35 protein-coding genes are annotated in these 42,887 nt (G+C 63.4%); 22 read left to right on the top strand and 13 right to left on the bottom strand.

The annotated features are described in order from the left end of the window. Nucleotides 1–4,011 (top strand): beta strand repeat-containing protein (locus ABNW52_RS01985; protein WP_349583282.1); only part of this gene is annotated, 4,011 nt, incomplete at its 5' end. Between the two features lie 48 nt (nucleotides 4,012–4,059). Here ABNW52_RS01985 and ABNW52_RS01980 read toward each other — a convergent pair. Further along, nucleotides 4,060–4,917, bottom strand: a complete 858-nt coding sequence (locus ABNW52_RS01980) for an AraC family transcriptional regulator (RefSeq protein ID WP_349583279.1) — start codon at nucleotides 4,915–4,917, stop codon at nucleotides 4,060–4,062. Between the two features lie 57 nt (nucleotides 4,918–4,974). Here ABNW52_RS01980 and ABNW52_RS01975 point away from each other — a divergent pair, with 57 nt between their 5' ends. The 3 genes from ABNW52_RS01975 (at nucleotide 4,975) to ABNW52_RS01965 (ending at nucleotide 7,980) form a co-directional block, all read left to right on the top strand. Then, nucleotides 4,975–5,862: an alpha/beta fold hydrolase gene (locus ABNW52_RS01975; protein ID WP_349583277.1), complete on the top strand. Its 888-nt coding sequence runs from the start codon at nucleotides 4,975–4,977 to the stop codon at nucleotides 5,860–5,862. Between the two features lie 112 nt (nucleotides 5,863–5,974). Beyond that, entirely contained in the window at nucleotides 5,975–7,060 is a 1,086-nt protein-coding gene (locus ABNW52_RS01970; RefSeq protein WP_349583275.1) for an aminotransferase class I/II-fold pyridoxal phosphate-dependent enzyme, read from the top strand. Nucleotides 7,061–7,119: 59 nt separating this feature from the next. Continuing rightward, a complete protein-coding gene (locus ABNW52_RS01965) occupies nucleotides 7,120–7,980 on the top strand; it encodes an HDOD domain-containing protein (protein ID WP_349583272.1) in 861 nt (286 codons plus the stop codon). Between the two features lie 88 nt (nucleotides 7,981–8,068). On the opposite strand, the gene ABNW52_RS01960 is transcribed toward ABNW52_RS01965, so the two are convergent. After that, on the bottom strand, nucleotides 8,069–8,929 hold the full coding sequence (locus ABNW52_RS01960; protein ID WP_349583270.1) for a MurR/RpiR family transcriptional regulator: 861 nt from the start codon (nucleotides 8,927–8,929) through the stop codon (nucleotides 8,069–8,071). 176 nt (nucleotides 8,930–9,105) lie between these two features. Between ABNW52_RS01960 and ABNW52_RS01955 the strand changes: the two genes are divergently transcribed. The 5 genes from ABNW52_RS01955 to eat all read left to right on the top strand — a co-directional run bounded on the left by ABNW52_RS01955 (nucleotide 9,106) and on the right by eat (nucleotide 15,448). Next, nucleotides 9,106–10,473, top strand: coding sequence for a glutamine synthetase family protein (locus ABNW52_RS01955; RefSeq protein ID WP_349583267.1), 1,368 nt, complete (start codon nucleotides 9,106–9,108; stop codon nucleotides 10,471–10,473). Nucleotide 10,474: 1 nt separating this feature from the next. Then, a complete protein-coding gene (locus tag ABNW52_RS01950; protein WP_349583264.1) occupies nucleotides 10,475–11,860 on the top strand; it encodes an aldehyde dehydrogenase family protein in 1,386 nt (461 codons plus the stop codon). 56 nt (nucleotides 11,861–11,916) lie between these two features. Then, a complete protein-coding gene (locus tag ABNW52_RS01945) occupies nucleotides 11,917–13,083 on the top strand; it encodes an iron-containing alcohol dehydrogenase (protein WP_349583261.1) in 1,167 nt (388 codons plus the stop codon). Continuing rightward, entirely contained in the window at nucleotides 13,076–13,780 is a 705-nt protein-coding gene (locus ABNW52_RS01940) for a gamma-glutamyl-gamma-aminobutyrate hydrolase family protein (RefSeq protein WP_349583258.1), read from the top strand. The genes ABNW52_RS01945 and ABNW52_RS01940 overlap by 8 nt, the downstream gene beginning before the upstream one ends. Before the next feature lie 237 nt (nucleotides 13,781–14,017). Then, nucleotides 14,018–15,448 carry an ethanolamine permease gene (gene eat, locus ABNW52_RS01935; protein ID WP_349583255.1) on the top strand — a complete coding sequence of 477 codons (1,431 nt, stop codon included), beginning with the start codon at nucleotides 14,018–14,020 and terminating at the stop codon, nucleotides 15,446–15,448. Nucleotides 15,449–15,526: 78 nt separating this feature from the next. Here the strand turns inward: eat and hslO are convergent, their stop codons facing one another. Together hslO and ABNW52_RS01925 are read right to left on the bottom strand one after the other, a co-directional pair. Further along, the gene (gene hslO / locus ABNW52_RS01930; protein WP_349583253.1) at nucleotides 15,527–16,405 is read right to left on the bottom strand and encodes an Hsp33 family molecular chaperone HslO; all 879 of its coding nucleotides are present in this window, start codon (nucleotides 16,403–16,405) and stop codon (nucleotides 15,527–15,529) included. After that, a complete protein-coding gene (locus ABNW52_RS01925) occupies nucleotides 16,402–16,986 on the bottom strand; it encodes an Ntn hydrolase family protein (RefSeq protein WP_349583250.1) in 585 nt (194 codons plus the stop codon). The genes hslO and ABNW52_RS01925 overlap by 4 nt, the downstream gene beginning before the upstream one ends. A 165-nt stretch (nucleotides 16,987–17,151) precedes the next feature. Between ABNW52_RS01925 and ABNW52_RS01920 the strand changes: the two genes are divergently transcribed. The 3 genes from ABNW52_RS01920 (at nucleotide 17,152) to ABNW52_RS01910 (ending at nucleotide 20,505) form a co-directional block, all read left to right on the top strand. After that, nucleotides 17,152–18,012: a class II glutamine amidotransferase gene (locus ABNW52_RS01920; protein ID WP_349583247.1), complete on the top strand. Its 861-nt coding sequence runs from the start codon at nucleotides 17,152–17,154 to the stop codon at nucleotides 18,010–18,012. Nucleotides 18,013–18,091: 79 nt separating this feature from the next. Continuing rightward, on the top strand, nucleotides 18,092–19,900 hold the full coding sequence (locus tag ABNW52_RS01915; protein WP_349583245.1) for a putative nucleotidyltransferase substrate binding domain-containing protein: 1,809 nt from the start codon (nucleotides 18,092–18,094) through the stop codon (nucleotides 19,898–19,900). Beyond that, nucleotides 19,897–20,505 (top strand): 3'-5' exonuclease, encoded by a 609-nt coding sequence (locus ABNW52_RS01910; RefSeq protein WP_349583242.1) that lies wholly within the window; start codon nucleotides 19,897–19,899, stop codon nucleotides 20,503–20,505. The genes ABNW52_RS01915 and ABNW52_RS01910 overlap by 4 nt, the downstream gene beginning before the upstream one ends. A gap of 141 nt (nucleotides 20,506–20,646) precedes the next feature. On the opposite strand, the gene ABNW52_RS01905 is transcribed toward ABNW52_RS01910, so the two are convergent. The 4 genes from ABNW52_RS01905 to radC form a co-directional block, all read right to left on the bottom strand. Then, on the bottom strand, nucleotides 20,647–21,021 hold the full coding sequence (locus ABNW52_RS01905) for a Gfo/Idh/MocA family oxidoreductase (protein WP_349583239.1): 375 nt from the start codon (nucleotides 21,019–21,021) through the stop codon (nucleotides 20,647–20,649). A gap of 83 nt (nucleotides 21,022–21,104) precedes the next feature. Beyond that, complete coding sequence (rbsK, locus tag ABNW52_RS01900) at nucleotides 21,105–21,989, bottom strand: ribokinase (RefSeq protein ID WP_349583237.1); 885 nt, start codon at nucleotides 21,987–21,989, stop codon at nucleotides 21,105–21,107. A 138-nt stretch (nucleotides 21,990–22,127) separates the two neighbouring features. Further along, a complete protein-coding gene (locus ABNW52_RS01895) occupies nucleotides 22,128–22,379 on the bottom strand; it encodes a hypothetical protein (RefSeq protein WP_349583234.1) in 252 nt (83 codons plus the stop codon). A 117-nt stretch (nucleotides 22,380–22,496) separates the two neighbouring features. Next, on the bottom strand, nucleotides 22,497–23,171 hold the full coding sequence (radC, locus tag ABNW52_RS01890; protein ID WP_349583232.1) for a RadC family protein: 675 nt from the start codon (nucleotides 23,169–23,171) through the stop codon (nucleotides 22,497–22,499). 148 nt (nucleotides 23,172–23,319) lie between these two features. On the opposite strand from radC, the gene coaBC reads away from it, so the two are divergent. From coaBC to ABNW52_RS01875, 3 genes are read left to right on the top strand one after another with little or no spacing between them, the layout of a single operon-like run. Beyond that, nucleotides 23,320–24,498, top strand: coding sequence for a bifunctional phosphopantothenoylcysteine decarboxylase/phosphopantothenate--cysteine ligase CoaBC (gene coaBC, locus ABNW52_RS01885; protein ID WP_349583229.1), 1,179 nt, complete (start codon nucleotides 23,320–23,322; stop codon nucleotides 24,496–24,498). A gap of 17 nt (nucleotides 24,499–24,515) precedes the next feature. Then, nucleotides 24,516–24,968: a dUTP diphosphatase gene (gene dut / locus ABNW52_RS01880; protein ID WP_349583226.1), complete on the top strand. Its 453-nt coding sequence runs from the start codon at nucleotides 24,516–24,518 to the stop codon at nucleotides 24,966–24,968. 25 nt (nucleotides 24,969–24,993) lie between these two features. Continuing rightward, on the top strand, nucleotides 24,994–25,980 hold the full coding sequence (locus ABNW52_RS01875; RefSeq protein ID WP_349583224.1) for a GGDEF domain-containing protein: 987 nt from the start codon (nucleotides 24,994–24,996) through the stop codon (nucleotides 25,978–25,980). 65 nt (nucleotides 25,981–26,045) lie between these two features. Here ABNW52_RS01875 and ABNW52_RS01870 read toward each other — a convergent pair whose 3' ends face one another. The 5 genes from ABNW52_RS01870 to ABNW52_RS01850 all read right to left on the bottom strand — a co-directional run bounded on the left by ABNW52_RS01870 (nucleotide 26,046) and on the right by ABNW52_RS01850 (nucleotide 36,095). After that, nucleotides 26,046–26,873: an ABC transporter permease gene (locus ABNW52_RS01870; RefSeq protein WP_349583222.1), complete on the bottom strand. Its 828-nt coding sequence runs from the start codon at nucleotides 26,871–26,873 to the stop codon at nucleotides 26,046–26,048. A gap of 3 nt (nucleotides 26,874–26,876) precedes the next feature. After that, nucleotides 26,877–28,139, bottom strand: a complete 1,263-nt coding sequence (locus ABNW52_RS01865) for an ABC transporter permease (protein ID WP_349583220.1) — start codon at nucleotides 28,137–28,139, stop codon at nucleotides 26,877–26,879. Nucleotides 28,140–28,304: 165 nt separating this feature from the next. Further along, nucleotides 28,305–29,342, bottom strand: coding sequence for an ABC transporter substrate-binding protein (locus tag ABNW52_RS01860; RefSeq protein WP_349583217.1), 1,038 nt, complete (start codon nucleotides 29,340–29,342; stop codon nucleotides 28,305–28,307). A 166-nt stretch (nucleotides 29,343–29,508) separates the two neighbouring features. Then, nucleotides 29,509–30,624 carry an ABC transporter ATP-binding protein gene (locus tag ABNW52_RS01855; RefSeq protein WP_349583214.1) on the bottom strand — a complete coding sequence of 372 codons (1,116 nt, stop codon included), beginning with the start codon at nucleotides 30,622–30,624 and terminating at the stop codon, nucleotides 29,509–29,511. A gap of 668 nt (nucleotides 30,625–31,292) precedes the next feature. After that, complete coding sequence (locus ABNW52_RS01850; RefSeq protein ID WP_349583211.1) at nucleotides 31,293–36,095, bottom strand: NAD-glutamate dehydrogenase; 4,803 nt, start codon at nucleotides 36,093–36,095, stop codon at nucleotides 31,293–31,295. Between the two features lie 519 nt (nucleotides 36,096–36,614). Here ABNW52_RS01850 and ABNW52_RS01845 point away from each other — a divergent pair. The 7 genes from ABNW52_RS01845 (at nucleotide 36,615) to ABNW52_RS01815 (ending at nucleotide 42,830) form a co-directional block, all read left to right on the top strand. After that, the gene (locus tag ABNW52_RS01845; protein WP_349583208.1) at nucleotides 36,615–37,379 is read left to right on the top strand and encodes an ABC transporter substrate-binding protein; all 765 of its coding nucleotides are present in this window, start codon (nucleotides 36,615–36,617) and stop codon (nucleotides 37,377–37,379) included. 78 nt (nucleotides 37,380–37,457) lie between these two features. Beyond that, a complete protein-coding gene (locus tag ABNW52_RS01840) occupies nucleotides 37,458–38,222 on the top strand; it encodes an ABC transporter substrate-binding protein (protein WP_349583205.1) in 765 nt (254 codons plus the stop codon). Nucleotides 38,223–38,300: 78 nt separating this feature from the next. Continuing rightward, nucleotides 38,301–38,990, top strand: coding sequence for an ABC transporter permease (locus ABNW52_RS01835; protein ID WP_349583202.1), 690 nt, complete (start codon nucleotides 38,301–38,303; stop codon nucleotides 38,988–38,990). Continuing rightward, nucleotides 38,987–39,718, top strand: a complete 732-nt coding sequence (locus ABNW52_RS01830) for an ABC transporter permease (protein ID WP_349583199.1) — start codon at nucleotides 38,987–38,989, stop codon at nucleotides 39,716–39,718. The genes ABNW52_RS01835 and ABNW52_RS01830 overlap by 4 nt, the downstream gene beginning before the upstream one ends. Before the next feature lie 9 nt (nucleotides 39,719–39,727). Beyond that, a complete protein-coding gene (locus ABNW52_RS01825; RefSeq protein WP_349583196.1) occupies nucleotides 39,728–40,855 on the top strand; it encodes a succinylglutamate desuccinylase/aspartoacylase family protein in 1,128 nt (375 codons plus the stop codon). Next, nucleotides 40,852–41,655 carry an ABC transporter ATP-binding protein gene (locus ABNW52_RS01820; RefSeq protein WP_349583194.1) on the top strand — a complete coding sequence of 268 codons (804 nt, stop codon included), beginning with the start codon at nucleotides 40,852–40,854 and terminating at the stop codon, nucleotides 41,653–41,655. The genes ABNW52_RS01825 and ABNW52_RS01820 overlap by 4 nt, the downstream gene beginning before the upstream one ends. Nucleotides 41,656–41,771: 116 nt before the next feature. Continuing rightward, nucleotides 41,772–42,830 (top strand): GlxA family transcriptional regulator, encoded by a 1,059-nt coding sequence (locus ABNW52_RS01815; protein WP_349583191.1) that lies wholly within the window; start codon nucleotides 41,772–41,774, stop codon nucleotides 42,828–42,830. Nucleotides 42,831–42,887: the final 57 nt, after the last annotated feature.

Genomic DNA, 42,887 nt, shown 5'->3' with positions numbered 1-42,887 from the left:
GATGCGGCCAACAATGCGGTGGATGAGAACAGCAGCGTCGGTACCGTGGTCGGCCTCACCGCCTTCGCCAGCGATGCCGATGCCACCACCAACGCCGTCAGCTACAGCCTGACCGACAGCGCCGGCGGCCGCTTCGCCATCGATGCCAGCACCGGCTTGGTCACCGTCGCCGGCGCCATCGACCGCGAGACCGCCGATCACTACGACATCACCGTGCGCGCCACCAGCGCCGACGGTTCCAGCGCCAACAAAACCTTCACCATCGCTATCAATGACGTCAACGAGTTTACCGTCAGCACCCCGGCCGACAGCGATGCGGCCGACAATGCGGTGAATGAGAACAGTGCCGTCGGTACCGCGGTCGGCCTCACCGCCTTCGCCAGCGATGCCGACGCCACCACCAACGCCGTCAGCTACAGCCTGACCGACAGCGCCGGCGGCCGCTTTGCCATCAACAGCAGCACCGGCCTGGTCACCGTCGCCGGCACACTCGACCGCGAGACCGCCGATCACTACGACATCACCGTGCGTGCCACCAGCGCCGATGGCTCCAGCGCCGATAAAACCTTCACCATCGCTATCAATGACGTCAACGAGTTCGCCGTCAGCACCCCGGCCGACACCGATGCGGCCGACAATGCGGTGAATGAGAACAGTGCCGTCGGTACCGCGGTCGGCCTCACCGCCTTCGCCAGCGATGGCGACGCCACCACCAACGCCGTCAGCTACAGCCTGACCGACAGTGCCGGCGGCCGCTTCGCCATCGATGCCAGCACCGGCCTGGTCACCGTCGCCGGCGCGCTCGACCGCGAGACCGCCGATCACTACGACATCACCGTGCGTGCCACCAGCGCCGATGGCTCCAGTACCGACAAAACCTTCACCATTGCCATCGGCAACGTCAACGACAACCCGGTAGTCGGCCCCAGCGACAGCAATGGCGCGGCCAACCTGGTACTGGAGAATGCCGCCATCGGTACCACGGTCGGTCTGACTGCCTTCGCCAGCGATGCTGATGCCGGTGGCCAAGCCATTACCTACTCGCTGAGCGACAATGCCGGCGGGCGCTTCGCCATCAACAGCAGCACCGGGGTAGTGACAGTGACCGGCGCGCTCGACTACGAAGCCGCCAGCAGCCACAACATCACCGTGCTGGCGACCAGCGCAGACGGTTCCAGTAATAGCCAGACCTTCACCATTGCCGTCGGCAACGTCAACGACAACCCGGTAGTCGGCCCCAGCGACAGCAATGGCGCGGCCAACCTGGTGCTGGAGAATGCCGCCATCGGTACCACGGTCGGTCTGACTGCCTTCGCCAGCGATGCTGATGCCGGTGGCCAAGCCATTACCTACTCGCTGAGCGACAATGCCGGCGGGCGCTTCGCCATCAACAGCAGCACCGGGGTAGTGACAGTGACCGGCGCGCTCGACTACGAAGCCGCCAGCAGCCACAACATCACCGTGCTGGCGACCAGCGCAGACGGTTCCAGTAATAGCCAGACCTTCACCATTGCCGTCGGCAACGTCAACGACAACCCGGTAGTCGGCCCCAGCGACAGCAATGGCGCGGCCAACCTGGTGCTGGAGAATGCCGCCATCGGTACCACGGTCGGTCTGACTGCCTTCGCCAGCGATGCTGATGCCGGTGGCCAAGCCATTACCTACTCGCTGAGCGACAATGCCGGCGGGCGCTTCACCATCAACAGCAGCACCGGCGTGGTGACAGTAGCCGGCGCACTCGACTACGAAACCGCCACCAGCCACAACATCACCGTACTGGCCACCAGTGCCGATGGCTCCAGCAATAGCCAGAGCTTTACTATCAACGTCGGTGACGTCGATGATGCGGTCCCCAGCGTGGCATCGATTACCGGCACGTCCAGCCGCAGCGGCAACACTGGCACCGCCACCTTTACCGTCACCTTTTCGGAGGCGGTGACCGGGGTGACCACCGACGACTTCACGCTGTTCGGTTCCGCCATGACGGCCTCACCACTGCCCACCATTACCGGGGTCAGCGGTTCGGGCACCACTTACACGGTAACGGTTAGCTACGACGGGCGCTCTCCCAGCAACGGGGACCGTGGCAATTCACTGGGGCTGAACCTGAAAAGCGGCACCGATGTGCACGACACCAGTAACAACACCGCCAGCGGCAGCAGCTTTGCCACCGCGCAGGTAACCTCGCTGGCTCCGGCCGGTAGTGCCGGCGAGCCGATCCAGCTAGCGCTAGACGCCCCAGCCGACAGCAGCGGCGATGTACTGATCACACTGAAAGGCGTGCCGGAGGGGTGGCAGATTAATGGTGCCACGCGCAACGCTGATGGCAGTTGGTCGGTGCTCACCGCGCACCCGGAACTGTTGAGCGTCACCACGCCGAGCGATTTTGCCGGCGCGATGCTGCTCGAAGTCGCCATGCAGTGGCAGCGTGCCGACGGCAGCACTGGCAACGCCATGATCTACAACAACCTGGAGGCCTACGCCCCCGGCTCGCCGATCTTCGCCTTGTCCAGCGACGACAACCTCACCGGTTCGTCGGCTGCCGATACCTTCGTGTTTGCCCAGCCGATGGGCAATAACGTGATCTACAGTTTCGATGCCACCAACGACAAGATCGACCTGATCGGTTTTGCCGGCGTGAGTAGCGTTACCGACCTGCAAATCGGCAGCGATGGCACCGGCAATGCAGTGATCAGCATCGGCACCGGCCAGAGCATTACCATTCGCGGCGTGGATGCGGCCAACTTGAGTGCGGCCAACTTCCTGTTCAACCAGGTGCCGGAAATCCACAACGCCGGGGTGATGGCCATTGCCGATGGCGCCATCCTGCCGCTGGGCGGGGTGATGGATAACAGTGGGCGCATCGAGCTGGGTGCGGCAGCTGGCGACGCGCGGCTGGAGGTACTGGTGGAAAGCCTGACCCTGCAAGGTGGCGGCCAGGTGGTGCTATCGGACGACGCACACAACATCGTGTTCGGTGGGGCGGCCAACGCCACGCTGATCAACATGGACAACACCATCAGCGGTGCCGGCCAGCTGGGTGGCGGGCAGATGACGCTGGTGAACCACGCCAGCATCATCGCCGATGGCAGCAATGCGCTACTACTGGACACTGGCAGCAACAGCATCGTCAACAGCGGTCAGCTGCAAGCCAGCGGCAGTGGCGGCATGGTGGTGGCCAGCAGCCTGGAAAACAGCGGCAATCTGTGGGCCAACGACAGCTCGCTGCAACTGCAGCAGGAGGTCAGCGGCCAGGGTAGCGCGCTGATTTCCGGGGCCGGCAGCATCGATTTTGCCGCCGCCGCCGATAGCGATGTCAGCTTTGCCGATGGTGGCAATGGCAGCCTGCTGCTGGGTGATGCGGCCAACTTCAGCGGCCGCATCATCGGCCTGGAAAGCGGCGACCATCTGGATCTTACCGGCCTGGCCTATCAGGACGGGCTACGCCTGGACTATGTCGGTAATGCCTCCGGCACCGGCGGGCTGCTGACCATCAGCAATGGCAGCGACAGCAGCAGCCTGATGCTGATCGGCCACTATCAGGCCGGCGACTTCCAGCTGGGCAGTGATGCCGCCGGGCATACCGTGGTCAATACCAGCCAGGCCGACAGCGGCACCGTGATCGGCACTGCCGGCAACGATACGCTGAGCGGCGGCGACGGCAACGACATTCTGCTGGGCGGCGCCGGCCACAACACGCTGAGCGGCGGCGCCGGCAGCGACACCTTCCTGCTGCTGCGCAGCGACGGCAATGCGCTGGATAGCATCACCGATTTCGACAGCAGTGATGGTGGTGACCAGCTGCACGTCGGCGACCTGCTCACCGGCTACCAGCCGAATGCGGCCAACCAGTTCCTGAGCCTACGCGAGGAAAACGGCAACACCGTGATCAGCATCGACCGCGATGGTGCCGGCAACCAGTACCAGATGCAGGACATGGTGATTCTGCAGGGCAGCACCGGTATCGACATGACGACCCTGTTGAAGCACGTCGACACCAACCCGCTGTAACCGCAGCCCCCCGACACACCCCGCCGCGGCGGGGTGTTTTGCTGCCACTCAGCCCCGTGGCAACACCGGCGTCCAGATCTCGGTCAGCAAATCCTTGGGCGCGGTGCTCTGCGGCGAGTTCAGGTACGCCTCGATGCACGGTGCCGGCGCCAGCTGCCACTCGCTCTGCGGCAGCCACACGCCGTACAGCCATTGATACGCCGCGGCCAACTCGCTGTACGGCCCGCGGTGCGTCAGCACCAGATAATCGCCGGCGGCTATCGTGTCGCGCTGCAGCCCGTCCGGCAGTGGCGCCTCCGCCGGGTAGCTGACACAGGCGGCGGCACGCAGCTCGGCCTCCGGCACGCTTTGCGGGTCGTCGTAGTAGATGCCGAACCAGCGCGCATCGGCGGCCAGCAGGTTCAGGGTGCGCACGTTAAGACTGTCGAACGCCTGGCCGATCTGCATGTAAGACCCGCGATGCGGGCAGCAGAGCACGGCCAGCGGCGTGGCCAGCTGGCGTAATTGCGGTTGGTAATGCATGCGGTTCTCCTCGTGAATGGCGGATTGCAGGAAAGCCATGCGCTGGCGCCGGTAGGCCGCTGGCGGCAAGCCGTAAGCCTGGCGGAATGCCCGGACAAAGGCGGCACTGCTGCCATAGCCCGCGCGGCGCGCCACCTGCAGCAGTACCTGTGGCTGCGGTTGCTGTAATTGCAGCGCGGCGCGTGCCAGCCGTAGCCGTTGCCGCGTTTGCACCACGGTCTCGCCGGTGACGGCGTGATAGAGACGGTGAAAATGGCAGGGCGAAAAATGCGCCAGCTCGGCCAGCACCGCCAGCGGCACGTCGTCATCCGGGTGCTGCCACAGGTACTGCACCACGCGCAGGATGCGGCTGATGTAACGCTTGCTGCTGTTCTGGCTCGTCATGGTTGTCCTCCGGTGCGTAAACTACGGTGCTTCGATTGATCCAGGTTGCGCTTTTTCATGACACCAGCTTACCAGCCCCGCCGCCAGCCACGCAGCGAACAGCTCACGCTCAACCAGCACGCCTACCACATCCTGCGCTGGGGCGACCCGGCCGCGCCGGCACTGTTCATGCTGCATGGCTGGATGGATTGCGCCGCCACCTTCCAGTTTGTGGTCGACCAGCTGGACGAGCGCTGGCAGGTCATCGCCCCGGACTGGCGCGGCTTTGGCGACAGTGCCTGGAACAGCGGCAGCTACTACTCGCCCGACTATCTGGCCGACCTGGACGCGCTGCTGCAGCACTACAGCCCGCACGCTGCGGCCAACGTGGTGGGCCACAGCATGGGGGCGATGGTCAGCGGCCTGTATGCCGGCATCCGCCCGGAACGCGTGGCACGGCTGGCGTTGCTGGAGGGCTTTGGCCTGCCGCCCTCGCGCCCGGCCGAGGCTCCCGGCCGCTACGGCAACTGGCTGAAAGAAAAGCGCCAGCCGCCGGCCTTTGCGCCGCTGGGCGGCATCGAGGAGCTGGCCAGCAAACTACTGGGGCGCAATGCTTTTCTGTCGCCGCCGGCGGCGCGCTTCATGGCTGCCGCGCTTACCCGCTGGCAGGATGGCGCGCTGCAGTACCGTGCCGATCCGCGCCACAAGATGGTGAATCCGGTGCTGTACCGGCTGGAAGAAGCCATGGCCTGCTGGCGCCGTATCAGCGCCCCAGTACTGTGGGTGGTGGCGGAAGAGGCCCTGGCCACGCCGATGGCCCGCGGCATCGCCCCCACGCTGGCCGAGCGCCGCGCCTGCTTTACCGACTTGCAAGAGGTTCACATCGCCCAGGCCGGGCACATGGTGCAATGGGAGCAGCCCGCCGCCGTGGCCAGCGCACTGCAGCACTTCTTTGCTTATGAATAAATGCCATAACCATGGGCTGGCCGCCGACGCCGCCATCCCGTAAAGTTTTCGGCAGCCCGCTTATCCACCCCGCCCGCACCGCCAGCCGGTGCCGCCACTACCGGATCGCCCCATGAGCCGCTTTGCCCGTCACCTGCAGGATGTCACCATCAGCAACCCCTTCCCCGGCCTGCCGCGGCTGGAAGCGATGATCGGCCGCACGATTGTCAGCCGCATCGGCTCCAACGAAAGCATGGCCATCGCGCAGCACACCGTCAGCCAGCTGTGGGGCGAGGCACTGTACGAGCTGGCGCGGCTGTACCCGGACCCGTACGCCGCCGCCGTGCGCGAGCGCGCCACCGCCCTCAATGGCGTGGCTGCGGCCAACGTGGTGGTGGATGCCGGTGCCGACAGCCTGATCGCGCTGTTCCTGCGCGCCCGCGTCAGCCCGGGCGACGTGGTGGTGTGCACCGCTGGCACCTACCCCACCTTCCGCTACTTTGCCGAAGGCGTCGGTGCCCGCATCGTGGAAGTAGCGTATGCGGAAACCGAGGGCGTGCTGCACAACGACCTGCCGGCACTGGCCCGCGCCGCGCGCGAACACGATGCCGCGCTGCTGTATCTGGCCAATCCGGACAACCCTACCGGCACCTTCCAGCAGCAGGACGCCATCCGCACGCTGCAAAGCCAGTTGCCGGCCGACTGCCTGCTGCTGCTGGACGAGGCCTACATCGACTTCTGCGCCGACAGCGAGCGCCAGGGCGTGCTGCCGGGCACGGCGCGGCTGCGCACGCTGTCCAAGGCGCATGGACTGGCCGGGCTGCGCGTCGGCTATGCCATCGCGCCGCAGGAATGGATCGCCAAGACCGACCAGATCCGCACCCAGTTCGCCGTCTCCAGCGTGGCACAAGCCGCTGCGGTGGCGGCATTGGACGATCCGGGCTGCAGCGCGCGGCTGATCGCCGACACCCTGCAGTTGCGCGACGCCTTGGCCGCAGCACTGTTGCAAAACGGGCTACAGCTATTGCCGTCGCACACCAACTTTGTCGCCATCGTCTACCCGGATGCCGACAGTGCACTGGCTAGACAAAAAACCCTGCTGGCCCAAGGGATTGCCGTGCACCGCCCGCCGCACCCATCCATGCAGCATGTGCTGCGCGTGACCGCCCATCCGGATGCCCTGCAAAAAACCGTACTGGAGACCCTGGCCGGGGCATGAAAAGCGCCAGCGCGCTGTTAGAATCGCGGCAGATATTCTATTGAAAGCAGCAGCTAGGCATGAAAGTCCCGCTATTTGACGCTGACACCACGTCGGAACTGGTGCGCAATCTGGTTATCCCGCCACGCCCGGCGATCATGGATCAGTTGATGGCGTTGCGCAGCAACCCGGACATGAGCCTGCTGGACGTGGCCGATGTCATTTCCACCGATATCGGCCTGTCGTCGGCGGTGCTCAAGGCCGCCAACAGCCCGTTTTTCGGCGTGGCACGCACGCTGACCTCCATTCACCAGGCCGTCAGCCTGCTGGGGGTGCGCAATCTGCTGTTCCTGGTACAGGGCCTGCTGCTGCGCCTGACGCTGACCAGCCAGAAGCCTCCCGCCATCGAGCAGTTCTGGGAACGCACCATGCACGAGGCCGCCACCGCGGCGGCACTGTGCCAGCGACTGGGCCGCCCCAGTGAAGAGTGTCAGTCCTTTGCTCTGTTCCGCAGCTGCGGCATTGCGGTGATGCTGATGCGCTACCCCAACTACGAACGCACCCTGCGCCTGATTACCCAGGCGCAAGACAAGCAGATCAGCAAGATCGAGCAGGAATTCCACGGCACCAGCCACGATGTGGTGGGCTACCTGGTTGGCCGCGCCTGGCTGATGCCGGATGACTTCAACCAGGCCATTCTGCTGCAGCACAGCCCCGAGCTGTTCAGTAGCGACAGTGACAACCAGTTGCTGGACCACGAGCACAAGATGATGGTGGCCGTGGCGCGGGCCGCGCAGCACGTGTGGCGTACCAGCACCGATCACCACGGTGATCCGGGCTGGAAGGAGCGCGAAGCAGCGCTGCTGGCCTATCTGGGCATGAGCGAAGTGGAATTTGAAGACTGGGTGGACGAAATGCACGACCGCATCCACCACGCCTGACGCAGCGCGCAGCACCACAAAAAACCGGCCACCACGGCCGGTTTTTTCATGCCCGCATCACGCCGCGGCGTGCGGCCAACCTTGCCACTCAACCGCCGCCCTCGCCCAGCGCCGCGCGCATTTGCTCCAACTCCTGCAGCCGGTCGTGGATGTCGCTCCAGTGGCGGGTATTCACCGCCGCGATCAGCGCGTCGATCAGCATCAGCAGCGGGGTATTGGCATCCCAGCCGGCCGGGCCGGCGGTGTGTGCCGCCAGCGTGTATTTGGCGCAGCGTGACACCGGCGACAGCCACTGGTCGGTAAACAGCACCACCTGCACCTTGCGCTGCGCCGCCATCTCCGCCATGCGCTGGGCGTCCTGCCAGTAACGGCGGATATCGAACACCACCAGCACATCGTGCTTGTCCATGTCCACCAGGTGGTCGGCCCAGCTGGCCGGCAGCGCGCGCAGCTGCGTCACCTGCGAGCGCACCACCTTCAGGTGATGCGCCAGATACGCGGCCAGCGGCTCGGTGAGGCGGCCGCCCAGCAGCCAGATGCGGCGCTTGGGGTCGGCCAGCAGCGCCACCGCGCCATCGAACTCTGCCGCACTGACGTTGGCCGCAGTCTGCTGCATCAGCTCGCTCTGCCGCCGCACGAAACCGGCGAGGAAATCGGTACCCGCCGCCTCGCTGGCGGCTTCGCGCCGTACCAGCGGCGATTGCAGCCGCGCCTCCAGCTCGCCGCGCAGGGCGGCCTGGAACGCGGTGTAGCTGTCGAAACCCAGTTTGCCCACCAGCCGCAACACTGTCGGCCCGCTGACTTCCACCCGCGCCGCCAGTTGGGCAATGGTCTCCAGCCCGGCAACCGGGTAATTGGCCAGCAGCACGCGCGCGATCTTGCGTTCGGTCGGCGTGAGCTTGTCCATTTCGGTGCGCAGCAATTCTGCAACAGAGCGGTTTTGTCCCATATGACATCCTCGTTTCCAGCATTGGCGGTACTTGTCGACAGTTTGGCGGATGCACCGCGAGAGGGCAACGTAATTTTTATTACATTTAACACCTTGCAATTAATTTTTCTAACGTCTACTACTATGCACAGAGGGCACGAAAACCGCCCCGGATGACTGCAAAGAGAGAGGAAATCATGGAACCGCATAACGTAAAGACCGCAGACGATCTGCGCACGCTGATTCAGCAGCGTGACCTGAAGCAGATCAAGGTCGGCTTGTACGATCTGGACGGCGTAATGGCCGGCAAGTATATGTCGCGTGAGAAGTTTCTGTCCGCGCTGGACGGCGGCTTCGGTTTTTGCGATGTGGTATTCGGCTGGGACGTGGGCGACAAACTGTACGACAACACCAAGCTCACCGGCTGGCAGAAAGGCTATGCCGACGCCCAGGTGCGCATCATTCCGGAAAGCTGCCGCGAGCTGCCGCTGGAAGGCAATATGATCCTGCTGCAAGGCGAAGTGACCGGCCGGCTAGAAGGGCTGTGTCCACGCGCCTTGCTGCGCCGCGTGTGCGAACGCGCCGCCGGCATGGGCTTTGACGCCATGGCCGGCATCGAATACGAGTTCCTGGTGGCGGACGAAAGCAACGAGTCGCTGCTGAGCCGCAGCTACCAGGACATCAAGCCGCTGGGCCGCGGCGCCTTCGGCTACTCGGTGCTGCGCAATTCGGTGAACACCGAGTTCTATCACGGCCTGATCCAGCTGTGCGAAGCGATGAACATGCCGCTGGAAGGCTTCCACGAAGAAACCGGCCCCGGCCAGCTGGAAGCCGCGCTGGGGGTGGAAAAAGCGCTGCTGGCCGCCGACAACGCCGCGCTGTTCAAGACCTTCGCCAAGGTAATGGCGCAAAAGCAGGGCCGCACCGCCAGCTTCATGGCCAAGTGGCATCAGGATTACTCTGGTCAGGGCGGCCATATCCATATCTCGCTGAAAAACGCCGCCGGCAACAACGCCTTCTTCGACCCGGCGCAGCCGGGCAACATCAGCCGCACCATGCGCCACTTCATCGGCGGCCTGCAGCAGCTGATGCCGCAGATCGCCTGTCTGGCCGCCCCCACCATCAACAGCTTCCGCCGTCTGGTACCCGGCTACTGGGCGCCGACCACCGCGCTGTGGGGCATCGACAACCGCACCGTGTCGCTGCGCGCCATTCCCGGCAGCAACAAGTCGCAACGAGTGGAATACCGCCTGCCCGGCGCCGACTGCAACCCCTATCTGGCGCTGGCCAGCGCCCTGGCCGCCGGCCTGCACGGCATCGAACACGAGATCGAGCCGGACGAGGCGATCAGCGGCAACGGCTACCTACTGGATGTTCCGCCGGAGCGCCGCCTGCCGCGCTCGCTGTGGGAAGCCGCGCAGACGCTGAAGCAGTCCGCCGTGGCCCGCGACTGGCTGGGCAACGATTTTGTCGACCACTTTGCCGCCACCCGGGAGTGGGAGGAACGCGAGTTCCAGCGCCACGTCACCGATTGGGAATTGAACCGCTACTTCGAGATCATCTGATATGAGCCAGCATTTTTCCGTTATCTCCCCTGTCGATGGCAGCGAACTGCTGCAACGCCCGTACCACGACGCCGCCACGGTGCGCGCCACGCTGGATGCGGCCAACCTTGCCCGCTCCAGCTGGCGTCACACCAGCCTGACCGAACGCAAGCTGATGGTTGGCCGCGCGGTGGACGAACTGGTAGCGCGCAAGGAGCGCATCGCCGAGGCGATTACCCGCCAGATCGGCCGCCCGATCAGCCAGTCACCGGGCGAAGTGCGCGGCCTGGAAGAGCGCGCCCGCACCATGCTCGCACTGGCCGATGAGGGCCTGGCCGACATCCGCCCGACGCCGAAGGAAGGTTTCGACCGTTTTCTGCGTCGCGAGCCGCTGGGCACCGTGCTGGTGCTGGCACCGTGGAACTACCCCTTCCTCACCGCCATCAACACCATCGTGCCGGCGCTGGTGGCCGGCAACACCGTGATCCTGAAGCACTCCAGCCAGACCCCGCTGGTGGCCGAGCTGTTCGACGAGGCGTTCAAGGCCGCCGGGCTGCCGGCCGGGGTGTTCCAGATCCTGCATCTGGAACACGCCGCCACCCTGCAGCTGGTGGCCAGCGACGGCATCGACTTCGTTGCCTTCACCGGCTCGGTGGAAGCCGGCCGCACCGTGCAGCGCGCCGCCGCCGAGCGCTTCATCGGCCTGGGGCTGGAACTGGGCGGCAAGGACCCGGCCTATGTGCGCGAGGATGCCGACCTGCCCGCCGCCATCGAGAACCTGGTGGACGGCGCGTTCTTCAACTCCGGGCAGTCCTGCTGCGGCATCGAGCGCATCTATGTGCACCGCAGCCAGTTCGATGCCTTTGTCGCCGGCTTTGTCGCGCTCACCAAGGGCTATCGCTTCGGCAATCCGCTGGACCCGAACACCAATCTGGGGCCGATGGTGCGCGCCAGCGCCGCCGGCTTCGTGCGCGAACAGATCGCCGAGGCCATCGCCCAGGGTGCCACCGCGCTGATTCCGCCCGGCCACTTTGCCGCCGATGCGCCGGGCACCGCCTACCTGGCACCACAGGTGCTGGTGAACGTGCACCACGGCATGCGGGTGATGAGCGAGGAAAGCTTCGGCCCGGTGATCGGCATCATGGCGGTGGACGGTGACGAGGAAGCGCTACGGCTGATGAACGACAGCCGCTACGGCCTGACTGCCTCGATCTGGACCGCCGACCGCGCCGCCGCCATCCGGCTGGGCGAGCGGCTGGAAACCGGCACCGTGTTCATGAACCGCTGCGATTACCTGGACCCGAGCCTGGCCTGGACCGGGGTGAAAGATACCGGCCGCGGTGTGTCGCTGTCGGTGCTGGGCTACGGCCAGCTCACCCGCATCAAATCCTTCCATCTCAAAGACTGATCATCGTTACTGCTGCGGCCAACGTTGGCCGCAGCTACCGCACAAGGACACGCACCATGCAACTGAAAGGCAACTGGAACTACCCCACCGCCATCCGCTTCGGCGCCGGCCGCGCCAGCGAACTGCCGGCCATGTGCGCCGAGCTGGGCATCAAGCGCCCGCTGCTGGTCACCGACTCCGGGCTGGCCAAGCTGCCGCTGATCGCCCGGCTGCTGGACTACCTGCACAGCGCCGGCCTGGCGGCCAACGTGTTCAGCGACCTGCGCCCCAACCCGGTGGGCCGCGACGTGGATGCTGGCGTCGCCGCCTACCAGGCCGGCGGCCATGATGGCGTGATCGCCGTCGGTGGTGGCAGTGCGCTGGACGTGGGCAAGGCCATCGCGCTGATGGTGGGTCAGGATCGCCCGCTGTGGGACTTCGAAGACGTCGGCGACAACTGGACCCGCGTCAACGTGGCCGGCGTGGCGCCGACCATCGCGGTGCCCACCACCGCCGGCACCGGCTCCGAGGTTGGCCGCGCCTCACTGATCATCGACGAGAACGGCCACCGCAAGGTCATCATCTTCCACCCGTCTATGCTGCCCAAGCTGGTGCTGGCCGATCCGGAGCTGACCTGCGGCCTGCCGCGCCACCTCACCGCCGCCACCGGCATCGATGCCTTCGTACACAACCTGGAAGCCTACTGCTCGCCGTTCTACCACCCGATCGCGCAGGGCGTGGCGCTGGAAGGCATGAAGCTGGTGCACGACTGGCTGGAAGCTGCCTGCGACAACGGCAACAACGTGGAGGCACGCTCGCACATGCTGGCCGCCTCCATCATGGGCGCCACCGCGTTCCAGAAAGGGCTGGGCGGCGTGCATGCGCTGGCGCACCCGATCGGCGCGCACTTCGACACCCATCACGGCCTGGCCAACGCCATCCTGCTGCCCTATGTGCTGGTGAAGAACCGCCCGGCCATCGAGGAGCGCATCACCGCCGCCGCCCGCTACATCGGCCTGGCCGACGCCAGCTTCGACGGCTTCCTGAACTGGATCCTGCAACTGCGCGCCAAGCTGGGTATCGCCCACAGTCTGGCCGAAACCGGCATCAGCAGCGAACACGCGGTGATGATCGGCAACGACGCCAAGCAGGATCCGAGCGACGGCGGCAACCCGCTGCCGCTGTCCGCCGATGACTATGCGGCCATCTTCCGTGCCGCCTGCGAGGGCAAGCTTTATGGCTAAACCTGTGATTGGTCTTACCACCTACCCGCCCGGTCCCGGCCACGGCCACCACACGCCGGAGCTGTACGTGCAAGCGGTGGTGCGTGCCGGCGGCGTGCCGGTGCTGCTGCCGCATGTCGGCGCCGACATGGTGGACGACTGGCTGGCCGGCCTGGACGGCGTGGTGCTGATCGGCGGCGGTGACATCGAGCCGGCACGCTACGACGGCGGCGAACACCCCACCATCTACAACCTCAACCCGGCGCGCGACGACACCGAGCTGGCGCTGACGCGCGCGGTGCTGGCGCGGCAACTGCCGGCACTGGCGATCTGCCGCGGCCTGCAGCTGGTGAACACCGTGCTGGGTGGCAGCCTGCACCTGCACCTGCCGGACGTGGTGGGCGAGGACACCCTGCACCGCGCTCCGCCGCGCGAACCGATACCGCACGCGGTGACGGTACAGCCCGGCAGCTGCCTGGCCGGGTTGCTGGGCGAACACAGCAAGTCGGCATCCTGGCATCACCAGGCCATCGACCAGCTGGGTGAAGGCCTGGTGGCGGTGGCCTGGGCGCCGGACGGGGTGATCGAGGCGGTGGAACAGCCGGACAACCCCAACCTAGTGGCCGTGCAATGGCACCCGGAAATCACCGCGGCGGACGATGCGCGCCAGCAGGCGCTGTTCGACCACCTGGTGCGGCTGGCCAGCAAGGCCGTCTGAGCCCCGCAGCAATACCTTTCAGCCCCCGTCACCCCGCCTGACCGTACCCCGGTACCGCCAGGCGCGGCCCCGGGTTTGCCGCGAGGTTTTGCGGCGGCGCAGTAACAGCTTTATTCGCGACGGCCGTGCTGGGACAGCCACGACCGCCGTACCACGCCTGGTAGCAACCGGCGCAGACCGGACGGGCAAAGCGGCGCAAGCCACCATGCAAGAAGATTGGGATCAAAGGAGAAATTCATGGAGAAGCAAAAGGTCGTGCGAGAGCTGACACCCAGCCTCAAGACCATTCATCTGTGGGGTATCGCTGTTGGTCTGGTGATCTCCGGGGAATACTTTGGCTGGAGTTACGGCTGGGCCAGCGCCGGTACGCTGGGTTTTCTGGTGACCTCGCTGCTGATTGCCACGATGTACACCACGTTCATCTTCAGTTACACCGAGCTGACCACATCCATCCCGCATGCCGGCGGCCCGTTTGCCTATGCCCGCCGCGCCTTCGGCCCCACCGGTGGCTTTATCGCCGGCGCCGCCACACTGATCGAGTTCGTATTCGCGCCACCAGCCATCGCGCTGGCCATCGGCGCCTACCTGAACGTGCAGTTTCCGGGACTGGACCCGAAAGTCGCCGCCGTCGGCGCCTATCTGGTGTTCATGACGCTGAACATTCTGGGCGTGCAGCTGGCGGCCAACTTCGAGCTGTTCGTCACCGTGCTGGCGATTGGCGAGCTGCTGGTGTTCATGGGGGTGGTAACGCCGGGCTTCTCGCTGGCCAACTTCAGCGCCAACGGCTGGGCCGGCGGCAGCGAGCTGAACCACACCGCGGTACTGGGCATTCTGGCCGCCATTCCGTTCGCCATCTGGTTCTTCCTGGCGATTGAAGGCGCCGCCATGGCGGCGGAAGAAGCGGAAGATCCGCGCCGCACCATCCCGAAAGCCTATATCGGCGGCATTCTCACCCTGGTGGTACTGGCCATCGGTGTGATGCTGTTTGCCGGCGGCGTGGGCGACTGGCGCAAACTGGCCAACATCAACGACCCGTTGCCGCAGGCGATGAAGGCGGTGGTGGGCGACAACAGCGGCTGGATGCACATGCTGGTGTGGATCGGCCTGTTCGGCCTGATCGCCAGCTTCCACGGCATCATCATGGGCTACTCGCGGCAGATCTTCGCGCTGGCCCGCGCCGGCTTCATGCCCGCCATCTTTGCCCGCGTGCATCCGCGCTTCAAGACCCCGCATCTGGCCACCCTGCTGGGCGGCGCCATCGGCATCATCGCCATCTTCAGCGATGAGTGGATCAGCTTCGGCGGCCAGACGCTGACCGCCAACATCATCACCATGTCGGTGTTCGGCGCGCTGGTGATGTACATCATGTCCATGCTCAGCCTGTTCCGCCTGCGTCGTTGCGAAACCCGGCTGGAGCGCCCGTTCCGCGCGCCGTTCTACCCGCTGTTCCCGGCCATTGCGCTAGGTATCGCCGTACTGTCGCTGGTGACCATGGCCTGGCTCAACCAGCTGGTGTTCGCGGTGTTCGTCGCCGCCATGCTGACCGGCTATGCCTACTTCCTGAGCACCAAGGACCAGCGTGATGCGGCACCGGAAGACGACATGCTGGAAAGCCGCCCCGAAACCGGCGCCGGGCTGCGTGCGTCGATGGCTCCGGGCCAGGACTGAGTCCACAGTTAGCCGTACCAAACAACAAGGGCCGCGCAAGCGGCCCTTGTTGTTGGCGGCCACGCCGCCGCAGCTAGCTCAGTGACGCTGCTGTTCGTCGCGCACGGCCTCGATCACATCCATGCCGAACAGCTCGTTCACTTCGTCCTCGTCAAACACGTAACGTTGGCCGCAATACTCGCAGCCCACTTCGATGGAGCCCTGCTCCAGTACCACTTCGGCCACTTCCTGGCCACCCAGCAGCTTGAGCATGTCGCCGACGCGCTCTTCGCTGCAGTTGCAGGCGAAACTCACTTCTTCCGGCTCGAACACGCGCACCTGCTCTTCGTGGTACAGGCGGTGCAGAATGTCGTGCGCATCCAGGCCCAGCAATTCGTCCGGGCGCAGGGTGTCGGCCAGCACGGTCAGGTGCTGCCACGCTTCCGGGTCGCCATGGCCGTCCGGCAGGCGCTGCAACAGCAGACCGGCGGCGGTTTGGTCATCACAGGCCAGGATCAGGCGGCTGTCCAGCTGCTCGGAGCGTTCCATATAGTGCTGCAGCATGGCGGCGATGCTGTCGCCTTCCAGCGCCACGATACCCTGCCATGGTTCGCCATCCTTCGGCTCCAGCGTCAGCACGCAGGTGCCGCCTTCGCCCAGCAGCTCGGCCAGCGGCGCGTCATGGATGTGGGCGTCGTAACGGGCGGTGGCGCGCACGGTACGCTCGTTGGTGCACTCGGCCACGGCCAGGCGCAGTGCGCCCTTGCCATGCAGCTGCATGATCAGCGTGCCGTCGAACTTGAGGTTGGCCGCCAAGAGCGCGCTGGCGGCCAGCATCTGGCCCAGCACCTTGCGAATGGCCGGCGGGTAATCGTGACGGGCCAGCACCTGCTGCCAGGCGCCGTCCATGCGCACCAGCGCACCGCGTACCGGTGCGCCGTCGAACAGGAAGCGTTGCAGATTGTCGTGTTGGCTCATGAATGCTTGTCCTTGTCGGTAGAGATGGAATAAAGCGTCAACGGCAGCGAGGAGCTGGCATCGAACTCGCAGGCGGCCTTCACCGCCCGCTCGGCAATTTCCGCTGCCGTCAGCGGGCTGTCGTACAGCACCTGCATCGCGCCCATGGCGAACTTGCGGCCGGAGCCGATCGCCCAGTAGCGGGCAAACTGGTACACCTCGCGCATCGGGAACACCCCGAAGATGCCGTGGGCGTTGGCCACCAGCACCATCATCTGGCTGGATTCGTACGGGTCTTCCTCGTCCTCTTCCGGCCGCAGGAAGAAATGGTCCTTCAGCTTGGGATGGATCTTGCGGAAGGTCTCGAACAGGCCGGCGCGGCTGGACAGGTCGCGCGACTTCATGCCCTTCAGCGCCGACTGCAGCACCAGGTCGTGCGCGGCGGAGCCGGCGATGGCCAGGTAGTTGTCGCCGATGCGGAAGATCTTGTCGTGGAACACGTCGTAGCCGGCCAAGAGCTTGTGCTCGTCGCTGAACGTGGTCTGGGTATCGGCCGCAATGGCGACCTGGCCGTCCTTGCAGACAACGACGATGGTGGTCATGACAGACTCCGGTTGGGCGGGCAAACGCCATAGATAGGGGCGCGGCAGCAAACTGCAAGTGCGCCACTGTCGACATTATCGCCCGCCCCCGTCGTGCGGCCAACCTTGGCCGCTGGCGCACTTCGTGAAAAAATGGCGGTATTGACACCCGCCACGGTAATTCCCATGTGCCAATTACTGGGCATGAACTGCAATACGCCCACCGACATCCTGTTTTCCTTTGAAGGCTTCCATCGCCGCGGCGGTCTCACCGACCACCACGCTGATGGCTGGGGCATCGCCTTTTTCGAAGGACGCGGCGTGCGGCTGTTTCTGGACGACAAGCCGGCCATCGACTCGCCGGTGGCCAGCCTGGTGCGCCAGTATTCGATCAAGTCGAAGAACGTGATCGCCCACATCCGCAAGGCCACCCAGGGCGAAGTCAACCTGACCAACTGCCACCCGTTCCAGCGCGAGCTGTGGGGGCAGTACTGGATCTTCGCCCACAACGGCAACCTGCTGGATTTTGCGCCGCCGCAGGGCAGCCATTACCAGCCGGTCGGCAGCACCGATTCCGAGCGCGCCTTCTGCTACCTGCTGGAAACGCTGCGCCAGCGCTGGCGCCAGCCGCCGGCGCGCGAGGCGCTGTTTGCGGCGGTAGAAACGTTGGCCGCAGAGCTGCGCAGCCACGGCGTGTGCAATTTCATGCTGTCCAATGGCGAGTGGCTGTTCGTGCACTGCTCCACCAAGCTGCATTACATCGTGCGCCAGGCGCCGTTCCCTACAGCCCACCTGGTCGACGACGACGTGACCGTGGATTTTTCCACCGTCACCACGCCGCAGGATCGCGTCGCCATCATCGCCACCGTACCGCTGACCGACAACGAGTACTGGACGCCGCTACAGGATGGCGAGCTGATCCTGTTCGCCGACGGCCTGCCGCTGCAGCACAGCATCAGCTCCCCGCCCACCCGCATCGATGCCGCCAGCTGCGGCAGCGCCTGCGGCGCGGAAGCTGCAACGAAAGCTGATCCAGCGCAAAACTGACCGCATCCGCCACCGCCGACATGGCGGTGGCGGCAGGCTGCCGTTTATGCTGCAAGGGTGTCCCGTCCGGAGTGCCCGCATGTCCCGTTTCGACTTCTCCCATCCGCCGTTTACCCACCTGAGCAATGCCGAGCGGCAAACGCTGGAAAACGCCGCCGACATCGTGTTCTTCGACGACGAGGAACTGATCCTGTCCCCGAGCAAGCCGGTGGATGCGCTGTACGTGGTGATCAAGGGCGTGGTGCGCGAAATGGCCGACGATGAAGTGATCGCCGTCTATCACCAGCGCGACACCTTCGATGCCCGCTCCATGGTGGCCGGCCACACCAGCACCCGCTTCGTGGTGCACGAAGAAGCGCTGGTGTTCGCGCTACCGCGCGACACGGTGCTGGCGCTGACCGACAGCAACCCCAGTTTCGGCGCCTTTTTCTTTGCCAGCATCTCGCAGAAATTCGGCGCCATGGCGCGCGAATCCGGCAATCGCGAATTGCAGACCCTGCTCACCGCCACCGTGCGCGATGCCTGCTCGCGGCTGCCGGTATTTGCCGAGGGCAGCGACAGCATTCTGGATGCGGCGCGGCTGATGAAGCAGCGCAAGAGCAAATCGATCCTGGTGCGCCACGGCGAGCGGCTGGGCATGTTCACCACCACCGATTTTCGCGACATCATCCTGACCGCCACGCCGTCCTCCGCCCCGCTGCACCAGGTCTGCCACTTCGACCTGATCACCGTGGATATCGACGATTTTCTGTTCAACGCGCTGCTGACCATGACCCAGCGCAATATCCGCCGCCTGGTGGTGATGGAGCGCGGCGAACCGGCGGGCATTCTGGCGCAGGTGGATATCCTGTCCTATTTCTCCAACCACTCGCACCTGATCGCGCAGCGGCTGGACCGCGCCGAATCGCTGGACGAGCTGGCCGCCATTGCCGAGCAGATCACCCGGCTGGTGAGCATCCTGTCCAGCCACGGTGTGAAGGCGCCGCAGCTGGGGCGGCTGGTGCAGGCGCTGAATGCGCGGCTGTTCGAGCGCGCCTGGCAGCTGATCGCCCCGGCCGAGCTGGTGGCCAACAGCTGCCTGCTGGTGATGGGCTCGGAAGGCCGCGGCGAGCAGATCCTGAAGACCGATCAGGACAACGCGCTGCTGATCCGCGACGGCTTCGACCACCCCGCCATTCGCGGCGCCTGCCAGACCTTCAGCGATACCCTGGCGCGCTTTGGCTACCCGCCCTGCCCCGGCGGCATCATGGTGCGCAACCCGGACTGGTGTCGGCACGAACAGGCGATGCGCGATCAGCTGTATCGCTGGGTGCTGACGCCGGACGGCGATGCGCTGATGAACCTGGCCATCTTCATCGATGCCGAGGCGGTGGCCGGCGACCAAAGCCTGCTGACGCAGTGTCGCCAGTATCTGAACAGCCTGCTGTCGGACGATGAAAGCTTCTACGCCCGCTTCGCCCGCGCCATCGAGCAATTCGACACCCCGCTGGGCTTCTTCGCCCAGTTGCTGACCAAGGAGAAAGACGGCGCCGCCACACTGGACATCAAGAAAGGCGGCATCTTTCCCATCGTGCATGGCATCCGCGCGCTGGCATTGCGGCATGGCATCGGCGCCAGCAATACCTTCGAACGGCTGCAGCTGCTGGCCGAGCGCGGCCTGCTGGAGCGTGAGCTGGCCAACGACGTCGGCGAGGCGCTGTCCTTCCTGCTGGGGCTGCGCCTGAGCCACGGCTTGGCCGAACTGGCCGACGGCCGCAGCGCCAGCAACCTGATCCGCCCGGAACGGCTGTCCACGCTGGAGCGTGACCTGCTGAAAGACGCGCTGGCGCTGGTGAAACGCTTCAAGGGCTATCTGCGCCACCACTTCCGCCTGGGAGCCATCGCATGATCCCGGTGCTGAAACGGCAGCTGGCGCGCTGGCGGCTGAAAGATCCGGCCTTTGCCTACCTGCTGGACGCAGACGACAGCGAGGTGGTGAGCGTGGACTGCGAAACCACCAGCCTGAACGTGCGCGAGGCCGAACTGCTGTCCATCGGCGCGGTGAAAATCCGCGGCCAACGTATTCTCAGCAGCGAGTCGTTCTACGTGCTGGTGAAACCGGAGCGCCGCCCGGAGGCCGGCAGCGTGAAGATTCACGGCCTGCGCCCGCGCGATGTCTCCGACGGGCTGTCGCCGCGCGAGGCAGTGGCTCAGCTGCTGGCTTTTATCCAAGGGCGGCCGCTGGTCGGCTACTACCTGGAATACGACGTGGCGGTGCTGAACAAGTACGTGCGCGAGCTGGCCGGCATCGGTCTGCCCAACCGCCAGATCGAAGTCTCCGGCCGTTTTTACGATTACAAGATCCGCCAGCAGCCGGACAGCAATGTGGATCTGCGCATGGCCACGCTGATCGACGAACTGGGAGTGCCGGCGCTGCCGCGCCACGATGCGCTGAACGATGCCATCACCGCCGGCATGATGTATCTGGCACTGAAAAAGCGCGGCTTCGGCTAGCCGCTCTTGTCGGCACACGGCGACGGCGGCCAACGTTGGCCGCCATGCCTGCCAGTCACTGCACAGACATGAAAAAAGGAGGGCCGTTGCCCTCCTTCAACATTGCCGGCCAGTCGCGGTACCGGCAATGGCACAAACGGTTCAGTAGCCGAGCGACTCGTGACGGGTCTGCACCAGCTTGCCGGCAGACAGCGACATAAGCAGCAGCGCGATGCGCTCGTGCATGATCACGGTGTGGCTGTTGCCGGCAAACTGCATGAAACGCCGCAGGTCTTCACGCACTTTGCGCGAGCCGGTCAGGTCGATGATGATGTCCACCCGCTCGCCCTGCTCGGCCAGCTCAATGAAGTTGTCCGTCACCGGAATGCCATGCGCCTGGACCAGCGCCACACCCGGCAGCGCCAGGTTAAGCTCGGCCACCCCCACCAGTTCGACAAAGTCCGAAGCCAGCAGCTGCTTCAGCAGTGGAGTAGCAGTCTCGCCCGCCCCCACCATCGCCACGCGAATTTTTTCCATCTCGACCCCAACTCGTGCTCATGCACTAAGCATTTGGAAGCCGGCATTTTAGCGAGCGCGCCTTGCGGCCAACTTGCGCCAGATCAATTGCCCACAAACGCCCGCAGCTCGTCGCGGCGCGGCATGCCGGCCTGCGCGCCCAGGCGGGTGACCGACAAGGCACCGGCGGCGGCGGCATAACGCATGGCCGCCTCCACGCCCAGTGGCAGGAAGGTCGCCAGCGCACCGTTGAAGGTGTCGCCGGCACCGGTGCTGTCCACCGCCTCCACCGCGAAACCCGGCTGGTGATACAGCGTGCCATCGGCCCGCGCATGCCAGGCGCCGTTCTTGCCATGGGTCATCACCACCTTGCCCGGCAACAGCGGCAGCAAGCTGGCCATGTCCGCCCCCGGGCAGCCCAGCACCGTCGCCAGCTCATGTTCATTCGGCGTCAACAGTGCGACCTGTTGCAGCAGGGTCGCCGGCAGCACTTGCGCCGGCGCCGGGTTAAGGATCACCGGCACGCCATGGCGGGCGGCGCTTGTCAGCACCGCCGCCACCGTGGCCAGCGGGATCTCCAGCTGGGTGAGGATCACGTCCGCCCCCGCCAGCAACGCGTCGGCGGCGGCAATATCCGCCGGTAGCAGCGCATGGTTGGCGCCCGGCACTACCACGATGCTGTTTTCGCCGCCGCTGACGGTAATCAGCGCCACGCCGGTGGCGACATCGGTGCGGCCAACGTGCCGGGTGTCGATGCCTTCTTGCTGCAGCCCCACAAGCAGCTGCTCGCCAAACGCATCGCGGCCAACCTTGCCCACCATGCTGACGTTGGCCCCCAACCGGCTGGCAGCCACTGCCTGGTTGGCGCCCTTGCCGCCGGGCACGGTCAGGAAGCGTTCACCGCTGAGGGTTTCGCCCGGCGCCGGGAAGCGATCGGTCACCACCACCAAATCCATATTGATGCTGCCTACCACTACAACTTTGGTCATTACTGCCTGCTCCACCGGTATCGTGCGGTCAAAAAAAAGGCGGCGGCGATTATCTGGCAGCCCCGGCAATTACTCAAGCTGGCCCCACAGACAGCAGAAAGCCGCCTTGCGGCGGCTGGCAACCCGTTGCCGGGTGGGTCAATGCAGGGCCTGGCGGGTAAGGAAGCGCAGGTAGCCCACGCTTTCTATCCAGTAGGCGCCATCCGCCAGCGGTGTGGCGTCTTCCAGATCGGCCACGGTCAGCACCAGCTCGGCACCGTCCAACTGCGCCTCCAGCGCCACATCGTCATCTTCGGCGTAGTCTTCGGAGGCAAACATGAATTCCGGTTTGATCAGCTGGTTGTTGATCTGGATGTAATCGGACTGGTTGAGCAACTGCAGGATGTTCATGATACGCCCTCCAATTGCGGCCAGCCGGCTGACCGCGGGTCAGTTTCACCCTGTATGCACCGGCCGGCTGCCGGCACATCTTACCTGTTCACCACCCGTTGATTCTCCCTCTGTATGCTAGACCCAGCCGCGCTCGGCCAGCGATTCGGCACGCGTGCCGGTCACCACAAAATGATCCAGTAACCGGATATCGACCAGCAACAACGCCTGCTTGAGCGTGGCGGTCAGTGCCCGGTCGGCGGCCGATGGCTCGGCCACGCCGGAAGGATGATTATGCGCCACGATCACGGCACTGGCATTGTGCTGTAGCGCCCGGCGCACCACTTCCCGCGGGTAGACCCGCGTTTCGGTCAGGGTGCCACGCGATACTTCTTCGACTGCCAGTACGCGGTTTTGTGCCGTCAGAAACAGCACCATGAACACCTCCACGTCCTGACTGCCGATCGCCAGCCGCAGGTAATGGCGCACGGCATCCGGGCTGTCCAGCACATCGCCCAGCTGCATATCCTCTGCCAGCAGGCGCCGCGCCAGCTCTTTTACCGCGGCAAACTGCGCATACTTGGCCGGCCCCATGCCGGCGCAGCGGCTGATGTCCTCCTCGCCGGCGGCCAGCAACTTGCCCAGACTGCCAAAACGCTGCAGTAGCTGGCGCGCCATGTCCACCGCCGACAAACCACGCACCCCGGTGCGCAGGAAGATGGCCAGCAACTCGGCATCCGACAGTATCTGCGGACCACGCTGCAGCAGCTTCTCGCGTGGGCGTTCTGCTTCCGGCCAGTGCGTGATGGACATCGCAAGCTCCTAAGTTTGGCTATAGCATGGTTTTTACCAGATTATTAATGACAAATCACTATTCGATAATTGGGACCTTCCGCAGCGCAGCACTGGCGCTTCCGCTACAATTGCTGCCGTGATGAAACCGCAGCATTCCGAGACTGGCATGGCGCAAAAAAACATTCTTCTGGGCATTACCGGTGGCGTGGCCGCTTACAAGGCCGCCGAATTGACACGGCTGCTGGTAAAGGTGGGCCACCGCGTGGAAGTGGTGATGAGCGAAAGCGCCACCCGCTTTGTGACGCCACTGACTTTCCAGGCGCTATCCGGCCATGCGGTGTACCACGACGTGTGGGACAGCCGGCCGGATAACGCAATGGCGCACATCGAAATGTCGCGCCGCGCCGACGTATTCGTGATCGTGCCGGCCACTGCCGACTGCATTTTCAAACTGGCGCACGGCGCCTGCGACGACCTGATCTCCACCATGGCGGCGGCACGCACCTGCCCGCTGATCGTGGTGCCAGCGATGAACCGCCAGATGTGGGACAACCCGCCCAATCAGCGCAACATCGCCCAACTGCACGCCGATGGCGTGACGGTATGGGGGCCGGCGCATGGCGTGCAAGCCTGCGGCGAAACCGGCCCGGGGCGCATGCTGGAGCCGGAGGAAGTCTTCGAATTGCTGCAAGGCTTTTTCGATGCCAAAGTACTGGCCGGCAAGAAAGTGCTGCTGACCGCCGGCCCGACTTTCGAGCCGATCGACGCCGTGCGCGGCATCACCAATATCAGCTCCGGCAAGATGGGCTACGCGCTAGCGCGCGCCTGCCGTGACGCCGGTGCCGAGGTCACCCTGGTGTCCGGCCCGACCGCCCTGTCCGCCCCGGTGGACGTACGTCTGCTGCCGGTGCAAAGCGCCCAGGAGATGTACCAGGCGGTGCTGGCCGAGGTTGGCCGCAGCGATGTGTTCATCAGCGTGGCGGCAGTGGCGGACTACCGGGTGAAGAACCGCAGCGAACACAAGCTGAAAAAAGGCGATGCCGTGCCGGTGATCGAGCTGGAAGAAAATCCGGACATCCTTGCCACCGTGGCCGGCCTGCCGGCGGCGCCGTTCTGCGTCGGCTTTGCGGCCGAAAGCCAGAACCTGCTGGACTTTGCCGAACAGAAGCGCAAGCGCAAAAAGGTGCCGCTGCTGGTGGCCAATCTGGCACAGCAGGCGATGGGCGCCGATCAGAATGAAGTGATCCTGCTGGACGACCATGGCCAGCACCCGCTGCCGGCCATGTCCAAGGACGACGTTGGCCGCGCCATCGTTGTCCATCTGGCCAAGTGCCTTAACCGTTAACCCGATATTTTTAGCAGATGAAACCCGTACTCGACGTCAAGATTCTCGATTCCCGCCTGCACGACTGCCTGCCGGCCTATGCTACCAGCGGCTCTGCCGGCCTCGACCTGCGTGCTGCCATCGATGGCGACATGCTGATTGAACCCGGCCAGACCACGCTAGTCCCAACCGGCATGGCCATCCACCTGGCAGACCCGTCACTGGCGGCAATGATCCTGCCGCGCTCCGGCCTGGGCCACAAGCACGGCATCGTGCTGGGCAACCTGGTGGGACTGATCGATTCCGACTACCAGGGCCAGCTGATGGTCTCGGTGTGGAACCGTGGCGACACCGCCTTCAAGCTCAGCCCGCTGGAGCGCATTGCCCAGATGATCATCGTGCCGGTAGTACAGGTGGCCTTGAACATTGTCGAAGACTTCGATGCCTCCGAGCGCGGTGCCGGCGGCTTTGGCAGCACCGGCCGCGGCTGAGCGGCAGATAGCTCGGAAAGGTGACATGAACGACAGCACGGCCAACCCCAGCATCGCCCATCTGGTTCAGCAGATGGCGAAAATGAGCGCGCAGCGTGAGCAACGTGAGCTGGAGCGCAGCCTGCTGGAACTGGTCGGCGTGCTGCTGCCTGCGCATCGCATCCGCTTTTACAGCCTGCGCGGCAACGACCAGGAGCTGGAGGTGCGCCTGCTGCACCTGCTGGACAAGGCGGGCGGCTATCACAAGGTCAGCCCGCGCGTCTGGCAGCAGCCGGACGCCATCATGCGCCAGGCCATTCTGCACAGCGATGACGACCCGGCGCCGTGGTACCAGGACAAGCAGACCTGGCAGGTGATCCGCCAGCGCAATCGCCGCATGGCCTTGCTGGTGGTTGAGGGCGCCGTGCTGGGTGAGCAGGAACTGGGCTTTCTGGCGGCCATCGTGCTGATCCACGAAAACTACCTGCGCCTGCTGTACGACGCCGAGCGCGACATGCTGACCGGGCTGCTGAACCGGCGTACCTTTGACAGCCGGCTGTATGAATTGCTGTCGATGCCCGGCGCGCAGTACACGCTGGCGCTGCTGGACATCGACCACTTCAAGCAGATCAACGACCGCTACGGTCATATCGTCGGCGACGAAGTGCTACTGCGCATGTCGCAGCTGATGGCCGATACGCTGGGCCAGGAAGGCCGGCTGTACCGCTACGGTGGCGAAGAGTTTGCCGCCGTGCTCAGGCCCAGCGCCCGCAGCGTCGAACAGCTGCTGGAGCAGCTGCGGCAGCAGATTGCCGACACTGTGTTTCCACAGGTCGGCAAGGTGACGATCAGCATCGGCCATGTGCGCATCGAGCGCCAACCCCTGCCGGCCAACGTGGTGGAACAGGCCGACAAGGCGCTGTATCACGCCAAGGAGCACGGCCGCAACCAGGTGGTGGACTACGCGTTACTGCAACAGCAGGGGCTGGTACAGGGCGATAGTTGGCCGCAAGGCGATATCGAGCTGTTCTGAATCGCACGCCCGTTGCCATGAAAAAAGCCCCGCCGAAGCGGGGCTTTTTATTGCCGTCAGGCGATCTACTCCACCTTGCTGGTGCGCATCCGCTCGGCACGGCCGCGCAGCCACTCCAGCGTCAGCAACAAGGCGATGGAGAACAGGATCAACACCGTGGCCGCAGCGGCGATCGCCGGGCTGATGTTTTCCTTGATACCGCTGAACATCTGGCGCGGCAGCGTGGTCTGCTCCGGGCCGGCGAGGAACAGCGTCACCACCACTTCGTCGAACGAGGTAGCGAAGGCGAACAGCGCACCGGAAATCACCCCCGGAGCGATCAACGGCAGCACCACACGACGATAGGTGGTGATGGCGTTGCCCCCCAGGCTGGCGCTGGCACGGATCAGGTTGCTGTTGAAGCCGCGCAACGTCGCCGACACGGTGATCACCACAAATGGCACGCCCAGCGCGGTGTGCACCAGAATCAGCGCCAGATAGCTGTTGGACAGGCCAATAGGCGCGAAGAACAGATAGGCGCCGACACCGACGATCACCACCGGCACCACCATCGGTGAGATCAGCACGGTCATCAGGAACGACTTGCCGGGGAAATCCGACGAGGTCAGCCCCACTGCGGCCAACGTGCCCAGCGAGGTGGCCAGCAGCGTAGCCGCCGGCGCCACGATGAAGCTGTTCTTCAGCGAAGACAGCCACACGCCGTTGCCGAAGAATTCCTGGTACCAGCGCAGCGAGAACGACTGGATCGGGTACAGCAGGAAGGTATCGGCGGAGAACGACAGCGGCACGATCACCAGCAACGGCGACACCAGGAAGATCAGGATCAGCACGCACAGGGTACGGAAGCTCCAGAACCAAAGGCGTTCGATCGGGGAAGCATAATTCGGCAGCATGATTTACCCCAGGCTCAGACGGTTGGCACCCACCAGCTTGCTGTACACCGCGTACAGCGTCATGGTGGCGATAAGCAGCAGGCTACCCAGCGCGGCGGCCATACCCCAGTTGATGGTGACGTTGGTGTAGAACGCCACGTAGTAGCTCACCATCTGCTCTTCCGGACTACCCAGCAGTGCCGGGGTGATGTAGTAGCCGATGCACATGATGAACACCAGCAACGCCCCGGCAGCCACACCGGCCACCGTCTGCGGGAAGTAGATCTTCCAGAAGGCGGCAAACGGATGATCGCCCAGCGAGATGGCAGCACGCATATAGGTTTGCGGAATGCTCTTCATCACGCTGTAGGCCGGCAGGATCACGAACGGCAGCAGGATGTGCACCATGGCGATGTAGACACCGACCCGGTTGAAGGCCAGCTGCAGCGGCTCACCAATAATGCCCAGATTCATCAGCGCGCTGTTGATCAGGCCTTCGCGCTGCAACAGCACGATCCACGACGCCACCCGCACCAGCACCGAGGTCCAGAACGGCAGCAGCACCAGGATCATCAGCAGGTTGCTCTTGCGTGCCGGCAGGTTGGCGAGCCAGTAGGCCAGCGGATAGCCAAGCAGCAGACAGAACACCGTTACCCACAGGCTGATCCACAGCGTACGGCCAAAGATGTTCAGGAAGGCACGCTCTTCCACCGGCGCCAGCTCCGGGGTGCCGGCCTTGGTTTCACGCAGGTCCAGCGAGCTGTACAGGTAATACGGCGTCCACGACTTGGCATTCTTGGCGATTACGTGCCAGTGATCCGGGTCGCCCCAGCGCTCATCGATCTGGATGAAGCGGTCACGTACCGATTCGCCTGCGGCCAACTCCAGCGGCATTTTGCGCGCGGTTTTTTGCAGCAGCGAACGGAAGCCGCTGATATCCATGTTCAGGCGCTTGGCCACTTCGGACACAGTCTTGGCCTCTTTCGCCACGGTCAGGTCCTGCGCCATGGCGCGGAACACTTCTTCGGACGGCAGCGCACGACGGTCCCAGCTGGCGATCTGCTGGCTGGTTTGCGGCAGGTAGGTCACTACTTCCGGGTTGTCCACGCTGCGCTTGAGCAGGGTAACAATCGGGATCACAAAGGTCAGCAGCAGAAAGATCGCCAGCGGCGCGACCAGCGCGGCGGCCTTCAGCTGCTTGTTACGGCGTTCGCGCGCCAGCTTCAGCTTGAGCGGCTCGCCATCGGCGGCCGTCAATGGCGCATTGACGGAAAGGGATTCGGACATAGTGGGCATCACTTCCGGAAAGTCCCGCCACCGCAGTGGCAGGACGGATCAGCAAAGATCACGACCCTGGCAAGACACCAGGTCGGTCAGCTAGCAGCAAGCCGAGCTACCGACCGCAGCTTAGTGCAGTCGGTAGCTCATATCGTACTAACTGTCTGACGACGCTTAGCGAGCAGCCCAGGCGTTGAAACGCTCTTCCAGCTCTTCGCCATGCTCAACCCAGAAGTTCACATCCAGAGCCAGCGCGCCCTTCAGGTTGGCCGGCCAGGTCGGCAGGTTGGAAGCCGACTTCGGATCCACTTTCTGCACCGCCTTCAGGTTGGTCGGGCCATAAGCGATCTTGTTGGAGTACACCGCCTGGTTTTCCGGCTTGCTGGCATGCTTGATGAAGTCCATGGCTTCCTTCAGCTTCGGGGAGCCCTTCGGCACAGCCCAGGAATCCACGTCATACACGCTACCGGTCCATACCACTTTCAGGTTCTTGCCTTCCTTCTGCGCGGTATCGATACGGCCGTTGTAGGCCGAGCTCATCACCACGTCGCCGGAGGCCAGGAACTGCGGCGGCTGCGCGCCGGCTTCCCACCACTGGATGCTCGGTTTCAGCTGATCCAGCTTCTTGAAGGCGCGATCCACACCGGCCTTGGTAGCCAGTACCTTGTACACGTCGGCCGGCTTGACGCCATCAGCCTGCAGCGCAAATTCCAGCGTGTACTTGGCGCCCTTGCGCAGGCCACGCTTGCCCGGGAATTTCTTCACATTCCAGAAGTCGGCCCAGCTCTTCGGACCTACCTTCAGTTTGTCAGCGTTATAGGCCAGCGCGGTGGACCATACAAAGATGCCGACGCCACATTCGGATACCGCCGGCTTCACGAAGTCGGTCTTCTTGCCAACCTGTGCCCAGTTGATCTTCTCGAACATGCCTTCTTCGCAACCACGCAGCAGTTCCGGAGATTCAACTTCAACGACGTCCCAAGTCACTTTCTTGGTGTCCACCATTGCCTTGATCTTGGCCATCTCGCCGTTGTAATCACCCGCGGTGATCTTGTTACCAGTCACCTTTTCGAAGGTCTGGTAATAAGCAGCGTTTTGCGCTTCCTTGTTGGCGCCGCCAAAAGAAATCACGGTAATGTCCTTAGCCATGGCCGGCGCAGCGAAAGCGACGGCAACGGACAGAACGGCAAGGCGGGGGGCAAATTTGGTCATGGATAACTCCTCGAAGATTGCACGTTTGCAGACAGCAGTTTACGACCCGTTTTAGCAGGCCTTGTTTTGGTACTTGGTTGGGTACTGCGGGTGGTTCATCTGGTCAGGCGCGACCGATCAGCCGGCTACGGTGCAGGCAGCAGCGCCGGCACCGCAGCACGCCAGATCAATGCGCGATAACAGCCGAATCCAAGGCGCGGATGTCGTGCGACATCCAGCCAACGTTGAGGGTGTCACCCACTTGCCAGCGGCTATCCAGCTCGCCGACCGGCACTTTCACCATGAAGCCGCTCTGGCCGGCCACATCTAGGCGCAGGCGCACGTGGTCGCCAAAGTAGATGAATTCGGCCAGGCGTGCCGACAGGCGGTTTTCGCAGGCTTCGGCAAACTGGTTCAGGCGCACGCGTTCCGGGCGAATCGACATCGACGTCGCTTCACCGGCGCGGTCGACGCAGATGGCGGAGGCACGCACGGTATCGCCGGACGCCAGGCGTACCACGGCGCTGCCCTGCTCCACGGCCACGACTTCGCCGTGCAGGGTGTTGTTCTCGCCAATGAAGTTGGCGACGAAGGAGTTGACCGGCTTTTCGTACAGCACGTTGGCCGCATCGATCTGCTGGATGATGCCGTCCTTGAACACGGCCACGCGGTCGGACATGGTCAGCGCTTCGCTCTGGTCGTGAGTCACGTACACCACGGTGATGCCCAGAGTGTCATGAATGTGCTTGATCTCCAGCTGCATGTGTTCGCGCAGCTGCTTGTCCAGCGCGCCCAGCGGTTCGTCCATCAGCACCAGCTGCGGCTCGAACACCAGCGCGCGCGCCAGGGCCACGCGCTGCTGCTGGCCACCGGACATCTGGCCCGGGTAGCGGTTGGCCAGATTGCCCAGCTGCACCATGTCCAGCGCCTTTTTGACGCGGGCGGCGACGTCGCTCTTGCTCATCTTGCGGATGGTCAGCGGATAGGCCAGGTTTTCAGCCACGGTCATGTGGGGGAACAGCGCGTAGTTCTGAAACACCATGCCGATGTTGCGCTTGTGCGGGGGCACATTGTTCAGCAACTGGCCGCCGAGACGGATTTCGCCGTGGGTGGGGGTTTCGAAGCCAGCCAGCATCATCAGGCAGGTGGTTTTACCGGAGCCGGACGGCCCCAGCATGGTGAGAAATTCGCCGCGGCGAATATCCAGGTCCAGGCTCTTAACAATCAGGGATTCGCCGTCGTAGCTTTTCTGCACGCCACGAAAGCTGACTAACACATCCGATGCCGGTTGTTGCTCGCTCATCCTGCTTTTCTCCACTTGTTCCGCTGGGCGGAATCTTGTTTCAGTTTTATTAGGCTAATCGGCCTTGGCGGGGATGTAAAGCACTCAAGTCACTGCCTGATGCAGCGGCCAACCTGTCCCGCAGTACAGCCGTTGATTAATTTAACCACACCGTTTAAGAAAACGAGCAAGCACTGTACACAAATTCCCGCGAAACCCCGAGCAAATCAGCGCACACATTGCGCCAGCACTCCGGCGGTGCATGTTATTTACATTTGTTGGCATTATTTACCAAGCACTGCGGGGCTTTCTGCAATGAAACGCACCGCTTGTGCGCAAAAAATGCACCATGTCGTAAAACAAGTGTTTGTTGTCGGCATACAACAAAATTAGCCGAAAATGACAAATGTCTACATAGAAAACTGCCGATATCCCGCCTCTATCCGACGCCGATACCGCTAAATCCGCCGCAATCGCGCCGCTCCAGCCGCATCAGACCGTGGCAACCGACCATCCATAGCAGCCAAACTGTCCCCTACATGGCGACAGACATCACCGACAGGCGTCGCAAACCGGCAGCATCTGGCGTCTGACGCTTTCGCCTGCGCCGCATCCACCACGGCAAAGCGACGAAAAAAAAGCCGACCCGCAAGGGTCGGCTTAAGGGAGTACTGCGAATACGTCAGGCGTTAGCCCAGCAGGTGGTTGTTCAACTCGCGCATGCCGGCAGACAACATCGCCAGATCCAGTGCTTCGAACGACTGCAGCTCGGCAAACATCTGCTGGCAAGCCTCGACATCGCTGGCGCGCTGGGCAATCCAGGCGTTGACGAAGGCGCTATCACCGCCAGCCGCCAGGGCACGACGGGTCAGCTCACGATGCTGGCGATACAGGTCATCACGCAGCGCGGAGCGGGCCAGCGACTGCCAGCGGTTGTCACGCGGCAGCTGGGTGATGGCGCTGCGCAGCCAGTCCAGTTGCAGGCTGCGACCCAGCTGCAGGTAGTTGGCCGCAACCACGTCCAGCGGCAGCTCGCTGTTGCCACCGATCTCGATGATGTCCATCAGCGGTACGGCGAACTCCAGGCGGGCCAGTACGCTGGCCAGCTCGGCCGGTACGTTCGGCTGGTTCAAGCGTTTTTCCAGACGCGCTACCTGCGGGTAGGCATCGGCGCTGATCAGCTGCGGCAGCTGCTGCAGCAGTGCCTGTACCTTGGCACCGTATTGCTCGATGGCAGCGCTGACCGAGCCAATAGGACGACGGTTGCGCAGTACCCAGCGCACGGCGCGCTCAATCAGGGTACGCACCATCACCATCATTTCCACCTGCAGGTCGGCAGATACCTTGTTGTCCAACTGTTCGATCTGGCCCCACAGACGATCGGCATCAAATACGCGGCTGGCCACCCAGAACGCGCGGGTGATGTCGGCGGCAGAGAACGAGGACTCTTCCTGCAGACGGAACACGAAGGTCACGCCCATGCGGTTGATGATCTGGTTTGCCAGCTGGTTGGCGATGATCTCGCGCTTCAGGTGGTGACGCTGCATCTGCTCGCCAAAACGCTGTTGCAGCGGTTTCGGGAAGTAGTTGACCAGCACCGGCAGGAAGTCGGCGTCATCCGGCACGTCGGTGGCCAGAATGGCCTGATCCAGCGAAATCTTGCCGTAGGCCAGCAATACCGCCACTTCCGGCGAAGTCAGACCCTGGCGTGCCAGACGACGTTCGTTGATCTGGGTGTCGGACGGCAGGTATTCGATCTCGCGGTTCAGCTCGCCGGTTTTTTCCATGTGGCTGATCATGCGGGAATGCGCGCTGAGCATCGACGCGGCGTGGCTGCGGTTGATCGCCAGCACCTGGGTCTGCAGGTAGTTGTTGCGCAGTACCAGCTCGCCCACTTCCTCGGTCATCTCGGCCAGCAGGTCGTTACGCTGCTTCAGTGTCATGTCACCGGCCTGCATCACCGCACCCACCAGGATCTTGATGTTCACTTCATGGTCGGAGCAGTCAACACCGGCGGAGTTGTCGATGGCGTCGGTGCAGATGCGGCCACCAGTCAGCGCAAACTCGACACGGCCCAGCTGGGTGCAAGTCAGGTTGCCGCCTTCGGCTACCACACGGGCCTGCAACTGGTTACCGTTGACACGCACCGGGTCGTTGGCGCGGTCGCGGGCATCGGCATGGCTCTGGGTGGAGGCCTTGATATAGGTACCGATACCGCCGTTGTAGAACAGGTCGACCTTGGCCTTCAGCAGCTCGTGGATCAGCTCGTTCGGCGCCATGCTGTCCTTGTCGGTTTCCAGCCAGGCTTTCACTTCCGGCGACAGCGGGATGGACTTGGCGGAACGCTCAAAGATGCCGCCGCCCTGCGAGATCAGCTCGCGGTTGTAGTCCGACCAGCTGGAACGCGGCAGGTTGAACAGGCGGGCACGCTCGGCGAAGCTGACCGCCGCATTCGGGGTCGGGTCCAGGAAGATGTGCAGGTGGTTGAACGCGGCCTTCAGGCAGATGTGTTCGGACAGCAGCATGCCGTTACCGAATACGTCGCCGGCCATGTCACCGATACCCACCACGCTGAAATCCTGTTCCTGGGTGTTGATGCCTAGGTGACGGAAGTGGCGTTTCACCGATTCCCACGCGCCGCGGGCGGTAATGCCCATGCCCTTGTGGTCGTAACCGGCGGAACCTCCGGAGGCAAACGCGTCGCCCAGCCAGAAGTTGTAGGCCTCGGAAATGCTGTTGGCGATGTCGGAGAAGGTCGCGGTGCCCTTGTCGGCGGCCACCACCAGATACGGATCATCCGGGTCCAGGCGACGCACGTCGATCGGCGGCACCACTTGGCCATTCACCAGGTTGTCGGTCACGTCCAGCAGCGCCGAGATAAAGGTCTTGTAGCTGGCGATACCTTCGGCCATGAAGGCCTCACGGTCGGACGGCGCCGGCAGTTGCTTGCCGACGAAACCGCCCTTGGAACCCATCGGCACGATCACCGAGTTCTTCACCATCTGCGCTTTTACCAGGCCCAGCACTTCGGTACGGAAGTCTTCCATACGGTCGGACCAGCGCAGACCACCACGCGCCACCTTGGAGCCGCGCAGATGCACACCCTCGACGCGCGGGCTGTACACCCAGATTTCGAACATCGGGCGCGGCTGCGGCAGGAAGGAAATCTGGTTGGAATCCAGCTTGAAAGAGGCATAGGACTTGAACTCGCCCTGGGCATCCTTCTGCCAGAAGTTGGTACGGCGGGTCGCCAGGATCACCTGCAGGAAGCCGTTCAGGATGCGGTCTTCGTCCAGGTTGGCCACTTTATCCAGCTGCTCTTTCAGCGTGTCCTGCAGCTTGGCCGCAGCGGCATCGTCAAAAGCAGTCGGGTGCAGACGCACCGAGAACAGTTCCACCAGGTTGCGGGTGATGTCCGGGTAGTGCGCCACGCAGTTTTCGATATAGGCCTGGCTGAAGGTCAGACCGCCCTGACGCAGGTACTTGGCCAGTGCGCGCACCAGGGTGATTTCACGCCAGTCGAGGCCGGCTACCACCGCCAGACGGTTGAAGCCGTCGTTCTCGCAATCCTTGGCAAACACGCGGGACAGCAGCGCCTGGAAGTTCTTCTGCACCTCTTCCTGCTGCATGGCATCGGCGTGCGCACCCAGCTCCAGGCCAAAATCGCTGATCCAGACGGTTTCACTGTTGCGCTCTACCAGGTACGGATGCTCGTCACGCACCTGCACGCCCATGTTTTCCAGGATCGGCAGGCTGGCGGACAGGCCCAGCGGCTGACCAGCACGGAACAGCTTCAGGTTGTAGCCGTGGCCACGGTTGAAGGCGCGATACAGCTTCATCGTCAGACCCTGCTGCTCGGCAGCGTCTTCGATCAGCTGGATATCCAGCACCGCATTGCGGGCGGCGAATTCTTCGCGGTAAGCCACCGGGAAGGCACCACGGTAGCGATTGAACAGCAGGTTGCCCTTCTCTTCGCCGTGGGTTTCGATCAGTTGCTGGTGCAGCTCTTCCACCCAGCCGCGCACGACGCGGGCGATGTCGGCTTCCAGCTCGTCTTCACGGAACTGCGGCAGGTGGCCGCCCTGGGTGCGAATGATGTAATGCACACGCGCCAGGGTGCTGTCGCTGATCTGCACGCTGAATTCGGTGGAGGCGCCATTGAAGGCAGCCAGCAGCACTTTTTCGATCTTCAGGCGAATTTCGGTATTGAAGCTGTCGCGCGGCACGAATACCAGGCAGCTGACATAACGATGGTAGCGGTCGGCGCGGGTAAACAGGCGCACGCGCGGACGCTCCTGCAGGCTGACGATGCCTTCGGCAATCGGGGTCAGCACATCGGCCGGGATTTCGAACAGCTCGTCACGCGGGTAGCTTTCCAGCACGAAGCCCAGGGTCTTGGCCTTGTAGCTGTTGTCCACGTAATCGCAGGCTGCAACCACGTGCGCCACTTTCTGGCGCAGGATCGGGATGTCCTTCGGCGAATTCTGATAGGCGCTGGCGGTGTACAGGCCGAGGAAGCGACGCTCGCCGATCACCTCGCCCTTGCTGTTGAAGCGCTTGATGCCGACGAAGTCCATGTAGGCCGGGCGGTGCAGTACCGAGCGGGACTGCGACTTGTTCAGGATCAGCAGATGCGGCTGGTGCGCCAGTTCGCGCAGCTCTTGCGGCAGCGCCTCGAAGCTTTCCGAATATTCTTTGTTGCCCTGGTTTTTCAGGAAGCCCAGACCGGAATCCTTCACGATCTTCAGGCTGTCCTTGCCGTCACGCTTCACCAAGTCGTAATCGCAGTAACCCATGAAGATGAAATGGTTGGCCGCCATCCAGTCCAGGAAAGCCAGCGCTTCCTTGGCTTCGTCGCTGCGGGCACCGTTGACCTTGGCCACTTCGGCACGTACCGCGGCCATGGTTTCACGCATCTGCGGCTCGTCGTCCACCACCTGGCGCAGATAGCCCAGCACGCTGTCCAGATCATCCTGCAGCGCCTTCAGCACCGCCGGGTCGCTGACGCGGTCCACCTGCACATGGATGAAGGATTCCAGCGGCAGACTGCGATCCTCGGTACGTTTCAGCTCGGTCATCTCGTTGTTGGCATCACGGCCAACAGACAGCACCGGGTGCACCAGCAGGTGCAGGTTCAGGTTGTGACGGCCCAGCAGCATGGTCAGCGAGTCGATCAGGAACGGCATGTCGTCGTTCACGATCTCGATCACGCTGTGCGTGCTCAGCCAGCCATCACGTTCGAAATCCGGGTTGTAGATGCGGGCCTTGGCCTGGCCGGGGGCACGCTTCTGGGCAAACTCGAAATGCGCCATGGCGGCACCAAACAGGTCCAGCGGGGAGAAACTCTTCAGGTCTTCCTGCTCGGTTTCTTCGAAGTACAGGGGAATAAAGGTGCCAAGGCGTGCGGCCTCGGTCGCGGAGAGTTTCTGTTCAGCCACTGCCAGGATGTCAGCGACCAGCCCAAGGGTTTCGGTCTTTTTGGTAAGCGACATGTTGCTTCTCGTAGTTGTTCTCGGGGACACAGGTGTTGTGTGGCGGCATTGTAAGAGCCGCCACCAGCAAGGCATTTCCGTATTGCGACATTGACGTACACATTCAATAAACGCAGCGCACAATCATGAATTCATAAATGTTTTGCATTTGACACCGGTTGCGCTTTTTGCCTTATAGCAATGCGACGGCAAATTACAAAATACTCATGCGGCGTTTATCGGCCCACCAGGCAAAAAAACAATTCAAGCCATTGAATACAAACACATTTCCATAACAAAGAAAAAATCAGTAGAATGCGCGCCTTCCGGCAAATCGGGCCATAAGCCCGGACGCCGCATTGTGCCTGCTTTCGTTGCGTGCCAAGATTTCGCCGTCCTCCCTCGCTGGGGGATCGCAAAATAACAACATTACAAGGGAAGGCCCGCACGGGCTGGCTACGCAAGCTGCAGGTGCTGGCGCAGCAGGCAAACCTGATCCCGACACGGGATTACGTACCTCAAGAGAGAGTTAGAGATAGCATGAAAAAAGCATTCATCCTGGCCAGCATGGCCCTGTCTTCCATCGCTTTCACCGCCCACGCCGACACCGTGCGTTTCGGCATCGACGGCAACTACCCTCCGTTTGCCAAACAAGGCGCCGATGGCAAGTTGCAGGGCTTTGACGTGGATATCGCCTACGCGCTGTGTACCGCGATGAAGGCCAGCTGTGAAATCGTACCGCAGGACTGGGACGGCCTGATCCCGGCACTGAACGCCAACAAGTTCGATGCCATCCTGTCCTCGATGTCGATTACCGACGAGCGCAAGAAGGCGGTTGATTTCACCAACAAGTACTACAACACCCCCAGCCGCATGATCGCCAAGGCCGGCACCACCGTGAGCCAGGCCTCGTTCAAGGGCAAAAAGGTTGGCGTGCTGCGCGCTTCCACCCAGGAAAAGTTCGCCAAGGACTTCTGGGGCAAAAACGGCGCCACCGTGGTTTCCTACGGCAAGGCACCGGAAGGCTTCCTGGATCTGAAATCCGGCCGCATCGACGGCATGTTCGTTGATTCCGTGGTGGGCGAAACCGACTTCCTGAAATCCGCCCAGGGCAAGGGCTTTGCCTTTGTCGGTGCCGACTACAGCGACAGCAAATACTTCGGCTACGGCGCCGGCATTGCCGTGAAAAAAGGCAACAAGACTCTGCAGGATCGTCTGAATCAAGCGATTGCACAGATTCGCAAAGACGGCAGCTACAAGAAAGTACAGGACAAGTACTTCAACTTTAACGTGTACGGCAACTAAGCCGGCATGCAAGGCCCCGCCCGCTCCTCCGGGCGGGGCCTTGATAATAAAAAACACCCCCTGAGACGGAGAAAATCCATGAAGAAGCCCTTGCTGATGCTGGGCGCGGCCTCGCTCATCCTGAGCCTGACTGCCCAGGCCGAAACCCTGCGTTTCGCGACCGACGCCAGCTACCCACCGTTTTCCAAGCAAGGTGCCGACGGCAAGATGACCGGTTTCGACCCGGACATTGCCCAGGCGCTGTGCCAGGCCATGAAAGCGACCTGCGAAGTAGTGCCGCAAGACTTTGACGGCATCATTCCGGCACTGCAGGCCAAGAAGTTCGATGCTGTGATTGCCTCGATGAACATCACCGAAGAACGCAAGAAGGCCGTGGACTTCTCCGACAAGTACTACAACATGGCCAGCCGTCTGGTGGCCAAGAGCGGCACCCCGGTCAATGACGCCTGGTTCAAAGGCAAGAAAATCGGCGTACTGCGCTCCTCCATCCAGGAAAAATACGCTCGCGAGCACTTTACCAAGCTGGGCGCCAAGCTGGTGCCCTACGGAAAGGCGCCGGAATCCTTCCTCGACCTGAAAGCCGGCCGTGTCGACGCCGCCTTCGTCGATGCCGCCGTGGGTGACGTGGACTTCATCAAGACCCCGAACGGTAAAGGCTTTGCGCTGGTAGGCCCGGACTACAACGATCCGAAATACTTCGGCATCGGTGCCGGCATTGCGGTGCGCAAGGCCGACAAGGCGCTGCTGGCACGCCTCAACACCGCGTTGAAGCAGATCCGCGCCGACGGCAGCTACGACAAGATCCAGAAGAAGTACTTCAGCTTCGATATCTACGGCAAGTAAGCCGTCCGCGCCTGCGGCCAACCTTTGACGTTGGCCGCCGCCTCAACCGGCCGCAAGGCAGATTTACGGAGTAATGCAATGTTTTTACAGGGTTATCTCCCCAGCATTCTGGAAGGCACGCTGCTGACCGTTCAGGTCGCCGTTGCCTCGTTGGCAGTATCCGTGGTGCTGGGTCTGATCGGCGCCATGTTCAAGATGGCGCCGTCCAAGCCGCTGGTATGGCTGGCCGAGCTGTATTCCACTGTGGTGCGCGGCGTGCCCGATCTGGTGTGGATGCTGCTGCTGTTCTTTGGCGTACAGATGATGATCAACGACTTCTGTACCTACATGGACTGGCCGGCACCGGAAATCAATTCCTTCTTCGCCGGCGTGATGACCATCGGCTTCATCTTCGGTGCCTACATGACCGAGACCTTCCGCGGCGCCATCATGGCGGTACCGAAGGGACAGATGGAAGCCGGCCTGGCCTACGGCATGAGCCCGCTGCGCGTGTTCTGCCGCATCACTTTCCCGCAGATGGTGCGCTTCGCGCTGCCGAGCTTCTCCAACAACTGGCTGGTGCTGGTGAAGTCCACCGCGCTGGTATCGGTGATTGGCCTCAACGACGTGATGTATCGCGCCGACACCGCCAAGTCCATCACCCAGGAGCCATTCACCGTCTACGCAGTGGTGGGCGGCGTGTTCCTGGCCATCACCAGCGTGTCCGACTTTGCTCTGAAGCGTCTGGAAAAGCGTTACTCCAGCGGCGTACGGGAGACTGAACTGTGATCGACGTAAACCTGATTATCGAAAAGCTGCCGGCGTTCTTCGGCGGCACCGATGGCGCCCCGATGCTGTCCACCAGCGAAGGTCTGCAACTGACACTGGAGCTGCTGTTCCTATCGCTGGTTGCCGGCCTGCTGCTGTCGGTTCCGCTGGCGCTGATGCGCGTGTCGCGCAACCGCGTGCTGTCCACCGGGGTGTGGCTGTATACCTATGTGTTCCGCGGTACCCCGCTGTTGGTACAGCTGTTCATCATCTACTACGGCCTGTCGCAGTTTGAATGGGTACGCGACAGCTGGGCGTGGGAATACCTGCGCGAAGCCTATGCCTGCGCCATCCTGGCCTTCACCCTGAACACCGCCGCCTACACCACCGAAATCATTGCCGGCCAGATCCGCAACACCAACCACGGTGAAATCGAAGCGGCCAAGGCGATGGGCATGAGCAAGTGGCTGATGATGCGCCGCATCGTGGTGCCGTCGGCACTGCGCCGCGCGCTGCCGGCGTACAGCAACGAAGTGGTGATGATGATGCAGTCCACCTCGGTAGCTGGTCTGGTGACCCTGGCCGACGTGACCGGCGTCGCCCGCCGCGTGTTCAGCGACACCTACATGCCGTTCGAGCCGTTCCTGACCGCCGCCGGCATCTACCTGGCCATGACCTTCGGCTTCGTCTGGCTGTTCAAGAAGGCGGAAGGCCGCTGGCTGGCCTACCTGGCACCGCGCAAGCATTAAGGAGCCGCAATGCAACGCATTGATCATCCGCTGGCCTCTAGCAGCCTGGGTAGCAGCCGCAGCATCAGCAGCTTCCACTACGGCACGGCGGGCAGTGGCCAGAAGGTATATATCCAGGCCAGCCTGCACGCCGACGAGCTGCCGGGCATGCTCACCGCCTGGCACCTGAAGCAGCAGCTGGCAGCGCTGGAGGCGGAAGGCCGTCTGGCCGGCGAGGTCGTACTGGTGCCGGTGGCCAACCCGATCGGCCTCGACCAGAACCTGAACGGCGTGGCGCTGGGGCGCTTCGAGCTGGCCTCCGGCCAGAACTTCAACCGCCACTACCCGGCGTTTGCCGGCGAGATCTTCGCCGCGCTGCAACACGAACTGGGCAGCGATGCCGCGGCCAACACCGCGCGCATCCGCCAGTTGCTGCTGCAGAAAGTAGCGGCCATCCAGCCGGCCTCGGAGTTGGCCGCATTGCGCCAGCAGCTGATGCAGCTGGCCTGTGACGCCGACGTGGTGCTGGACCTGCACTGCGACTGCGCCGCGGCCTTGCACCTGTACACCGGCACCCCGCTGTGGCCGCAGTGCGAACCGCTGGCGCGCTACCTAGGCGCCGCCTGCACACTGCTGGCGGAAGACTCCGGCGACAACCCGTTCGACGAAGCCTGCAGCCAGTTGTGGTGGCAGCTGCGCGAGCTGGCGCGTGCCGCCGGCAGCAACGCCGCCATCGACATGCCCTGCCTGGCGGTGACCGTCGAACTGCGCGGCCAGGCCGATGTCAGCCACGACTTCGCCCGTCAGGACGCCGACGCCATCATCGCCTTCCTGACCCATCGCGGTGTCATCCGCGGCGACGCCCCCGCCCTGCCGGCGCTGGTCTACCCGGCCACGCCACTGGCGGGCTCGGAAACCCTGCTGGCACCCCATGCCGGCGTGGTGCACTACTACCTGGCCTCCGGCTGTCTGGTGCAGTCGGGTGACCACATCGCCGACGTGATCGACCCGATCAACGACCGTGTCAGTGCCGTACGCGCCAATCGCGCCGGCATGCTGTACGCCACGGAAAGCCGTCATTACCTTACCGCGGGACAGTGGCTGGCCAAGGTTGCCAGCGCTGACGCCTTCAAATCCGGAAAGTTGCTCTCAGCATGAACCAGAACCAGAATTCGTCCGCCAACAGCGGCAACATCAAGCTGCAAGTCACCGATCTGCACAAAAGCTACGGCAGCCACGAAGTGCTCAAGGGCGTGTCGCTGACCGCCCACGCCGGCGACGTGATCAGCATCATCGGCTCTTCCGGCTCCGGCAAGAGTACCTTCCTGCGCTGCATCAACATGCTGGAGCAGCCCAATAGCGGCACCATCGCCGTTACCGGCGAACAACTGGCGCTGATCACCGACAAGCGCAACGGCGCGCTGAAGGCGCAGGATCCGAAGCAGCTGGCGCGCATCCGCACCAAGCTGGCGATGGTGTTCCAGCACTTCAACCTGTGGGCGCACATGACGGTGCTGGAAAACATCATCGAGGCGCCGATGCACGTGCTGGGCATTCCCAAGGATGAAGCCATCGCCCGTGCGCGCAAGTACCTGGAAAAGGTTGGTCTCAAGGGCGTGGAAGACAAGTACCCGTCGCACATGTCCGGTGGCCAACAGCAGCGCGTGGCGATTGCCCGCGCGCTGGCGATGGAACCGGAAGTGATGCTGTTCGACGAGCCGACCTCGGCGCTGGACCCGGAACTGGTGGGCGAAGTGCTGCGCGTGATGCAGGATCTGGCCAAGGAAGGCCGCACCATGGTGGTGGTGACCCACGAAATGGGCTTTGCCCGCGAAGTGTCCAACCACGTGATCTTCCTGCACCAGGGTCGCATCGAAGAACAGGGTAACCCGAAGGAAGTGCTGGTCACGCCCAAGAGCGAACGCCTGGGTCAGTTTCTGTCCGGCAGCCTGAAATAATCACCATCTTGCCTTGATTTGCCGGAGCCATGCTGGCTACAAAGTCAGCATGGCTCTTTCGTTATTGCGCCAATGGGATACATAAAGTGGCAGCAAGCCGGTTTGCGGTTGCCTCCATGCCGCGATCACGACACAATGCGCTGCCTTCACCATCCCGCGACAACGCTCCCCTGCTACCGGATATGGTCACCAATACCTCCAGCAACAAACCCGTACGCTTCGGCTTCCTGCTGCTGCCCAACGCCTCGCTGGCCGATTTCGGTATCGCCACCGAGGTGCTGACCCGCGCCAACCAACTGGCCGAACGACGGGTGTATGAATTCCTGCCGCTGTCGCTGTCCGGGGAAATGGTCACCATGAGCAACGGTCTGAAAATGCCGGTGGACCTGCCGCTGGCGCATGCGCCCAAGCTGGATGCACTGGTGGTGCTGGCCGACGAAGTGGGGCTGGATGTGCCGGGCGAAGATCTGTCCAAAGCCATCAGCAGCCAGCTGACCGAGCAGACCGCGCTGATCGGCATCGGTTGCGGCAGCTACTGGCTGGCACGCGCCGGCCTGCTGGGCGGACATCGCGCCACCATCCACTGGCAGGAAATCAACCGGCTGACCGAAGAGTTCCCGGATGTGATCGTGTCGTCCAACCTGTACGAGATGGACGGCAACCGCATGAGCAGCGCCGGCGGCGCCGCTACCTACGATTTCATGATGGGACTGGTTGCGGCCAACCTGGGCCACGAATTTGCCGCCCAGTTGTCGGAAGTGTTCAGCATGGAGCGGCTACGCCCCGGCACCGAGCGGCAGCGCATCCCGCTGGCTACCCGCATCGGCGGCAGCCAGCCCAAGCTCACCGAGGCGGTCAGCCTGATGGAAGCCAATATCGAGGAGCCGCTGACCACCGACGACATCGCCTACTACGTGGGGGTGTCGCGCCGCCAGCTGGAGCGGCTGTTCAAGCAATACCTGGGCACCGTGCCATCCAAATACTATCTGGAGCTGCGCCTGAACCGCGCACGCCAGCTGTTGCAGCAGACCAGCAAATCCATCGTGCAGATCGGCCTAGCCTGCGGCTTCTCCAGCGGCCCGCATTTTTCCAGCACCTATCGCAGCCACTTTGGCATTACCCCGCGCGAAGAACGTGCCCAGCGCAGCAACCCGTCGGACAACAAGGCAGGCTGAACACATTTCTGTCATGCACAGGGCGGCCATTGGCCGCCCTGTTTTTTGATTCTCTTC

This window comes from Vogesella oryzagri (genome assembly GCF_040148885.1).
GTDB classification, from domain to species: Bacteria; Pseudomonadota; Gammaproteobacteria; order Burkholderiales; family Chromobacteriaceae; genus Vogesella; species Vogesella oryzagri.
The sequence above is the reverse complement of the archived record's forward strand: the minus strand, read 5'-3'. Positions and strand labels throughout refer to the sequence as shown.

Bases quoted from the DNA above. Each gene is read 5' to 3' on its own strand.
- ABNW52_RS01980 (WP_349583279.1), bottom strand. From the start codon at position 4,917: ATGACGAGCCAGAACAGCAGCAAGCGTTACATCAGCCGCATCCTGCGC.
- ABNW52_RS01975 (WP_349583277.1), top strand. From the start codon at position 4,975: ATGACACCAGCTTACCAGCCCCGCCGCCAGCCACGCAGCGAACAGCTC.
- ABNW52_RS01970 (WP_349583275.1), top strand. From the start codon at position 5,975: ATGAGCCGCTTTGCCCGTCACCTGCAGGATGTCACCATCAGCAACCCC.
- ABNW52_RS01965 (WP_349583272.1), top strand. From the start codon at position 7,120: ATGAAAGTCCCGCTATTTGACGCTGACACCACGTCGGAACTGGTGCGC.
- ABNW52_RS01960 (WP_349583270.1), bottom strand. From the start codon at position 8,929: ATGGGACAAAACCGCTCTGTTGCAGAATTGCTGCGCACCGAAATGGAC.
- ABNW52_RS01955 (WP_349583267.1), top strand. From the start codon at position 9,106: ATGGAACCGCATAACGTAAAGACCGCAGACGATCTGCGCACGCTGATT.
- ABNW52_RS01950 (WP_349583264.1), top strand. From the start codon at position 10,475: ATGAGCCAGCATTTTTCCGTTATCTCCCCTGTCGATGGCAGCGAACTG.
- ABNW52_RS01945 (WP_349583261.1), top strand. From the start codon at position 11,917: ATGCAACTGAAAGGCAACTGGAACTACCCCACCGCCATCCGCTTCGGC.
- ABNW52_RS01940 (WP_349583258.1), top strand. From the start codon at position 13,076: ATGGCTAAACCTGTGATTGGTCTTACCACCTACCCGCCCGGTCCCGGC.
- eat (WP_349583255.1), top strand. From the start codon at position 14,018: ATGGAGAAGCAAAAGGTCGTGCGAGAGCTGACACCCAGCCTCAAGACC.
- hslO (WP_349583253.1), bottom strand. From the start codon at position 16,405: ATGAGCCAACACGACAATCTGCAACGCTTCCTGTTCGACGGCGCACCG.
- ABNW52_RS01925 (WP_349583250.1), bottom strand. From the start codon at position 16,986: ATGACCACCATCGTCGTTGTCTGCAAGGACGGCCAGGTCGCCATTGCG.
- ABNW52_RS01920 (WP_349583247.1), top strand. From the start codon at position 17,152: ATGTGCCAATTACTGGGCATGAACTGCAATACGCCCACCGACATCCTG.
- ABNW52_RS01915 (WP_349583245.1), top strand. From the start codon at position 18,092: ATGTCCCGTTTCGACTTCTCCCATCCGCCGTTTACCCACCTGAGCAAT.
- ABNW52_RS01910 (WP_349583242.1), top strand. From the start codon at position 19,897: ATGATCCCGGTGCTGAAACGGCAGCTGGCGCGCTGGCGGCTGAAAGAT.
- ABNW52_RS01905 (WP_349583239.1), bottom strand. From the start codon at position 21,021: ATGGAAAAAATTCGCGTGGCGATGGTGGGGGCGGGCGAGACTGCTACT.
- rbsK (WP_349583237.1), bottom strand. From the start codon at position 21,989: ATGACCAAAGTTGTAGTGGTAGGCAGCATCAATATGGATTTGGTGGTG.
- ABNW52_RS01895 (WP_349583234.1), bottom strand. From the start codon at position 22,379: ATGAACATCCTGCAGTTGCTCAACCAGTCCGATTACATCCAGATCAAC.
- radC (WP_349583232.1), bottom strand. From the start codon at position 23,171: ATGTCCATCACGCACTGGCCGGAAGCAGAACGCCCACGCGAGAAGCTG.
- coaBC (WP_349583229.1), top strand. From the start codon at position 23,320: ATGGCGCAAAAAAACATTCTTCTGGGCATTACCGGTGGCGTGGCCGCT.
- dut (WP_349583226.1), top strand. From the start codon at position 24,516: ATGAAACCCGTACTCGACGTCAAGATTCTCGATTCCCGCCTGCACGAC.
- ABNW52_RS01875 (WP_349583224.1), top strand. From the start codon at position 24,994: ATGAACGACAGCACGGCCAACCCCAGCATCGCCCATCTGGTTCAGCAG.
- ABNW52_RS01870 (WP_349583222.1), bottom strand. From the start codon at position 26,873: ATGCTGCCGAATTATGCTTCCCCGATCGAACGCCTTTGGTTCTGGAGC.
- ABNW52_RS01865 (WP_349583220.1), bottom strand. From the start codon at position 28,139: ATGTCCGAATCCCTTTCCGTCAATGCGCCATTGACGGCCGCCGATGGC.
- ABNW52_RS01860 (WP_349583217.1), bottom strand. From the start codon at position 29,342: ATGACCAAATTTGCCCCCCGCCTTGCCGTTCTGTCCGTTGCCGTCGCT.
- ABNW52_RS01855 (WP_349583214.1), bottom strand. From the start codon at position 30,624: ATGAGCGAGCAACAACCGGCATCGGATGTGTTAGTCAGCTTTCGTGGC.
- ABNW52_RS01850 (WP_349583211.1), bottom strand. From the start codon at position 36,095: ATGTCGCTTACCAAAAAGACCGAAACCCTTGGGCTGGTCGCTGACATC.
- ABNW52_RS01845 (WP_349583208.1), top strand. From the start codon at position 36,615: ATGAAAAAAGCATTCATCCTGGCCAGCATGGCCCTGTCTTCCATCGCT.
- ABNW52_RS01840 (WP_349583205.1), top strand. From the start codon at position 37,458: ATGAAGAAGCCCTTGCTGATGCTGGGCGCGGCCTCGCTCATCCTGAGC.
- ABNW52_RS01835 (WP_349583202.1), top strand. From the start codon at position 38,301: ATGTTTTTACAGGGTTATCTCCCCAGCATTCTGGAAGGCACGCTGCTG.
- ABNW52_RS01825 (WP_349583196.1), top strand. From the start codon at position 39,728: ATGCAACGCATTGATCATCCGCTGGCCTCTAGCAGCCTGGGTAGCAGC.
- ABNW52_RS01820 (WP_349583194.1), top strand. From the start codon at position 40,852: ATGAACCAGAACCAGAATTCGTCCGCCAACAGCGGCAACATCAAGCTG.
- ABNW52_RS01815 (WP_349583191.1), top strand. From the start codon at position 41,772: ATGCCGCGATCACGACACAATGCGCTGCCTTCACCATCCCGCGACAAC.